Source organism: Dechloromonas sp. ZS-1, from assembly GCF_039649255.1.
GTDB lineage: Bacteria > Pseudomonadota > Gammaproteobacteria > Burkholderiales > Rhodocyclaceae > Azonexus.
On the sequence record NZ_JBDIYD010000005.1, the window covers coordinates 113905 to 171575 of the forward strand.

Sequence of the window (57671 nt, forward strand, 5' to 3'; positions counted from 1 at the left end):
TCGGTGCCACGCCCATCAGGCGGGCGTTGAGGCTGTCCTGCATGTAGCCCTTGAGGATGCCATCCTCGATCAGCACGGTACGCTGGGTCGGGTTGCCCTCGTCGTCGATGTTGAGCGAGCCGCGGCGATCCGCAATGGTGCCGTCGTCGATCACGGTGACGCCCTTGGCGGCCACGCGCTGGCCGAGCCGGCCGCTGAAAGCCGAGCTGCCCTTGCGGTTGAAGTCGCCCTCCAGACCGTGCCCCACGGCTTCATGCAGCAGGATGCCGGGCCAGCCGGCACCGAGCACCACCGTCATCTGGCCGGCCGGCGCCGGCTCGGCGTGCAGGTTCACGGCCGCCTGATGCACGGCCTCCTTGGCATAGCGTTGCAGCACCTCGTCGTCGAAGTAGCCGAAATCGAAGCGCCCGCCGCCGCCGGAGGAACCCTGCTCGCGCTTGCCCTTCTCCTCGATGATGACAGAGACCGAGCAGCGCACCAGCGGGCGGACATCCGCCGCCAGCCGGCCGTCCGAACCGGCGACCAGCACTACTTCGTACTCGCCGGCCAGCGAAGCCATGACCTGCACGACGCGCGGATCGACGGCACGGGCGAAACCTTCCAGGCGCTCCAGCAGTTTCACCTTGGCCTCGGCCGGCAAAGAAGCGAGCGGATCGTTCGGCAGGTAAAGGGCATGTCCGGCGGTCGACGCCTTCAGGACCGGCAATTTGCCGTTCTGGCCGGCAGCGGCAATGGCGCGTACGGCCGCAGCGGCATCGCCCAGGGCGCGGCTGCTGATATCGTCAGAATAGGCAAAGGCAGTCTTCTCGCCGGACACGGCGCGCACGCCAACGCCCTGGTCGATGTTGAAACTGCCCGCCTTGACGATGCCTTCATCGAGGCTCCAGGCTTCCGAGCGGGAATACTGGAAATAGAGGTCGGCGTAATCGACCTGATGCGTGAGGATCTGCCCGAAGGTCCGGGAGAGATCCGCCTCGGTCAGCGCGAAGGGGCTGAGCAGGAGGGCTTCGGCTTGAGCAAGCGCGTTGGCATGCGACATGGTGTGTCCTTAACGTGTTCGGTGCGCCAAAGCCGGCAGGCTGGCGCGAATATCGGCAATACGGGCGTGATCGAGATCGGCCATGACAACGCCCCGCCCTTTCAATTTACGATCAAGCATCTCGCCCCAGGGGTCGATGATCATGCTGTTACCGTGCGTCTGACGGCCATTCTCATGCACACCGCCTTGTCCGACCGCCATCAGGTAGCACTGGTTCTCGATGGCGCGGGCGCGCAGCAGGATTTCCCAGTGGGCCCGCCCGGTGGTTTCGGTAAACGCCGCCGGCATGAAGATCAGATCCACCGGCCCAAGGCTGCGGTACAACTCGGGAAAGCGCAGGTCGTAGCAGATCGACAGGGCAATGCGTCCAAACGGGGTGTCGACCGTCGCCGCATCCTGCCCGGCCTCGATGAAGGCGGATTCGTCGTAGGTCTCTTCGCCTTTCTGAAAGCCGAAGAGGTGAATCTTGTCGTAGCGCTGCACGCATTGACCGGCCGCATCGAAGACCAGGGTGCTGTTGCGCATCTTGTCCGGCACGCTGGCCGCCAGCGGGATGGACCCGGCCAGTATCCAGACACCATGCCGCGCCGCCGTCTCGGCCAGCCAGTCCTGCACCGGGCCGCTGCCAAAGGTCTCGCGGGCGCGCACACGGTCGGCATCGGCGGCGCCGATGATCGGGAAATATTCGGGCAGACCGATGAGTTGCGCGCCCTGATCGACGGCCTCGGCGATCAACCGTCCGGCCACAGCCAGGTTGTCCGCCACCCGCGGACCGGAAATCATCTGAATCGCCGCCATGCGGGCAGATTGTTTGGGCACCGTCATTCTCCCTGTTTCTCCACGGACTTCGCTTCACCCGCCTTGCTCTCGCCCGCCTTATCGACCTGCGGATTGCTCCAGGTACCGGTGATCTGGTAACGATAGCTGAACAAATGATTGAGCGGCCGCTGCAGCACCGTATTGGCGACCAGCGCAGCCGCACCGACCACCGGATGCGCCATTGCCGCCGCGCCCACGGCAGCCAGCCCGCCCACTTCCGGACGCACCACCACCTGCAGGGACTGCGTTTCCGCCTTCAGGTCACTTTCGCCGCTGATCTCGACCTGCGCAGCCGGACCGCTGATTTTCAGGGGCTCGGTGGTGCGCATCACGCCCCGACGGACCGCCAGCTTGCCGTCGATGCTGTCAAAGGCCAGACCATCGCTGAAGATATCGCGGAAATCGAGGGTCAGACGCCGCGGAATCGACTGCAGGGAGATCAGGCCGAGCAGTTTGCCGACACCGGGTTCCAGCTTGCTGAACTGGCCTTTTTCCGCATGCACCGTCATCTGTCCGGTCAGGCTCGGGTAATGGATATCCGTCAGCGGACCGTTCCACTGCAATTCGCCATTCAGCGCACCGCTCCCCCGCCGCACGACCTCGCCATAGCCCAGACGCTCCAGCAGCCCGCCCAGATTCCGGCTGCCGAGATCGAAATTCAGGCGGGTCAGCGGCCGGGCCCCGCTCTGCCAGCTGCCCTTCCCCTTCAATTCTCCATCCGGGTTGGCCAGACTGAACTGATCCAGCAACCAGGTCGATTTATCGTTGCGCGCCTTGATTTCGAGACGCCCCAAGGCCCGTTCGCCGACCCGGAAATCCTCGACCACCAGATTCATGCCCGGCAGGCTATCGACCAGCGACGAGCCGGTGCCGCCCGATCCGGTTTCCGGCGTTTTCAGATACAGACGCTTCAGCGTCCCCTCGACCGCACCTTCGCCGGCACTGCGCCAGAGCAATTCACCTTGCGCTTCGCGCATGGCGAGGCCGATCAGCCAGCCGCCTTCACGCGGACGCAAGGCAATATCGACCTGGCTGTGCTCTCGCCCCATCAGGCGCAGGCTGGGCGTTTTCAGACTGACCGAAGCCAGGGCCAGCCCGCCTTCGGCCGCCGCCCCGGAGGTGCTACCGGCACTGCCCTCCGGCAGGTAATGACGCCAGGCATCGGCATCGAGCACCGGGGCACTGACACGGATGGCCAGGCCGCGCTCCGGCGGGCGGAGATCAGGATCGCCCACGGCAAAGACACCCCGTTCCCAGACATCCTGGCGGCGCACCACCAGCCCCTGGGCCACCTTGCCCAGGCTGATCCGGTACTGCTCGCGCTGTGCATCCGGCGTACTGCGCTCGATACGCAGCGGCCAGGCGGTGGTGGCCGATTTATTCAGGGGCTCCGGCAAAGGCGAACTGACGCCGAGCAAATTGGACTCCACCAGCAGGTCGACCGTCCGCTTGCGAATGCCGATCTCGGCTTTCCAGTCGGTCGCTCCGCTCAGATGATTCATCAGCGGCCAGGCAAAATGTTTGCTGACCTCGGCAATCTGCGCATGGCCGTGGGCCGAAATCCCCACCTTGCCGCCCTGGTTGCGCACCTGAACCTTGAACGGCCCGCCAAAGGCACGTCCGGCCAGGTCATTGCCCGCCACCGAATTTTCCGTGATGAGCAGACGGCCATTCACCTGCGTCAGCGGCGGCAAGGCATCCACCGGCTGCAATTGGTTGTTGCGGAAGTGGTACTCGCCCCGCACCTTGCTCTGTGCCAAGCGGCGCAGCGGCAAATCGAGCTCCAGATCGAGTCGACCGTCGCCGACGGCCTTCATGCCTTCGGTAAAGCGGTCGATCTTGTCGCCGACCGGGCTCTGGTCGATGAAACGCAGGAACTCGGCGGTCGGCCCCTGGGCCTTGCCCCGCACCAGCAACATCTCGTCATGCGACTCGAAATCGGGAATGTCGACACTCACATCGCCGAGTTCCGCCCCCAGTATCCGCCCGCGCTGCGCCTGGATCTTCATGCCGATGCCGAAGCTCATGTCGGCATCGATATTGTCGATCAACGGCCAGCCTTCGGCGTAATCGACCCTGGCCCCGGTGGCCTTGGCCGTCACCAGAAACTTGCCGGTCCCCGGTTCGCGGAAGGGGAAGTCCTTGAGGTTGCCCTTGAGCACCAGGCGGCCGTCGTAGCCCTTGCCCGCCGTGATGCCACGGCGAATCCAGTTGCGCGCATCGGCATTCACGGCATGCGGCATGTAGCGCCAGACCGCACGACCATCGGCACGGTCGACCGTCGCCGTGAGGTCAATTTCACCCGGCCCGCTGCCGATATAGCGATAAGTCCCACGCGCCCCACCGGCCGCTTCCGGGCCGGCGAAACTCAGGCGCTCCAGGCGCAGATCAATGGCCTCCGGGGCATTTTTCCAGGTCAGCCAGGCTTTCAGGCTGTCGAGCTCGATGTCCGGCTCGGGAAAGACCGCCGGCAGGGCGAGTCCTGACTGCCCCGCATCCAGCGTCAGATCGCCCCCCTTGTCGGTGAAGTCGATTTTGCCGGCCAGCCCGCTGGCACCCGGCACATAGCCATTGGCTTCAATCCCCAGCCCGGCAAAACCGGCCTTCAGGGCATAGCGTTTCAGCTGTTCGCCCTGCAGGCCCCAGCTCGCACGCAATTCCGTAATCCGCCCCTGCGGCCGAAAATCAGCCAGCAAGCCCCGGCTTCGGGCATCCAGCGGCAGATAGGCCGACAGACCGGCCAGGACGCCAAGGTCCAGGAAAGAAGCAGCCACATTGCCGGAGACTTCCCCCGTCTGGGCGTTGTCACGCCACTCCACCTGAAAATCGGTGGGGGCCACACGCGTACCGTCACGCGTCAGGAGTTCCAGCTTGCGCGCGGCCACACTCCATTGCCCCGGCTGATATTTCCCCTCCAGGCGACCGAGCAGGCTGGCCAGATCGAGTTCCGGCAATTTTTCGCCGAGCCGCACGCGCACCGCCTCCAGCGCGAGATCGGCCGTCACCTGCCCGCGCTGCCCCTCGGCCAGATTGCCCCAGACACGCACGGCACCACGGCCTTGCGGCAGATTGACCGGATAATCAACCCAGGCCCGCCAACCGGCCAGATCGGCGTAATCGAGCTCGACATAGACTTTGCCGGCAAGATCATCGAGCACCTCGTTGAGATCGCCCTTCACTTCGCCGCGCAGTTCGATCCGTGCAGCCAGATCGGCCGGCGGCGTGGCGGTGAGGCCGAAACGATGGCGTCGGCCATGGTTGTCGAGCGCGAAATGCAGGTCGGAGAGGGCCAGCGGCGGCGCCTGCCGGAACCGGTCCTCCCAGACGATGCGGGCATCGCGGATGCGGATGCGATGCTGGGCCAGCACCCAGTCGAGCAAGGCGGGGTCGCTCTCACCTTCCGCCGCCAGACCCGCCACGCTCAATCGGCCATTGGGATCACGGCGCACATGCAGGACCGGCCCCTCCAGCGCGAGCAGGGACAAAATGGGTTGCAGGCGAAACAGGCTCTCCCAGGACAGGACGCTTTCCACCCTTTTCAGGGAAAACGCGGCCAAGCCCTGGCGATCCAGCAGTTGCACCTCATCCAGGATGAGATCCGGATTCAAGCCCTGCCAGCGGGCCGTGATCTGCCCGATGCGTACCGGCTGACCGATGGCCTGCGAGGCCATCGACTCGATCTCGCCCTTGTAGCCCGAGACGCCGGGGAGAACCACATAGCGCAGGGCAAGGAGCAACATGACAAAGCTCAGCCAGCCGGCAAACCCGATCCAGCACAGCACGCGCAAGGTGCGCGCAACCGCCGGCCGGCGCAAGCCGCGCAGACGGTAATACAGGGCATGACGGAGGTCGGCGGTCGTCTGACGTTCAGTCACTTGTCAAACCACTTTGCCATAAGGGGGAATTGATCACTAGAATCGACTATTCTGCAAAACGACATTCTACCTTCCCGGCCCTGTGGCCGCCTGCACAATCATGGACACGACACTCAATCCGCGCTGGCAACCGGCGCTCGAACACAGCCGCTACCTCGCCCAGCTGCTTCAGGCCCGCCCGGCCCTGATCCCCGAACTAGCCGCTGCCTGGGAACAGCCCCTGAGCGAGGCCATGCTGCTCGCGCCGCTGCAGGCCGCCGCCCCGGATGACGAGTCGATCCGCCGCGCCCTGCGCCATGTCCGGCAATTCGCCATGGCCCAGCTGGCCATCCGCGACCTGTGCGGTCTCGCGCCGCTCGCCGAGATCGTCGAAGGCATGACCCGGCTCGCCGATGTGACGACCAACTTCGCCCTCGACTACTTCCATCGCCAGCTCACAGAAACCTATGGCGAACCGCTTGACCGCCAAGGCCGGCCGGTACGCCTGATGGTGGTGGGCATGGGCAAGCTGGGCGGGCGCGAGCTCAACGTCTCGTCCGACGTCGATTACATCTTCATTTACCCGGAAGAAGGCGATACCAACGGCCGCAAATCGATCGAGAACTACGATTTCTTCAACCGTCTGGGCAAGCGCGTGATCCAGGCACTCGGCGACATCACCGGCGACGGCCAGGTCTTCCGCGTCGACATGCGCCTGCGTCCGAACGGTGACTCCGGGCCGCTCGTCTGCTCGCTCGATGCGCTGGAAACCTATTTCATCACCCAGGGTCGCGAGTGGGAGCGCTACGCCTGGATCAAGGCGCGCATCATGAACAGCGGCGCCAACGCCGAGGGCGAGGCCATGCAGGAATGGATGACCAGCCTGCAACGCATCGCCCGCCCCTTCGTCTTCCGCAAATACCTCGATTTCGGTGCGATCAACGCGATGCGCGACCTGCACGCGCAGATCCGCCGCGAAGTGGCGCGCAAGGACATGGCCGACCACATCAAGCTCGGCCCCGGCGGTATCCGCGAAATCGAATTCATGGCCCAGGTCTTCCAGCTCATTCGCGGCGGCCGCGACAGCGCGCTGCAAATCCGCCCGACCCTGGCTGTGCTCGCCCTGCTCGTCGAACGCCAGCTGATCCCGGCCGAAACGGAACAGGAGCTGCGCGAAGCCTACGTGTTCCTGCGCCGCCTCGAACACCGCCTGCAGTTCGCCGACGACAAGCAAACGCACATGCTGCCGGTCGACGCTGCCGAACAGGCCAGAATCGCCCGCAGCATGGATTTCCCCGACTGGCCGGCCATGCTCGCCGTGCTCGACAGCCACCGGCACAAGGTCAGCCAGCACTTTGAAGCGGTCTTCTCCGATCCGGAAGCCGGCGAGCACCCGCTGACCGGCCTCTGGCTGGGCCAGCTGGACGACGATACGGCCATCGAAGCCTTCGGCAACCTGGGCTATCGCCGCCCGGCCGATGCCATCGCCCGCCTGGCCGAGTTTCGCGGAGCCAGCCGCTACCAGCAGCTCCCGGCCAGCAACCGCAGCCGCCTGGACGCCGTGGGCCCGCGTCTGATCGAAGCCACCGGCGGCACGCCCGACCCGGACACCACCTTCACGCGCGGCCTCGCCTTTCTGGAGAACATTGCCCGGCGTGGCGCCTACCTTGCCCTGCTGCAGCAATACCCGATGGCCCTGCGCCGGGTGGCCGACATGATCGGCGCCTCGACCTGGGCCGCCGAATACCTGAACCGCCACCCGCTGCTCCTCGACGAACTGCTCGACCCGCGCCTCTACGAGAGCGCCACTGATTGGACCGGCTTCCGCGAACACCTGCGCCGCACGCTGGCCGACCATGCCGGCGACACCGAGCGCGAGATGGACCTCCTGCGCGAAATGCACCACGCCCAGGTCTTCCGTCTGCTCGCCCAGGATCTGGCCGGCCTGCAAACGGTGGAAAAGCTCTCGGACCACCTCACCGAGCTGGCCGACACCATCGTCCAGGAAACCCTGCCCCTGGTCTGGTCGACCGTCAGAAAGCGCCACTGCGAACAACCGAAATTCGCCGTCATCGGCTACGGCAAGATGGGCGGCAAGGAACTCGGCTACGCCTCGGACCTCGACATGGTGTACCTCTATGCCGACAACGACATGGATGCCGAGGAAAACTACAGCCGCCTCGGCCAGCGCCTGAACACCTGGCTCTCCAGCCAGACCTCGGCCGGCATCCTCTTCGAGACCGACCTGCGCCTGCGCCCGAACGGCGACTCCGGCCTCATCGCCGTCAGCGTCGATGCCTTCCGCGACTACCAGCTCAAGCACGCCTGGGTCTGGGAGCACCAGGCCCTGACCCGCGCCCGCTTCTGCGCCGGCGACCCCGCTGTGGGCGAGCGCTTCGAAGCCATCCGCATCGAAATCCTGCGCCAGCAGCGCGACCTCGCCACGCTGCGCGATGAAGTCCTCGCCATGCGTCAGAAGATGCTCGACGCCCACGCTTCGAACAGCGAAATCGAGTTCGACCTGAAGCATGACCGGGGCGGCATCATCGATGTCGAATTCATCGTCCAGTACCTGGTCCTCGGCTACGCCCACGCGCATGCCGAGCTCACCGGCAACCTGGGCAACATCGCCCTGCTGCGGATCGCCGGTGAACTCGGCCTGATCGACCCCGCCGCCGGCAAGGCCGTCGGCGATGCCTACCGCGAATACCGTCGCCTGCAGCACGAAAAGCGCCTGTCCGACCGTCCCAAGGCCCGCGTCGCCCGCGAGCCGCTGGAGCCGCACATCGCGGCGGTCGACCGGCTCTGGCAAGGCGTTTTCAAGCTCAGCTGAGCCCAACAGCGGCGTCGCACCGCTTCGGCGGCGGCGCCGTGCTCAAGCCGCCCCCTCCATGCGCGGCGCACTGAATGGGGCGGATGCGGCGGCATCCGTCCAAACACCCGGTGTCCGTTGCCGATAAAGCCCCTCGCCCGCAGCCCCGTTCGTATAGAATCCAGCCCTTTTCAACGCGAGCAAACGCCTGCCTGATGCCAGCCAGCACCGTGCTCGCCGCCGTGAATCGTAGTGAATCGCAAGAACAAGCCCAGCAAGCGCGCCCCTGACGCAGGACACCGCACCTCGCTCGATAGTCTGGTCGACCATCTGAGCACCAATCTGACGCGGGTCGGCTCGGCCCTCAAGCACCTCCTGCATCCGCCTGCGGCGGAGGACTACGACGCGCCAGCGCCCCCTCAATCCGGCACGGCCCCCACGCCGTCAGCCGCGCACTTTGCCGCACCACTTGCCGCACCGCTCGCCGCCGCGCCCACCCCGCCGACGCCCGATCTGGCGCAGCAGGTCGCCGATGATCACGCCTGGATCCAGCACAACCTGGCCCGCCGCTACCGTGGCCACGCCGCCGCACCATCGGCGGAGCACGCTGCCGCACACGAAACCATGGATGAGGCTGCCATCCAGGCCCGCCTCCTGAAAATTCACGGCGGCCGCCTGCCCGGGCGTCCCCCGCAAGCGATGAAAGCCCCCCTGCCGGCAGCGCAACAGCAGCCGGGAGAATGGCCGCTGCAGCCCCCGATTCAGACGACGTATCCGGCGCCGCTCACGACCGACACCCTGCCGCCCGGCCCGGCAACCGCAGCACCTGCCGCACAGGCGACGCAGCCAAGCCTCGCCCGGACACCCAGCCCGCCCACATGGAAGCGGCCGATCACGAGCAACAAACCGCGCGCCAGCGTGGTCAAACCCGCCCCGGCCAATCTGCAGATGTCCGCCCCCACGGCACCGACCCGCACCATCTCGGCGCCCCCCGTGAGCGCAGACACCCCGGTCGCGCACTCCGCCGCCGCACACCCCCTGCCGGACGCGTTGGCGACGGTCGACATCCCGGAAACCATCGAAATCAGCATCCCCGCCGCCCACGTTCCGGACGCACAGCCACAGCCCCCGGCCCCCGCCAGGACGCGCAGCCACCAAGTGCGCCAGCGCGAGCGCTGCTTTGCGCGCTGGGATGCCCCTGAAGCCGTGGCCTTCCCGCCAAACTGGCGCCAGCGTAATCCGCCCGGTCAGCGCACCCCGATTTCGGCCACCCTCAGCCTGCCCCGCCATCGCGCAGCGGCACTTGTCCGCCCGGTGGATACGCTGTCATCGGCCCCACCCAGCGACGCCCACGATGTACATGCCGCGCCGCTCACCGTCCTGTCTCCGGCCCCCGCCGAATTGGCGTCTGTTTCGGGCCGGAACGACCACGCAACAACACTGGAAGCAACAGCAAACGCAGCCAACCCGCCGCAACACGACACGCCGCCCTGGATTGAGGCTGTTGAGGCTGTTGAGGCTGTTGAGGCTGTTGAGGCTGTTGAGACCGTTGAGACCGTTGAGACCGATGCAGCCGACCTGGCCTGCACGGACACGCTGCCGGACTCCGAGACCGCCTCGCCGGTTGTCGCGGCCCCCGCCCCGGCAACGGTCAAGCCGCGCATCGTTCTGCGTCCGACGATTTCGGTCGCCCAACCCAAGCCGATGCCCACCACAACGCGCGCACCGGCGCTACCCAGCGCCTTGCCGGCAGCCGCCCCGATCGCCAGCATGCCGGTCGCTGTACCCGCCGCTTTGCCCCCCCTCTTGCCGGTCGTGACACCGCAGGCCACGTCGAGCGTGAGCCCTGCCCCGCCGCAGCCTGCTGCCGACTGGTCGCATTACGCTCCGCCGCTTGCCTTGCTGCAGCCGCCTGCCGAAGCGGGCGCGCCGGTCGACCTCGTAACGCTGAGCGAAAACGGACGGCTGATCGAGGAAAAGCTCGCTGAATTCCGCGTCAAGGTGGCGGTACGCGACGCCTACGCCGGCCCGGTGATCACCCGCTACGAAGTCGAACCCGCGGTCGGCGTGCGCGGCGTTCAGGTGGTCAATCTGATGAAGGACCTGGCGCGCGCCCTTGGCGTGACCTCGATCCGCGTGGTCGAGACCATCCCCGGCAAGACGCACATGGGGCTGGAACTGCCCAACGTGCAGCGGCAGATGATCCGCCTGTCCGAAGTGCTCTCCTCCGAAGCCTTCCAGCACCATAGCTCCAAACTGGCGATGGCGCTGGGCAAGGACATCACGGGCGAATCCGTCGTGGCCGACCTGGCCAAGGCGCCGCACATGCTGGTGGCCGGGACGACCGGCTCCGGCAAGTCGGTCGGCGTCAATGCGATGATCCTGTCGCTGCTGTACCGCGCCACGCCGGATGAAGTCCGCTTCGTGATGATCGATCCGAAGATGCTCGAACTCTCGGTCTACGACGGCATTCCCCACCTGCTGGCGCCGGTGGTCACCGACATGAAGCTGGCCGCCAACGCGCTGCACTGGTGCGTCACCGAGATGGAGCGCCGCTATCGCCTGATGAGCTTCCTGGGCGTGCGCAACCTGAGCGGCTTCAACCAGAAAATCCGCGAGGCGGAAGCAGCCGGCCGCAGCCTGTACGATCCGGAACCGCTGGTGCCGGAAAGCCCCACCCCGCTCAAGCATCTGCCTTTCATCGTCGTCGTGGTCGATGAATTTGCCGATCTGATGATGGTGGCCGGCAAAAAGATCGAAGAACTGATCGCCCGCCTCGCCCAGAAAGCCCGTGCCGCCGGCATCCACCTGATCCTCGCCACCCAGCGCCCCTCGGTGGACGTGATCACGGGCCTGATCAAGGCCAACATCCCGACCCGGATCGCCTTCCAGGTGTCCTCCAAGATCGACAGCCGCACCATCCTCGACCAGATGGGCGCCGAAACCCTGCTCGGCCAGGGCGACATGCTCTACCTGCCGCCAGGCACGGGTTACCCGCAACGGGTACACGGCGCCTTCGTCGCCGACGACGAGGTTCATGCGCTGGCCGAACACCTCAAGCAATACGGGGCGCCCGACTACGTCGATGCCGTCCTCGGCACCCCGCCCGGCAGCGAGGGCGAGGCCGCTGGCGAGGCCAGCCTCATCGAGGAAAACGACCCGCTCTACGACCAGGCCGTGGCCATCGTCATCGAATCGCGCCGCGCCTCCATCTCACTCGTCCAGCGCCATCTGCGCATCGGCTACAACCGCGCCGCCCGCCTGGTCGAACAGATGGAAGTCGCCGGCATCGTCAGCCCGATGGAAAGCAACGGCAGCCGCAGCGTGCTGGTTCCGAGTCATTAAAAGGGCCGAAAGGCCCTTTTAATGGACTCGCAAGCCTGATTACCGGCGGCTGGATACGACCAGGCATCAAGACCAGATCAGCGTTCAATGCTGGCCCATCTTTTGCATTGATCACGACGACTATCTCGTCACGCACAACGGAGTGTTGTCATGATCGCCCATCGTCGTCACTGGTACTACAGACTCGCGGGGCAGAGCTACGCTCAGCCCATCTCCTTTCAAGCCTCCATCAGTGCTCGGCAAGTGAAGGATCTGCTCAAGCGCATGCTGGGCGTCGACCCGATTGAAGTCTGGAGCCGATGAACAGCTGGAGCAGCGCAGAGATACGCGCCTGATCCGGCGGAAATTCGCCGAAAGGTCGGACGCACCGGCAAAAAGTACGGTTGCGTTTGTAGCGCCACGACAAAGCATCGGGCGAGGGAGGGCCGACTGCGCTCCCCGAATAGCCGGGAACCCGCCAAGACTGCCGGGCGCGCTCTAAAAAAACACCGGCCCTCAAGCCGGTGTTTGTCCATTTACCACTTCGCTTCCAGCGTCATCGCGTAGGTGGCGACACCGCGGATGGTGTCGACCTCCGAGCGGGCAAGGAGGCCGCTGCTGTCGTATTGGGTGAGGCTGTTGTCGCGGCCTTCCTTGGTCACGTTCTGGGCAGAAAATCGCAGGGCGAGCTGACGGTCCAGCTTGACCAGGGTGTAGAGATCCAGCTGGCGGCGCTGGCCTTGATATTGGCGGATGGTGGCGCTGCTTTCGCGGTCAAGGGCGGAGGTGTAGCTGAAGTTGCCGCCGAAGGTCAGGCGGTAGGCGCTCCAGTCGTAATCCCAGCCCAGATTGGCGGTCTTGCGCGGGCCGTCGCCGGCACCGAGGCCGTCCACTTTTTCCAGCATCTGGGTATGGGTATAAGCCAGGTTGCCGCGCAGGGTCAGATCGGGCAGGCCGATGACGCCCATCTTGGACTTGTAATCCAGCACAAAACCCTGCAGGCGGGCCTTGCCGACGTTGTAGGGACGCTCGACCCAACGCCCCCCCTCTTCCTTGATCAGGCGTTGGGTGTAGTCGTCGATATCGCGGTTGAACACGGAGAGGCCGATGGTGCCGGCACGCTCATCGAGGAAGTGCTCGACGCCGAATTCAATGCTGGTCAGGCGCTCCGGCATCAGGTCGGCATTACCGCCGCGATCCGGGCTGGCGGCGCTATTGGTGCCGGTCACCTGACGCACGAGCGGCGACAGATCCCGCGTATAAGGTGCCTTGGTGTTACGGGCCACACTGGCGCGCAGGTTCCAGGCATCGGTCACCTGGAAGAGGTAATGCAGGGAAGGATCAACCTGGCGGGTCTGGCGTGAGACATGGCTGCCCTGGCTGTCTTCGACCTCCGTGCCGAGACGCTGGTAGCGCAGGCCTGGCGTCAGTACCTGGCGCTCGGTCAGTTGCCACTCGTCCTGCGCCCAGAGCACTTGCCGGCGCTCGCTAAGGCGCGCCAGTTCGTAAGCCCCCGTGCTACGCCACAGGCTGTCGTCGGTAGCGCGGCTGCGCGCTTCAAATGCCGCCGTCACCAGATGACTCTCCCCGAGCAGGGTCTTGCGGCGCAGTTCGAGCATGGCGTCGCGCTCCTCACGCAGGGTGTTTTCCTGCTGCGCGGAGGTCAGCGCATTGGCGGCGTCATACTTGCTGGTCAGGCGGCTCAGGTGATCGCGTTCGGCCTGGAGCATGACGCGGGCCGAGGTTTCGCTGCCCCCCTGCCCCGCTTCCTTCCACTCTGCCGAGACGCGCGCGCTGGTCCGACCGTTGTCTTCATCAAAGCGGTCACGGCTGGCCACACCGCTGGTCAGACGGTCAACCGTCCCGGAACGCCCGGTTTCGGTATGGGTCAGGAAAGGCATCAGGCTGATTTTCTGGCCGCCGCCCAGATTCCAGCTGAAACGCGGGCTCAGGGTGATATTGCGGTCCTCGCCGGTTTGCGTGGCGTGTTCGCTCAAGGTGCCGGACGGCGCGCCGCCGGTGTAGAGCTGGGCATTCATGGTCTGGTTGCCCGTCACCGGACGGCTGTTGAAGGCGCCGGAAAGCAGATAGCCAAAATCGCCGCCATCCGGCTCGCCATACTGCCCTTCCAGGCGATAGCCGGCGCGCCCGTCGATGGCACTGAGCCCGGCCTTCGCGCTGGCCGTCTTCTTGTCCGGCACATCGCGCAGGATCAGGTTGATCACCCCACCCGGCCCCAGAACAGGAAACTCGGCGGTGCTGTTGCGGATGATCTCGACCCGTTCGATCAGTTCCACCGGCAGGCGCAAGGCGGCCATCGGATTGCGGCTGCCGCCCGGCAGGGGCTGACCATCGACCAGAATCTGCGGCATGTTGCGGTCCGGCCCGCGCGGGCGCCCACGCGGGCCGCTGTCCATGTCGGCGCTCATGCCGGTACCGGGGAGCTTGGAGAGCAGCTCGCTCATTGAGCTGGCATCCAGCGTTTCCAGCTCGGCCCGGTCAAAAATGATCTTGCCGGCCGAGGCATTGCGGCGCATTTCCTGCGCCTGACTGCGCGTGGCATTGACCCTCACCTCGCCGAGCACCGCCTCCTCGGCGGCCCCCGACCAGGCGGGCAACGCCGCCAGGGCGATGCTCAGGATGGAAAGTTTGGGGAGGGGGGAATGAACGTGAGTGGACATGGCAAAACGAGGCTATCGGGGAGAAATCGCATCCTACACAAATACGAATGCGTATCGTTATTGTTTTACAACAGGTTACATCTGAGGCAATCAGGCCGGTGCCAGGCAATGCGGGCCGATCTCGGCCAGGCTGCGACAACCGCACAAGGCCATGCAGATTTCGAGCTCTTCGCGCAGCACGCGGATCAGATGCGCCACGCCAAGCGCCCCCGCCACGGCCAGTGCGTGAATATAAGGACGCCCGATCAGGACCGCGTCGGCGCCCAAGGCGAGGGCGGTGAAGATGTCGCTGCCGCGCCGGATCCCGCCATCGAGCAGGAGCGGAAAATCGGCCCCCAGGCGCGCCCGCACCTGCGGCAAGGCATGCAGGCTGGCCGGCACGCGATCGAGCACCCGCCCACCGTGATTGGACACCACCACGCCATCCGCTCCAGTTTCCCGCGCCAGCACCGCATCTTCCGGATGCAGGATGCCCTTGAGCAGCAACGGCAAAGAGGTCTGGCTGCGTAGCCAGGCAATATCGGCCCACCCCGGCGCCTGACACATGGCACCTTGAAAGACCGGCACATTGGCAGGGGGCGCGGGGATTTCGGGCAATCCAGCGAGGTTGACCGCCGCCAGGCCCGGCGGCAGGGCAAAACCGGCCCGCTGTTCCCGGTTGCGGATGCCGGCCAGGGGGGCATCGACGGTGAGGACGATCGCCCCATAGCCCGCCGCTTCGGCCCGGCGGACGAGCGTCAGCGCGGCTTCGCGGCTGCCTTGCCAGTAAAGCTGAAACCAGAGGGGGGCGGCCGCCTGACTGGCAAGCTCATCGAGACGCGTGGTCGCCAGCGTGCTGACCACAAAAGGCGTGTGCATGGCCCCGGCCGCGAGCGCCGTCGCCCGCTCCCCCAGGGTGTGAAAAAGCCCCTGATACGCCACCGGCGCCAGGAGCAGCGGATGGGCCAGCGGCGTACCAAACAGTGCCGTGGCCGTGCTACCGCCCCGAACATCGGCGAGCACGCGCGGCCAGAGCTGGAAATCGGCAAAGGCTGCGCTGTTGGCAGCCAGCGTCTCTTCATCGGCCGCACCGCCGTTCAGGTAGGCCAGGCAGCGGGGATCGAGATGAAAGGGGGCGCGGCGCGCGTAATCGACGGCGGCCACCAGGTCGTGCGGAATGGCCGCGAGCGGCGGTAGCGGCGCGGTACTCATTCGGCCCACTGCTGCAGGAGCTTGTGATAATGCCCGGTCAGCGCCACGACTTCGGCGTTGTCGCCGATCTGCTGGCGCAGGCGCAGGATGGTCATATCGAGATCAAAGAGCATGGCACGCTGCCAGGCATCGCGGACCAGGCTCTGCGTCCACAAAAAGGAGGCAATGCGCACGCCCGCCCGCACCGGCTCGACACGGTGCAGACTGGTCGAGGGATAGACGATGGCATCGCCCGCCGCGAGTTTGACCTCATGGCAGCCATAGCTGTCTTCGGCAATCAGCTCCCCGCCCTCGTACTCGTCCGGCTCGGACAGGAAGACTGTGGTCGACACATCGGTCCGTACCTGCCGGCCGCTGAAACGGTCGACCTGAATCGCATTGTCGATGTGATTGCCGTAGTGACCGCCGTTCTCGTAGCGGTTGAACATGGGCGGCAGGATGTACTTGGGCAGCGCCGCCGACATGAAGAGCGGATGACGGCGCAGCGCCTCGGCAATACGGGGAGACAGCTCGGCGAAGGCCGGTGAATCGACGGCCAGCTGCCGGTTCTGCTTGATGCTGGCGGCCTGCGCGCCGGCGGTCTGCAAGCCATCGACCCAGCCAGCCGCGTCCAGACGCTGGCGAATTTCGGCCACCTCGGCCTTGCTCAGGACTTGCGGAATGTGCAACAGCATCGTTTTCTCCCTATCAATGGAAAAGCCCGCCGGTCGACGGCGGGCAGGAGGTCAAAATCAAAGCATGATCAGAACTGGAAATTGGCCGTCAGCATTGCCGAACGCGGCTGGCCCAGGGTCATGCGGCCGCCCCCGTTGTTCAGGGTGCTGATGTATTCCTTGTCGAACAGGTTGTAGACGTTCAGGCGCAGGTTGAGCTGCTTGCTCACCGCGTAGGCTGCCATCATGTCGGTCACCCAATAGGACGGAATCTTCGGCATATTGGTCGTGGCCTCGCTCTGGCCGGCCGCGACGAGACGCTTCTGGTCGGAGACGTAGCGCACCCCGCCGCCCAGGGTAAAGTCACCGAGGGTGTAGGACGACCACAGGGTCGCGGTCAGATCCGGCGACCAACGCACGCCACTGCTCTGCGTCGTTGCGTTGCTCGACGACGAGAAGCTGTAGTTGTCGATGGCCTTGGTGCTCATCTTGGCGATCCCGGCCGAGAGCTGCCAGAAATTGGTCAGCTGACCGACGGCCGAGAGTTCCACCCCTTGCACGCGGGTCTTGCCGAACTGCGAGTAGGAAGCATCCAGCGCGTTGTAGGAGACCTGCTTGTCGTTCTCGGTCCGATAGACGGCCGCATTCAGGTTCAGGCGCTTGTTGAGCAGTTCCCACTTGGTGCCCAGCTCGATGTTCTTGGTTTCCTGCGGGTCAAGACCGGCGCGGCTGCTGCTCGACGAACTGACGGCCAGGGCGAAGTTGGCCGAGCCCGGCGGAGTATAGGACGTCGCGTAGGCGGCATAGATGCTGCCGTTTTCAGCCGGCTTGTACAGCGCGCCGACCTTCCAGCTGAGTAGATTGCCGGAATCCTTGAGGCTGTCCGGGGCCAGTTGTCCGGCGGAATAGCCCGGATAATTGGCGATGTTGCCGCTGCTGCCCGAGGTGACCAGGGTACGGCCATCGGTCGAGGTGTTGTAGTGCTCGTAACGCAAGCCGCCGCTCAACTGGAACGCCTCGTTCAGCTTGAGGGTGTCGAACACGTAGAAAGCGCTGGTGAGGGTCTGGCCATCGGTGTAGGCACCGGTCGCGTACGGCACCCCCAGTGTATCGCCGGTATTCGGGCCATAGAGATTGGCGCTCGGGATCGCTACAGCCGCATAGCTCTTGCCATTGATGGTCTGTGCCGTCGTGCCGAAGCTCAGGTTCTTCTGGCGCTCGTACATCAACTCGACGCCGGCAGACAGATCATGCTCCAACCCGGCCGTCTTGAACTTGGTGGTCAGATTGGTCTGGTTGGCCAGAATTTCGTTGGTCTGATCGATGCGCTGACGGGTGCGGTTGACGGTCCAGGTCGAGGGATCGTTGGCATTGACCGCGGTAATCGGGGTCGAGCCGGAAGCCACCCCGGTCAACACGCGGCCCAGCGTGGATTTGCCGTAACGGGTGATGTTGCGGATGGTCGTGCCATTACCCAGATCGTGCTCGATCTTGGCAGTCACCATATCGCTCTGGACCTTTTCGTAGTCGCTCGGGCTGCCGTAGAAATTCTCGCGATTGACCTTGCCGCCCTGACGGATCGCCGCCGAGGCATCGTAGAACCCGGCCATGCCGACGGTCGGGATGCCGCCGTCCGGAATGTTGTCCTGACGCACATGCTGGGAATAGAAGTAGAAGCGGGTCGGCGTGCCGAGACCCAGCGCGAAGGCCGGCGCGATGGCATAGCCCTGGTTTTCGACCACATTGCGCCCGTCGACACCGCCCTGCTGCGCCATGACATTGAGGCGCACGGCGGCCGTCTCGCCGATCGCCTGATTGATGTCGGCGGTGGTGCGCAGCTTATTGGCCGTCCCAACGGCCACCGAGGCTGCATTGACGCTGTCGCGCGTCGGCAGCTTGGAAATCAGGTTGATGTAACCGGACGCCGCACCGCGACCAATATCGGCCCCGGCCGGGCCCTTCACGACTTCGATCTGGTCGAGGTTGAAAACATCGCGGGCGATCGGGCTGACATCGCGAATACCGTCCACAAAGGTCGCCGATTCGGTCGAGAAGCCGCGCATCATGAACGTATCGCCAGCGGCCGTGTTGCCGTTCTCGCCCAGTTGCATGGTGATGCCCGGGGTATTGCGCAGGGCTTCCATGAGCGAGGCAGCGCCCTGCTCCTGAATGATTTCCTTCTTGATCACCTGCACGGTTTGCGGGGTATCGACCAGCTTCTGCGTGAATTTCGGATTGGCGCTGGTTTCTGCCTTGAACGGGACGTCGACCGTCGCCTTGACGGTCATCGCCGGCAGGCTGGCCTCCTTGGCGGCTTCCTGCGCCTGGGCGGCGACCGGCAGGGCGGCAGCGACCAGTGCAAGCAGATGGGAGGCGTTTGCGTGTTTACGACTGCGAATAGTGGCCATCAACGTGTCCTTGAAAATCTGTTGGAGAAGTTGGCTGGCTGGGCGTCGCAAAGAGAGGGCGCGAACACGGTGGCTGGCTTACAGGATGTAAATGATAACTCCTATCATTTACATCTGCAACAACTTGATACAACTTCCCGCTTGTTTTCTAGAACACATCGCGGCAATAGCGGCCGCTGTCCGCGAGATGCGCCAGGGCGGCCTCACCCAGAATCGCCTGCAAGGCCCGATCCACGCCTTCGCCCATGCCCTGGCGACTGCCGCAGACATAAATCGCCGCACCACGCGCCACCCAGTCAGCCAGCTGCGCGGCTTCCCGATGCAAGACATCCTGAACATAACGACAGGCCGCGCCCTCCCGTGAATACACAGCATCCAGGCGAGCCAGCACGCCCTGCGCCCGCCATGTCACGAGGTCATCGGCATGCAGATCATCGACAACCCGATGCCGCTCGCCAAAAATGAGCCAGTTTTGACGTTGACCGTCGGCCATGCGCGCCATCAGATGGGCACGCAACCCGGCCAGGCCAACCCCGTTGCCGATCAGGATCAGCGGACGCCGGGCATTGCCGGCCAGCTGAAAGCCGGGATGCGGACGCAGGCGCAGCCTCAGCCGGTCTCCGACCCGCAGGGTCCGCCCCAGATGATGAGACACCCACCCCGGCTCGCCGTCCGCCCGGACATGCAGGCGGACCAGAAGTTGCAGCATGCCTTCCGTCGGCACGGAGGCGATCGAATAGGCACGTGGACGCGTATCGTTCCCCGGCAGACTGACCTCCACCAGATCACCGGATTGCCAATCCGCCCCGGGCTCGCAGGCCGTGAAATTGAGCCGATACACCGCCCCCCCTTCACTGCCCGGATTCAGACAGGTCCGGGCCGCCAGACGCCATTCGGTCGCCGCCCCGGTGACGCCCGCCACCTCGCCAAGCTGCACGGCAGAACGGCCGGTGAGCGTTGCGAGCAATTCACGCCAGACCTGCACGCCCTTCGCATCGCAACGATCGAGTTCGATCCGCTCGGCCAGCGCCTCCGCCGAGGCGGCCTGCAACCAGGCATCGAGACGCCGCCCGAAGGCATTGAAATGCGGATAACTCCGGTCGCCCAGCGCGAGCACGACATAGCGCAGCCCCGCCAGGTCCGGCGTCTGCGTCAGCGCATGCCGGACAAAAGCCTGCGCGTCGTCGGGAGCATCCCCTTCGCCCGCCGTGCTGACGATAAACAGGCAGCACCCGCCTTGCGCCAGATCGGCCGCACGCAGCCGCCCGAGCGGCAGGCAAGCCGCGCTCAGGCCCGCATCGACCAGGGCATGCGCCGTCTGACGGGCGAGCATTTCGGCGCTCCCCGTCTGGCTGGCAAATACAACCCGCCAATCGACCGCCAGGGCCGCCGCCGACACGCCGCCCCCCCGTAGCTGCTTCGCCTGATGCCAGGCGCGCCAGCACAGCACCGCATACAGGGCCAGGGCCAACATGGCCCCGGCCCCGCGCATCCATTCTTCAAACCACACCCGCTGCCATCCTTATTCAGGCAAGACCTCGAAGGTGGCGGAATAGGTGTAGCGCTGCTTCGGCATCGGCGGACGCGGCTGCCCCTCGGCCGGGGCCGGCGCACGCGGGGGATAGCTGGCATTGACCCAGTACATCTCGGCCATCGGCCACTTGATCGCGACTTCACCCTTGGCATCGGTCGTCACGGCAAATTCCTTCAAGACGCCGCGATAACGCACACCGCCCGGCACCACGCCCACCGTCGTGGCAGCCAGCGGCTTGCCGTCGAGCAGCAGGCGGAAGCGCGTCGTCTGGCCGACCAGCATGCCGGTCGGCGCATCGAGCGGCAGCAGCTCCAGGCCCTTGCCCTGCGGCTTCCCGCGCAGCGGGCTGGCATCGTTGGCCGTGACATAGGTTTCCATCCGCCCGAGGGTCGTCGTCACCTGCACCTCTTCCGCCCCGGCCGGCATCTCCTTTTCCAGCGCCGACGGCGCACCGCGCCAGCGCTTAGTTTCGCCATTCAGCTTGTAGGACGCCATGGCCGACTCATTGACCAGGGACATCGTGTACGTCCCCGGCTTGGCGAGCTTGATATCTGCCGCGCCAAACTGGCGACCGGCGTGAATTTTCTCGGGTTTGCTGCGCGTGCCGTCCGGCGCAATCACTTCCAGCGCCTCCAGGGACAGCGCATTGTGATCGACGACAAACAGGTCTTCAGAAATGGCGGCACGCACCGTCACCCAGGGCTCCTTACCCTCAACCTCAGCCACTTCGGGGATCATCCAGCCGCGATGGGCGTGGGCGGGCAGGGACAGCGCAGCGGCCACAGCCAGCGCGCACAGGGAAAAATGAATACGTTTCATGATGTTTTGCGCCTCGCTCAGGGTTTCAGTTGCACAGTCACCGCGCCCAGTTCCTCCTGCCCCTTGGCAGTAGCATTCTGGGCAGCCTTCGGCGGCCAGGTCAGCGGCACGCGGACCACTTCACGCCCGCCGGCTTCACGGGAGGCTTCCACGAGCAGCTGGTACTCGCCCGCCGCCAGATTGCCGAGTGGCACCTTGCCCGCCGTGAAACTGAGGTGATGCACGCCCGGCGCACGCGTCGCGCTGGTCACGGCATCGGCCGGCACGGCCAGATCGCGCCCACCCTTGCGCCACCATTGGCGCATGTCCTTGAGCCACTTGGTGCCGGCGTTGTCACGCTTCTTCTGGTCGTACCAGACCGCCAGATGGGTGATCGGCGCCGTTTGATCAACGCGTTCGAGCCAGACCGCGAGATAGGGGCGGTGATATTCGGCAACCTGCAACTGGGGCAACTCGACGCGCACGGACAGCTCGGCCGCCGTCGCCGGCAAGGCCGTGACGAGCAACGCCAGCAGCAGCCCGGAAAACGGTTTCTTCATCGGATTTTCCTTTGGATTCAATGGAGGAACAGCAAGACAATCAGACACGGCAAGAGGCAGCCGAGGCCGACCAGCGGCCAGGTCGAGGGTCGGCGGGCCGCATGCAGTTGCAGAATGAGCAGGCCGCTCAATGCAAACAGCAGGCACCCCACCGCCAGGGCATCGATGAAGAGCGACCAGGCGGGGCCGGTATGCCGCCCCTTGTGCAGGTCGTTCAGCCAGGCAATGGCACCGCGATGGGTTTCCTCGAACTCGACCTCGCCTTCAGGCAGGCCGATGCGTAGCCAGGCATCCCCTCCGGGGCGCGGCATGGGCAGGTAGATTTCATCGGCGGACCACTCGGCGGCGGTCGACGGCAAATTCCGGCCCAATTCCGCGCTGAGCCAGGCCGACACCGCAGGCGGCAGCCCCTGTTCGGCACCGGTCGCTGACGGAGAAAGCTGCGCCACCAGATCAGCGGGCAGCGTGCGGACCAAGCGCACGACACTCGGACGCGCCTCGATCTGACCGGCATGATTCAAGGTGATGCCCGTCACCGAAAACAGCAACAAGCCCAGCAAACAGACAGCCGAGCTCATCCAATGCACGACAAGCAGGCCTTTCAGCCAGCTGGCGCGCCGGGTGGACGGCGATAATTCGGACGTAGCGGAAATGGTGGACACGCGGGAGCCTCAAGCGACAACAGAACAAAACGGTTGGCTGGCTCCCGCACACCGGCAACGACGTGCCGGCGGGGGTTAATCTGGCTGGCTGCGCAGATTATAACTGATAAAGATTCTCAATAGCATCTTGTTACACACCGGCCGACCGACCGGCTTGCCCGGCGGTCGACGCTGCCCAAGCCCTCAAATCAGGTCGATGCCCGGCGTACCTGCCTGCACGTCGCCAATCACGGCCACCTGGCCAAAGCCTTGCTGCAGGAAGGAAGAGAGCACTTCGGTCACGGTATCCGGCGCGCAGGCAACGAGCAAGCCGCCCGAGGTCTGCGGATCGGTCAGCAAGGCGCGCGTCAGATCGCCGTGCGCCCCGAGGTTGACCGCCGAACCGTAGCTGGCCCAGTTGCGGCCGGAGGCGCCGGTAATGAAACCCTGCTCGGCAAAGGCCTGCGCCTTCGGCAGGAGCGGCACATCCGCCACATTCACCCGGGCGCGCAAGCCGCTGCCGCGGCAGACTTCCAGCAGATGGCCGAGCAGGCCGAAACCGGTCACATCGGTCATCGCATGCACGCCATCCAGACAGGCCAGTAGCGTGCCCGGCGTATTCAAGCGGGTCGTGGCATCGATCATCGCGGCATAGTCGGTATCGGAGAGCTGATCCTTCTTGAGCGCCGCGCTGTACGTACCCACGCCGATGGGCTTGCCGAGGATCAGCTTGTCGCCCGGGCGTGCGCCCGAATTCCGCTTCAGGTTGTTCGGATTCACCAGGCCAATGGCCACCAGGCCGTAAATCGGCTCCACCGAGTCGATGGTGTGGCCGCCGGCAATCGGGATCCCCGCCGCCCGGCAGACACTTTCCCCGCCTTCCAGAATGCGCCCGATGGTGGTCACCGGCAGCACATTGACCGGCATGCCGACCAGGGCCAGCGCGAAGAGCGGCGTGCCGCCCATGGCGTAAATATCGGAAATGGCGTTGGTGGCGGCAATCCGGCCAAAGTCGTACGGGTCGTCGACGATGGGCATGAAGAAATCGGTGGTGGCGACAATCGCCTGCTCGCGATTGATCTGATAGACCGCCGCATCGTCGCTCGTTTCGGTCCCGACCAGCAATTGCGGCGGCACGATGCCGGCCGGCACGTTGGCCAGGATCTGCTGCAGCACGGCCGGGGCGATTTTGCAGCCGCAGCCGCCACCGTGAGACAGTTGGGTCAGTCGGACAGGCACTTGTTCAGACACGTTGATTTCCTCAGTCAATCCATTCACGCGGCATCGAAGCCGGCATCTTCAATCGCATTCAGCAAGGCGGCGCGGTCGACCTGGGCCGGGTCGAAGCACACGGTGGCCTCGGCCGCTTCCAGCGAAACGCTGGCCGTGGCCACGCCGGCCATGCCCTGCAGCACCGTCGTGATATTGGCGACACAGCCCTGGCAGCTCATGCCGCCGATCTTGATTTGGGTGGTTTCCATCTCTGCTTTCCTTGCATCGAAGCATCAAAAATGAACAAAAGGCTGACGCGCCAGCAGATCGGCCATCTCATCGGCCGGCACCGGGCGGCTGAACAGGTAACCTTGCGCCATGTCGCAGCCCATGCGGCGCAACAGCGCAAGCTGCCCCGGCGTCTCGACCCCTTCGGCGAGCACGGTCATGCGCAGGCTGCGCCCCATGCTGACCACCGTCGAGGCAATCGCCTGGTCATCCGGATTGGTGTCGAGATCGCCGATGAAGGACCGGTCAATCTTCAGTTTACCGACCGGAAAGCGCTTCAGATAGGCCAGGGACGAATAGCCCGTGCCGAAATCATCCAGCGCCAGTTCCACCCCCATGCGCGACAGGGCCGACAAGGTGCCGAGATGAATATCCGCGTCGTGCATCACGGTGCGCTCCGTGACTTCCAACTCAAGCGCACTGGCCTGCAGACCCGAACTGGCCAGCGCACCGGCCACCATATCGACAAAACCGGCCTGACGGAACTGTACTGGCGCCACATTCACGGCCACGCTGATCGGCGGCAAGCCGGCAGCCTGCCAGGCCTGCGCCTGACGGCACGCGGTGCACAGCACCCAGTCGCCAATCGGGTTGATCAGGCCGTTTTCTTCAGCCACATGAATGAAGCGGTCGGGGAAAATCATCCCGAGATCGGGATGCTGCCAACGGATCAGGGCCTCGGCTCCGACGATCAGCCCGGACTGCAGGCTGATCAGCGGCTGGTAGTGCAGCCGGAATTCCTGCTGTTGCAAGGCACGCCGCAGGCTGCTTTCCATCAGCAGGCGCTCCAGCGTGGCCTTGTTCATCTCGGCCGAATAGAACTGGAAGGTATTGCGGCCCAGTTCCTTCGCCTTGTACATCGCCGCATCGGCATTGCGCAGCAGGGTTTCGAAATCGAGGCCATCCTGCGGAAAGAAACTGATCCCGAGCGAGGGGGTGATGGCCAGGTCGTGGCCGCCAACCGTGAAGGGGTGCGTGCACACGTCGATCAGGCGCCGCGCCACATCGACGGCGGCCGGGCCATGAATACCGGGCAAGGCAAGAATGAATTCATCGCCGCCCAGCCGTGCCAGGGTATCGCCCCGGCGCACCACGGTCTCAAGACGGCGCGCCAGCTGACACAAGAGCTGATCACCCACACTGTGGCCCAGTGAATCATTGACCCGCTTGAAGTGATCGAGATCGAGAAAGATCAGGGCGATTTCTTCGCCATCGCGCTGGGCGGCGGCCAGCAACTGGCCAAAGCGGTCATGCAGCAGACGACGATTGGGCAAGCCGGTCAGGGCATCAAAATCCGCCAGCTCGCGAATGCGCTGCTCGGCTTCCTTGTGCTGCGACACATCCAGAATGGTGCCGACGATGGCGGGGGCGCCATCGAGCTGGACCGGGCGAATGAAGAGCTGGGCCGGAAACGCGCTGCCGTCATCCCGCCGACACAGCACCTCGCCCCCTTCGGCAGGACGCTCGGGATCGGCGAGGAGCAATTGTTCGCGCAACCAGTCGTGATGCGGGGCTTCCAGCAGATCAAAGACAGTGCGCCCGGCAAACGCATCGCCCGTCAGGAAGACGTGACGCAGAAAGCCGTTGGCGTAGCTGATGCGCCCGCCCTGCTGGACGAAGACGCCGACCTGAGCCGCCTCGATGGCAGCGTGGAAAAACGCCGAGGAGACACCATGCGGCATCCCGACAATCGAACCAATGAAACCACCCGCTTCGGCAGCGGTCATGCCTTTCCTTTCAATGCGTCCCGCGCTCGGGCTGCCAGCGTTTGAGTAACAGGGAGTTGGAAACCACCGAGACCGAGCTCATGGCCATGGCCGCGCCGGCCACCACCGGATTGAGCCAACCCAGCGCTGCGAGCGGGATTCCGAGCACATTGTAGATGAAGGCGAAGAAAAGATTCTGGCGGATCTTGCGCAATGTCGCGTGCGACAAGGCAATCGCATCGGCCACACCATGCAGGTCGGCCCGAATCAGCGTGAGATCGGCCGCCTCGATGGCGGCATCCGAGCCCGCCCCCATGGCAAACCCCACATCGGCGGCGGCCAGGGCCGGCGCATCATTGATGCCGTCGCCGACCATGCCCACCAGCACGCCATCCGCTTTCAGGACTTGCACGGCAGCGGCTTTTTCACCGGGCAAAATGCCTGCCCGCACGTCCTCGATGCCCACCTGTGCCGCGATGGCTTGCGCGGTATGCGGATTGTCGCCGGTCAGCATGACGACCCGGATGCCCATTGCCTGCAAGCGGCGCACCGCGGCATGCGACGTCGGGCGCAGCGCGTCGGCGATGGCAAAGAGCGCAACGGGGCCATCCGCATCGGCCAGCACGACTACCGTCCGGGCCGCCGCCTGCCAGGCCGTCACACGCGAATCAACCTCACCGGCGATCCAGTCCGGCGCCCCCAGGCGCCAGACGCGGCCGTTGATTTCACCCTGCACCCCCTGACCGGGCAAGGCACTGAAATTGGCGACTGCCAGACGGTCGACCGTCGCCGCATGGGCCAAAATGGCTTTGGCCAGGGGATGTTCCGAGCCGGCCTCCAGCGCCGCCGCATGCTGCAAGGCAACCTCCGGTTGCCCGCGCAGACAGGCCCACTCAACCACCTGCGGCACGCCTTCGGTCAGGGTGCCGGTCTTATCCACGGCCAGCACGCCGATTTTCTCGGCCCGCTCGAGCGCCTCGGCATTGCGCACCAGAATGCCTGCCCGCGCGCCTTGCCCGGTACCGACCATGATGGCAGTCGGCGTGGCGAGGCCGAGCGCACAGGGACAGGCAATGACCAGGACGGCCACCGCATTGATCAGGGCCATCACCAGATCGCCGGTCAGCCCCCACCAGGCCAGCCAGGTGGCAACAGCGAGGGTACAGACGACCGGCACAAAGATGGCCGAAATCCGGTCCGCCAGACGCTGCACCGGGGCCTTCGAGCCCTGCGCTTCGCCCACCAGGCGGATGATGCCCGCCAGCAAGGTATGCTCGCCCACGCCGGTCGCACGGCAGCGCAAGGCGCCTTCGCCATTGGCCGTGGCGGCGAAAACACGATCGCCCTGCGCCTTGCCGACCGGCATGCTCTCACCGGTCAACATGGCCTCATTGACACTCGAGACGCCGTCCAGCACCTCACCATCCACCGGCACGCTTTCACCCGGGCGCACCATGAAACAGTCGCCGGGCATCAAAGCCTCGACGGGCACCTCGACCCACTGCCCGTCGCGCTCGACGCGCGCCAGTTTGGGCTGCAGCCGGATCAGGGCCTCGATGGCATCCGAGGTGCGCGCCTTCGCCCGCGCCTCCAGCAATTTGCCCAGCAGCACCAGGGTGATGACGGCAGCACCGCCTTCGAAATACACATGCTGATCAAGGTCAAACACGGTAACGACGGTCGACAAGGCCCAGGCCATGGTGGTCCCCAGGGCGACCAGCACATCCATATTGGCCCCGCCACCGCGCAGCGCCTTCCAGGCTCCACTGTAAAAACGGGCGCCAATCCAGAACTGCACCGGGGTGGCAAGCGCAAACTGGAGCCAGCGGGGCAATTCACGCATCTGCTCGTGGCCGCCAAACATGAACGCCATCTGCGCCACCAGCGGCAGGCTCAATGCCAGGGCAATCCAGAACTGGCGCACTTCCCGACGGTAGACCGCCGCCTTGGCCGCTTTTTCCCGCTCACGCGTTTCGGCATCCACCGGCGTGGCGGTAAACCCAGCCTTGGCAACGGCCGCGATGACCGCCGCCATTTCCGCCCCCGGCGCCAATCTCACCCGGGCCCGCTCGGCGGCCAGATTCACATGCGCCTGCATGCCGGGCTGCCGGTTCAGAACTTTCTCCAGACGCGCCGAACAGGCGGCACAGGTCATGCCGCCAATGGCAAACTCGACCACCCGTTCGGTATCGCTCACTTGATCACCACGACCGGACGATCCGCCAACTGCAGCACCCGCGCCGTCACGGAACCGAGGACCAATGCGGAGAGCGCACCCCGCCCATGGCTGCCCAGCACGATCTGATCGCAAGCCAGCGCCTGTGCCTGATGCACGATCACCTCCGGCGCCAGCCCCACGTGCAGATGGGCAGTAAAAGGATAGCCCGCGGCCTCCAGGCGTGCCCGCGCCGCTTGCAGGCATTGGTCGCCCTCTTCGCGGTAATAGGCATGCAGGGTGTCATGCCCGATGTGGGCCTGCACCCGGCCAATCGGAATCGGGGCATGCACATGCAACAGATGCAGCACCGGCGGCTCACGCCAGGCATCACGCTGTGCGATGCAGTAATCGACGGCACGCAAGGCGGCATCGGAACCATCGACCGCAATCAGGATGCGCTGAGTCATCGGAAAATCTCCTTATTCAAGACAGATGGCGCACAAGGCCGAGCAAGCCGTACAGCCCGAAACCCAGCACCAGCAAACCGGCGATACGGCGGACCGCAACCCGGCGAACGAATTCATTGAGCCGCGCCAGGAGCATCCCGGCCAGCAAGAGATTGGGCAACGTGCCGAGGCCGAAGGCCAGCATCATCGCCGCGCCACGCGTCGCGGAGCCGGCGGTCAGGGCCGAGGCCAGCGCGCTGTACACCAGACCGCAGGGCAGCCAGCCCCAGAGCAGCCCGAGCGGAAAGGCCTGCGCCACGGATTGCGCCGGGAGAAAACGGCGCCCTAGGGGCTGCAAGCGCCGCCACAGATGGTGGCCCAGCCGTTCGATCGGCAACAGGACCTGAACCACACCGAGCAAATACACGCCCAGCAGGACAAGCATCACATTGGCCAGGGCATACAGCCCCAGACGTACCCCCTCGGCCTTGCCGGCAGCCAGACTGGCCGCACCGAGCGCCCCCGCCACGGCCCCGGCCAAGGCATAGGAGGCAATCCGCCCGGCGTTATAGGCCAGGTGAATGCGCCAGCGCGGCGCACCGCCCAGCGTCAGCGCCCCGACAATGCCGCCACACATGCCCACGCAGTGCGTGCCGCCGAGCAGGCCGACTAGGAACAAGGCAAGAAAGCCGGTATCAGGCATGAGTCCGACAAATGTGACAAAGCCGGCAGTTTAACCCGCCGGCTTCGCGAACGACAGCGGGCTGCGCCCGCTCAGATGACTTTGGAGTAGCTGGCGCGTTGACGCCCGGCCCGCAGATAACAGTCAAAGACCATGGTGATGATGCGCACCAGCAGACGCCCCGGTGGCAGCACCGTGATCCACTCACGGTCGACCTTCACCAGACCCGCTTTTTCCATTTCCTTCAGGTCTTCGAGTTCCGCCGCAAAATACTTGCGGAAATCGATCAGATGGGCGCTTTCGATGCTCTCGATGGAAAGTTCGAAATGGCACATCAGCGCCTGAATGATCGAGCGGCGCAGGATATCGTCGGCATTCAGCTCCAGACCGCGGAAAGACGGGAGGATGCCGGCATCCAGGCGGTCGTAATACTCGTCCAGCGTCTTCACGTTCTGCGAGTAGGTCGGGCCGACCTTGCTGATCGACGAAATACCGAAGGACAGCATGTCGCAATCGGCATAGGTCGAATAACCCTGGAAATTACGGTGCAGACGCCCCTGGCGCTGCGCCACGGCCAGTTCGTCATCCGGCTTGGCAAAGTGGTCCATGCCGATGAAGACATAACCGGCATCGGTCAGCTTCTTGATCGCCAGCGCCAGGATTTGCAGCTTGGTGTCGCCGGACGGCAAATCGTCCTCGGCAATGCGGCGCTGCGGCTTGAAGAGGCTGGGCAGGTGCGCATAGTTGTAGATCGACAGACGATCCGGGTCCATCGCCAGCACCCGTTCCAGGGTCCGGTTGAAGCCCATCACCGTCTGATGCGGCAGACCGTAGATCAGATCCACCGAAATGGACTTGAAACCGTTGGCGCGGGCGGCCTGGATCACATTGGCCGTTTCTTCTTCGGTCTGGACACGATTGACCGCCACCTGCACGCGCTCGTCGAAATCCTGCACGCCGACGCTCATTCGGTTGAAGCCCAGTTCGCCCAGCAAGGCAACCGTAGCGGCATCGACCTTGCGTGGATCGACTTCAATGGAGAACTCGCCGCCTTCCAGCAGCTTGAAATGCTTGCGTGTCTCGGCCATCAGCTGGCGCATTTCGTCATGCGACAGGAAGGTCGGCGTACCGCCGCCCCAATGCAGCTGGATGACTTCATGCTTGCCATCGCACCCTTCCAGCGCCTCGCTCTGGAGCTTCAGTTCCTTGGCCAGGTACTTCAGGTATTTGGCGCTGCGCCCGTGATCCTTGGTGATGATCTTGTTGCAGGCACAGTAATAGCAGATGGTATTGCAGAACGGGATGTGGAAGTATAATGACAACGGCCGGCTGATGCCGCCGATGTTGCGCTTCCCCAACCAAAGCGCTGCGGCCTCGGCATCGAACGCCTCGACGAAGCGGTCAGCGGTCGGATAAGACGTGTAACGCGGACCATTCACATCAAAGCGACGAATGATCTGGGGATCGAAGACGAGGTTTTCAGTTGCGAAATTCATTAAACATGTCACCTATTTTGGCCCCAATTATGTCTGGATGCGGCAAAATAGCGGTTGACATGGATCAATCGAAAGCAGGTTGAGATGCCCCACGGTTCCGCCCAGCCAGAGCACCCGCTCTCGCTCATCAAGACTGCCTGCTCGAATTGCAATCTGCGCGAGCTGTGCCTCCCCTTCGGCCTCTCCCTGGAAGAACTGGAACGCATCGACGATCTGGTCTCGACGCGCCGCCGTATCAAGCGCGGCGACCATCTGTACCGCGCCGGAGAAACCTTCGATGCCATCTACGCCATCCGCGCCGGTTTCTTCAAAACCGATGTGCTGCTCGAAGACGGCCGTGAACAGGTCACCGGTTTCCAGATGGCCGGCGAATTGCTGGGCCTCGACGGCATCAGCACCGAACACCACACCTGCAACGCGGTGGCGCTGGAAGACAGCGAAATCTGCGCCATTCCCTTTGCCAAGCTGGAAACCCTGTCGCGCGAAATCCACACGCTGCAGCACCATTTCCACAAGGTCATGAGCCGCGAAATCGTGCGTGACCATGGCGTCATGATGCTGCTCGGCACCATGCGCGCCGAGGAACGACTGGCAGCCTTCCTGCTCAATCTGTCGCAGCGTTTCACGGCCCGCGGCTTCTCGCATACCGAGTTCTACCTGCGCATGACGCGTGAAGAGATCGGCAGCTACCTGGGCCTGAAACTGGAAACCGTTTCCCGCGCCTTCTCCAAGTTCCAGGAAGAAGGCTACATCGCCGTCCAGCAGAAACACATCCGCATTCTCAACGTAGCAGGCCTGAAGGCCCTGATGAATCACCGCACCTGCTGAACCGGGCTCAGATCAGGCCCGGATTGCGGGTCAGCGCCGTGAGGACGATATAAGCGTAGGCAAACAGGGCCGCCAGGAGCCAGCGCCCCCGTGCAGCTCGGCTGCGTGCGCGCTTGAGCGCCATGCTGCCGCACACGATATAGACAAGCAGCCCCAGCACCTTGGCTGTCAGCCAGCCCTGAACGAAGGGATACTGCCCGCTCATCCAGGCCAGCGTCAGCGCCGATGCAAGCAGGGTGCTGTCGATCAGATGCGGCAGGACACGCGTCAGGCGATGCTGGAGCCGGAGGCTCTCCTGCAGCATCCACCACGCCCGCACGGCAAATCCGAGACCGCTCAGGATCACGCAGGTCACGTGCAGGTGCTTGATGGCCAGATAACTCATGCGGCGGCTTTACCCAGCTGAATCACTTTGAGATGGCGCCAGTACAGATGAGCGACGCGCCAGAGGTGATAGAGCAACCAACCCTGCGAAAACAGACCGGCCAACCCCGCCAGCACCCAGGTCAGCGGCAAGGGGTAAATCACGGCCAGCAGCAGCAAAAAACTCAACACGACATGCGACCAGAACTGCTGGGCGGCCCCGGCCTCCGGCAACAAGCGGTTCATGGCCGGCACGCCCTTGCCGCCCGGCACCAGATTTTGCAAATGGAGCCAAGCCAGGAAGGGCAGGATTTTGTACAACATGCCAACGATGAATGACATGAACGCGCCCACCAGGACAAGCATGCCGAACGCCAGCGACCACGCCGGCGCTTCACTCACAGCGGGACGCAGGGCGACGGTCAACTGCATGGCGCAGGCCAAAATCGCCGACAGCAGACCAAACTGCCAGTAGCGATAGGTCGCATCTGCCCGAGCCCGTCGCCGCTGCGCCTGGAGACGCAAGGTCAGCAAGGCAAAGGCCGCCAGCACAACCGCCAGCCCGGCCTGAAAAAATCGTGCCCCCGCACCATCCGCCCACATCTGGACGAGCGACCAGGCGATCAGGACAGCGAACACGGCCGGCACCAGAAACCAGCTGAAGCGCGCCGGATAGCCCGGTGTCAGCTGAAACATGGGCACCACGACCAGGGAGAGGGCGACCACCAGGGCAGCCCCCCAACCGGCCAAGCCCCAGGCGGCATGCAAATCCACCCAGCGCGGATCAAAGCCGCCCCAGGCAAAGACCAGCACGCTGACCAAGCCGCCCCCCAGCGCCACCACCACCAGCAAGGCGAGCAAAGCCAGTTTCAGGCTACGAATCGTCGGACTGGTGCTCGGCACCGCCCAAAGAGCGCGCAAGCTGATCGCGAGAAACGTGCAGATGGAGAGGGCCAAGCCCAGCCCGCCCAACAGCAGGCCTGTCGGGCTGCCCCAGAGAAAACCGAACACCAGAAGCAGGGTTCCGCCGAGCAAACCGGCATGGGTCAGGCGGGCGACCCACAACGGGGCGGGTAAATTGGCCCCGGCCACCACGGGCAGGATCTGGATCAGGGCACCGAGCATGACCTGCGCCAGAAAGCCCAGCGTCAGCAGATGCGTCACCGCCAGCGCTGCCGGTGTCCAGCGCGAGGCCAGAATGGTCTCCCCTTCCAGCAGGAAGAGCAGTGCTGCCAGCATGCCCATCACGGGGGCAGTGAGGAAAAACCGGAAAGGCGCCGCCAAGGGCGGCGATTTATCGAAGGAAAGCAGGGCCTGCATCAACGGGTGATCAGGATTTCGAAGGTCCCGTCGGGCAACAGTTCGGTTTCATAGGCATGCCCGTTTTGCAGCAAGACCCGGTACAGGGGATGCGGCTCACGGAAGAGCAGGAGCAGCATCTTTTCGCCGGGCTGGATACGGTCCAGCATTTCCATCGTCTGCACGAAGGGCTCGGGCGGCTCCATATAACGCGCATCGACGATATGCGGTGTTTTCGGGTGGGTCATGCTACAGCCAATTCCTTTTCAAGTTCGCCAACCAGGGCTGCCAGATCGGCAGCCAGATGCTGATCACACATGGGATAGAGAATGTTCTCTTCCTTCATGTTGTGCTGCTGCATCATGATCAACAGGGTTTCTGCCTGCCCGAGGTAATCCTCGGCCTCACCGGCCCGCAGGGATTCGACGGCTGTCGCCATCAGGTCGCGCATTTGCGCATGCTCCATGCGCATCACCTGCGTCGGGCCGCCCATCATACCGGTTGCGCGCTCGAAAGCCGGAAAGAGTGTCTTTTCCTCAGCATCGAAATGCGCGAGGACGGCCGCCGAAAAGTGTTCGAACGCTGCCAGCCCGACAGGCAGCTTGCCTTGTGCAACAGCCTGCTCGACTGCCGCAAAAAAATCGTCGCACCGACGGTGATCGTCGGTCATGAAATGACGGATTGAAGCCATGTTTTCCAGCCTTTGATGTGACCCTGACACCTGCATTGTCAGGGTCACGCGTGGCGGTAAGCCTTGACCATGATCAAGAAGCAGAAAGCAACTTACTTCTCGAGTACATAGGTTCCGGGGGCATCGGCCAGGGCCGGGAATTTCCGGTTATCAGCCGGGTAAGCCGGAACCAGATCGCCCGTCCGCTCGCCCAGCCAGCGGGTCCAATCCGCCCACCAGGTGCCGTCATGACGCTCGGCCCGCTCGTGCCAGTGCTCCCAGTGCTCGTTGCGCTCCGGCTCGCCGATCCAATATGCCCGCTTGGGCGGGTTGACCGGCGGATTGACGATCCCGAGGATGTGACCCGACGTAGACAATACGAAGCGCACCGGTGCGGCCACATTGATGTACTTGCGGACCCGGTAGCACTGCTTCCACGGGGCAATGTGATCGTCCTCGGCGGTCACGGCATAGAGCGGCTGGACGATGGCATCGAGGTCGATGCTCTCGCCGGCGATCTGGAGCTTGTCGCGCTTGATCAGATTGTTCTGCAGATACATCTCGCGCAGGTAGTAGGCATGCATGGCCTGCGGCATGCGCGTGGTGTCCATGTTCCAGTACAGCACGTCGAAAGGCGGCAGGGCCTCGCCCAGCAGGTAGCTGTGCACCCAGTAGTGCCAGATCAGGCTGTTGGAGCGCAGCAGGCGGAAGGAGGACGCCATTTCCGCACCATCCAGGTAGCCCTTCTTTGCCATCATGCCTTCGATAGCCCCCACGCAGGCCTCATCAATGAAGACATCGATGTCGCCCGGATGCGAGAAATCGGTCAGGGTCGTAAACAAGGTCCAATGCGCCACCGGCACCTTGTCGGCGCCAAAGCGCTTGTTCGCCCAGGCCATGTAGGTGGTGACCAAGGTCCCACCGATGCAATAGCCGGCCAGATGCACCTTGGGCACCTTGCAGAATTCACAGGCAACACGGACCGCCTCATTCACGCCATCCAGCAGGTAATCATCAAAGCGCACGGCGGCCATGTCGGCACCCGGGTTTTTCCAGCTGGTGATGAAAACCGAGAAACCCTGATCGGTCAGGTACTTGACCATGCTTTTCTTGGGCGTCAGGTCCAGGATGTAGAACTTGTTGATCCAGGGCGTCGTGATCACAATGGGCATCGCCCGCACCGTATCGGTGGTCGGTGCATAGTGGATCAGTTCCAGCATGTGATTGCGGAACACCACCTTGCCCGGCGTCGTGCCGAGGTCTCGGCCAACCGTGAAGGCATCGGGCTCGACCATCAGGATGTTCTTGGCCTGCACATCCCGCATGAAATGGGTGAGGCCGGCTTGCAGACTTTCGCCCTTGCTATCGACGAAACGCTGCAAGGCCACCGGGTTCATCAGGAAGAAATTGGTCGGCGCCACCATGTTCAGCCACTTGCGCAGCCAGAAGGCGGAACGGCGACGCTCCTTGTCGGAAAGCCCCGGCGTTTCGAAGAGCATGTCCTCGAGACGATGCGTGAAGGCCAGGTACCACTCCTTGATGATGTCCCAGCTCGGCGACTCGGTCCACACCGGATCGGCAAAGCGGGCATCGTCGGCATGCGGTTTGATGACATCCTCCGACGGCATACCGAGGGCACGGCGGGCGACATGCGCTTGCAGTGCCATCAGATCGCCGGACAAGCCGACCGCGGCACGGGTCAGCTCTTGCGGATGCATCAGCCAGGCGACCTGAGCGGACAGCATCGAGGTCATGACGCCGAAGGGATCGAATGCCTGACTGACCGCCTTGCCCACCGACTCCATCGGACTCAGGTGGCCCAGATCCAGACCCTTGTGTGAAGCAGCGCTGTTACCCGACATGGTGTTTCCCCTTGAAGCAAGCATGCAAATATCTTACAGCGAACACATTTCACCGCGTTGCGGCAGGTCAACCCTCGGCCATCCAAGCTGCGTCCGGATAGCCTCCTGCAAGGCCTGGGCGGCCCCGCTCTCGCCATGCACGACGAAAGCCCGCCCCGGCGGCGTGGCAAAGCCCTTGAGCCAAGCCAGCAGCGCCGCCTGATCGGCATGGGCCGACAAGCCCCCCACGGTATAGATCCGGGCACGGACCGGAATCTGCTCACCAAAAATCCGGACCAGGCGCGCCCCGTCCACCAAACGCCGGCCCAGCGTACCCGCCGCCTGAAAACCGGTGATCAGTACGGTCGACTCGCTGCGCGGCAGGTTTTCGCGCAGGTGGTACTTGATGCGTCCAGCATCGCACATGCCGCTCGCCGAAATGATGACGGCCCCATGACGCACGGCATTCAAGGCTTTGGAACGCTCGATATCGGCGACGAACTCGATATGCAGCCGATCCGGGTGTGCTGCCTGCCAGGCCAGGAGATCGCGGCTTTCGGCATCGAGCAGCTCGGGATGCGCCAGGGTGATGCGCGTGGCGAGATCGGCCATCGGCGAATCGACATAGATTTTCTGCGCACCCAGACGTTTCTGGCGGACCAGGCGGATGAGCATGCACAACAATTCCTGCGTCCGTCCTACCGCAAAGGCCGGAATGATCAGATTGCCGCCCGCCGCGTGCGTCCGGTCGAAGGCAGCAACGATTTCATCCTCGGTTTCCGCGATATTGCGATGCAGGCGATTGCCGTAGGTCGACTCGACCAGGAGCAGATCAGCCGTGCGCGGCGGACGGACGGGATCGTTCAGGACCAGCCGGTCCGGCATGCCAAGGTCCCCGGAAAACACCAGATGACGCTGCCGCTTGCCCTGCCCCACCGTCACCGACAACCAGGCCGAGCCGAGGATATGGCCGGCGTCGTTGAAACTCACCGTCACGTCGACGGCCACCTGCCGGGGCGTCGCATACGGGACCGGGGTCAGCAACTGCAGGGCTGCCTGTGCCTGCATCACCGAGTACAGCGGGGCAGCCACGCCTTGCGGCCCGCGACCGCGCCGATGGCGATGCCGTAACTGCCATTCGGCTTCCTTCTCCTGGATGTGCGCCGAATCGGGCAACAGCACGGAAAGCAGGTCGACCGTCGCCGGCGTGGCATAGATCGGACCGCGAAAGCCGAGCATGGCCAGGCGCGGCAGCAAGCCGCTGTGATCAATGTGCGCATGGGTGAGCAGGACGAAATCCAGTTCCCGGACATCGAACCCGAGCTCGAGGGCCGCCAGGTTCTTCCGGTAAGCCTCAGCGCCGCCCTGAAACATGCCGCAATCGACGAGAAAACGGGTGCTGCCGGTATCGACCAGCGTGCAGGAACCGGTCACTTCGCCTGCGGCACCGAGAAAGGTGATATTCATATTTTCAATCCTCCCTACTTGGCGTAGCATGAACCTCAGGACGGCGGAAATCAACGCCAGGACAACGGTTTCGCGACTTCATGGAATGCGATTCCACCTTCAGGAGGTAAGCCATGTTCAAGCATATTCTCGTCCCGACCGACGGCTCCGAGCTGTCGCGCGCCACGGCCAAGCGGGCCGTCTCCTTTGCCAAGGAAGCCGGGGCCCGTGTCACGGTCTTTTTTGCCAAGCCGGAATACCCGATCGCCTACTTTGGCGAAGGGGCGCTGATCGATCCGACCACGCCGGAAAAATTCGCCGAACTGGCCAACGAGCAAGCCGCCGAATACCTCGGGGAAGTCGAGCGCGAGTGCGAGGCACTGGGTGTGCCTTGCGCCACGACGTCGGCCACCAGCGACATTCCCTACGAAGCCATCATCGAAGCGGCCGAAAACGCCGGTTGCGACCTGATTTTCATGGCCTCCCACGGACGCCGCGGGATCAGCGGCCTGTTGCTGGGCAGCGAGACCAACAAGGTGCTCACCCACTCCAAGATTCCGGTCCTGGTTTATCGCTGAGCGCCCGCCGGGCGGCAGGCCGGCCAGGTGTCCGGCGCCGCACGGAGGACCAGCTCGGTCAGGAATGCGAAGGCCGCCGTCAGGTGGCCTTCGGCTTTTGGGCTGAGTCCCGCGCCCAGTTCGAACGCCGCCCCGCGAATGCACAGGACCCAGGCAGGGGGCACCGGCATCTCCGGCAAGCGGCTCAAAACATGCAAGACACCTTCCGGCGGCAGGGCATGCGTGCTGTGTGTCCGACGGTCAACCGGCCCGATCGGGTAAAAATCAAACGGAGGCACGTGCGCCGCCCCCACGCAACCGGCATCGACGAAGATGGCCGCAGCCCGCCCCTGCAGATCCAGCGCGTGCTCGATGTTGAGCTGAAAATCCTCGATCACCTCGATCCGTTCGCTCAGGTGCTGTGCTGCGATCCAGGCCTCCAAGCGGCGGGCACAGGCAGGGCCCAGGGCATCGTCGCCCCGGCTTGGATTGCCGATGCAGAACACCACGATCGGTGCGCTCATGCCGCGCCCCGCGCCAACTGCGCCACGCACGTGCCTTCGGCGTCGTACAGCTCGAGTTGCAGCGGCATTTTGCCCAGCGCATGCGTCGCACAGGAAAGACAGGGGTCAAAGGCGCGGATGGCCACTTCGATGTGATTGAGCAGCCCTTCGGTCAGCGTGTGGCCATTCAGTTCGCGCCGGGCCACCTCGCGGATGGCACGGTTCATCGCCTCGTTGTTGTGGGTCGTCGAGACGATCAGGTTGGCCATGCTCACCAGATCGTCGTCATCCACCTGATAGTGGTGGATCAGGGTCCCGCGCGGCGCCTCGATGATACCGATGCCCTCCCGCACACGATCCCCGCCCGTCATCCGCTCGTCACCGAGCAGCGCATCGTCGTGCAGCAGGTCCTTGATCGTCTCGGCGGCGTGCAGCATCTCGATCATGCGCGCCCAGTGATAGGCCAGCGGCGCATGCAGCAGGCGCCCGCCCGCATCATCGACAAAGGCGCGCCGCTCGCGCTCAGCCAGCGGCGTCGGGATGGCATCGCAGTTCTGAATACGCGCCAGCGGCCCCACCTTGTACCAGCCGTCCGCCGGCCCCAGCGCGCGCAGGAAGGGAAACTTCATGTAACTCCAGGGCTTCACTTCTTCCGCGATGAGTCCGGCGTAATCGGCATCCCGCACGCCCTCATGGCGGAGGGTGCCGTCGGCGTCCCGGACGCGCAGCGTGCCCTGGTAAAAATCGAGCGCTCCCGCCGGGCCGACCAGGGAGAACAGGGCGGACGGCACCGCACCAAACTGAGCGTAATAGGCGGCATCGGCCTGATGCAGACGCTGGATCAGATGCACGGCATCGCGCGCCCAGGCGACCACCTGATAGACCTCTTTGAGCAAGGCATCGCGCTCCTCCGGGGCCAGCGACTTGTTCATGCCGCCCGGTACCGCCCCCGTGCCATGCACCCGCTTGCCCGCCGTGCCCCGGATCACCTCCTGGCCGAATTTGCGCAGCAGGATGCCCTGGCGGGCGATCTCCGGATGCGCCTCGACCACGCCCACAATATTGCGGCGCGCCGCATCGCTGTCGAAACCGAAAAGCAGATCCGGCGAGGAAAGATGAAAAAAGTGCAGCGCATGCGACTGCAACATCTGGCCGTAATGCATCAGTCGCCGCAGTTTTTCCGCCGTGGGCGTGAGCCTGCGGGCGCCGACGATGACATCCATCGCCTTGGCGGCGGCAAGATGATGGGAGACCGGACAGATGCCGCACAGGCGCTGCACGATGACCGGTACCTCCCAATAGGGTCGCCCCCGGATGAATGCCTCGAAGCCGCGAAACTCGACAATATGCAGCCGGACCTGATGCACACGATCGTCCGCATCGAGCAGCAAGGTGACCTTGCCATGCCCTTCGACACGAGACACCGGGTCGATCGCCACCCGACGCAGACCGGCAGGCGTTTCGGCAGTTTCAAGCATGTCGTTCATCTGCGCCCTCCTTGCTGTCCCGATACCGCGGCCAGCGCGCCGTTTTTGCCGCCGTCCGACGGTCGACCGTCGGACGGGCCCCAAAATCACACGACCGGCGCTCAGTCATACTGCACCTGCCCTGCCGCCAGGCGCGGCGTCCGCCCGGCCAGCAGATCCGAAAGCACCGCCCAAAGCGTATCGGCGCTGGGCGGACAACCCGGAATCCAGTAATCGATGTGCACCACCTCATGCAGCGGATAGACGCGATCGAGCAGCAAGGGCAATTCGGGATCATTCGGGATCCGCCCATTCACCAGCCCCGGGGCGGTGTGATACACCGTTTCCAGCAGGATCGGCAGCGCCAGCTGATTGCGCTGCGCCGGCAAGCCCCCCGTGACGGCACAGGCCCCCACCGCCAGCAGCAGCTTGCAGCGGGCGCGGAAGGTGCGCAGCACATGAACGTTCTCGGCATTACAGACCGCCCCTTCAATGAGCCCGATGTCGCAATCCGGGTGCGGCACCTTGATGTCGGTGAGCGGCGAGCAGTCCAGCTCAACGTGCTCCAGCAGGTCGAGCAAGCGCGTGTCGATGTCGAGGAAGGACATGTGGCAGCCAAAGCACCCGGCCAGCGAGGTCGTGGCCAGGCGCAGTTTGCGTGTCCCAGGCGCGGCCGGCTTCATACGCCCTCCTCCCGATTCGCGGTTTTCAGGGGGCCTGCCACCTGCGCATGGCCGTCGTAAGTGCGCTCGCCGATCGGTACGGCAAAACCGCGTCGCTTGGGCAGGATCGCCCCCACCGGACAAATCCGGGCAGCCAGATCGTCGGCACTCAGATCGCTATCGACCAATCGCCCGGATGCGGCATTGACCACCAGATGCGTCCCGATGCCGCGCCCGCCAAGGGCAAAAACCGCCTTGCCATCGACCTCGCGGCTGGCACGGATGCACAGCGTGCACAGGATGCAGCGGTTCAGATCCAGCAGGATGTCCGGGTGCGAGGCATCGAGCGGGCGGGCCGGGAAAAACTGCGGGTAATGCGGCGAGGTCATGCCGAGATGGGCGGCGGTGGCCTGCAACTGGCAGTGCCCGCTCTGCTCGCAGCCGGGGCAGAAATGATTGCCTTCGACGAAGAGCATCTGGGTCAGATGCCGACGTTCGGCATTCAGCGCCTCGGTATCGCTCTCGACCCGCAAGCCGGGCATCGCGCGCAAGGTACAGGCCGCCGTATGCCGCCCCTCGACCCGCACCGTACAGAGCTTGCACCCGCCATAGGGCTTGAAATCGGGATGGTGGCAGAGGTGCGGGATGAACACGCCAGCCCGCGTGGCGGCGGAGAGTACCGTCTCCCCCTCGGCAAAGGGGATGGTCTGGCCATCGAGGATAAAGGTATGCGCCATGTCAGGTGGCCTCATCGGCGGCGGCAGAAAGATGCGCGCCAGGGTCATCGCGCCCGCTCATCTGGCGGGCGGCAGCCAGCGCCTGATCGAGATCGAAGGCCGGCACGAAGGTCGTGTGCTGCAGGCGTTGCAGGTACGCCGGCCGAAAATGGGCCAGGGTATCGAGCACCGGGTTGCAGGCCGTATGACCCAGGCCGCAGTGGCTGCTGCGCTGCAGGAGGCCATTTAGCTGTTCAATCTCCGCCAGATCGCATGGCGATCCGCCCCCCCGCTGTAGCTTGTCCATCCAGTCACGCAGCAAGCGGGTGCCCACCCGGCAAGGCGTGCAGAAGCCGCAGCTTTCGTGCTGGAAGAAATGTACGTAGTTGCGCGCGACCTCGAACATGTCGCGCCGCTGGTCGAAAATCGTGAAAGCCCCCGCCGTCGGGATATCCTCGAAGGCGAGACAACGGTCGAACGCGTCGGCCCCGATGCAGACGCCGGATGGCCCGCCGACCTGTACCGCCTGCGTCTCCTGCGCCCCGCAGGCTGCCAGCACCGCCCGCACGCTGACGCCGAAGGGAAACTCGTAGACACCCGGGCGGGCGCAATCGCCGGCGACCGAAAGCAGCTTCGTACCGGCCGAATGCGCTGTCCCGCGGTCGGCATACCAGGCGCCGCCCTGCACGGCAATCAAGGCTGCCGCGGCAAAGGTTTCCACGTTATTGACCACGGTCGGCTGATCGAGATAGCCGTTCGTCACCGGGAAGGGCGGGCGGTTACGCGGCGTCCCGCGCTTGCCTTCAAGCGACTCGATGAGGGCAGACTCCTCGCCGCAGACATAGGCGCCGGCCCCCAGGTGAATTTCGATGTCGAAATCCATCCCCGGCACGCCCAGGATATCCGGCCCCAGCAACCCGGCCTGACGCCGCTCGGCCAGCACCGACTCGAGCCCGGCCAAAAGAAAACGGTACTCGCCGCGCAGATAGATAAACCCGCGACGGGCGCCGATGGCGTACGCCGCCACGGTCATCCCCTCGATCACCAGATCGGGGCGCGTGGCCAGCAGCACCCGGTCCTTGAAGGTACCGGGTTCGCCCTCATCGGCATTGCACACCACGCAGCGTGTCTGCCCCGCCGGCAAGGGCGCATGACGGCAGGCCTCCCATTTGAGGCCGGTCATGAAACCGGCGCCCCCCCGGCCGCGCAGGTTGGCCCGCTTGATTTCATCGAGCAGCGCATCCGGCCCGGCCAAGCCGCCCGGCAAACCCTCCCGCCAGGAACGCAGATTGGCCGCCGCCAGGCCGTCCTGCGGCACTCGTTCGCGTACCGCGCGCAGCGCATCGCCCGGCGCGAAGGGGGTCTCCAACAGGCGATCGCGCCGCCAGACCGGATGCTCCACGGCAAACAACTCGGCCGGCCAGGCATCGAGCGGCACACGCTCGCGCACCAGGTCGGCAATCTGGTCGATACGTCCGACGGTCAACCGGCCAATCGGGCGCAAATTGACCAGCAAGGCCGGCCCCTGGTCGCACAAGCCGGTGCAGGAGGTGCGGTCAATGCTGACCAGTCCATCTTCCGAGACTTTGCCGGCCTCCACCCAGAGGCTCGCACACAGACGCTGCATGAGGGCTTCGCTGCCCTGCATGCGGTCAGTGATGTTGTCGGAAAAGAGAATCCGGTAGCGGCCGACCGGCTGCAGATGGAAGAAGGCATAAAAGCCGGCCACGCCCTCGACCTGCGCGAGCGGCAGCCTCAGGCCGGCAGCCACGGCGGCACGTACGGCAGGCGGCAACCAGCCGACTGCTTCCTGACAGTGATGGAGAATCTGCACCAGGCGGGTCGGATCGTGCCCCTGCGCCGCCAGAATCCCGCCCACCACGCGCCCCTGCTCGCTTTCATCCATCTCCCGCCCCCGGAAACTGATGCTCACAAGGCGAGCCTAGCATCCGCAGCGGCGAAACTTTTGCGTCAGATCAAGCCGGATGCAGCCCGCTCCCCCGCCGTGGGATCGGTACTCAGGGGGCCTGGCAGCGCCCCTGACCGGGCTCGATCCGGCACCAGATCTTGCCGGTCCGCTGATCGACGAACTCGAGGGCAGTCAACGCGCCCACGAAGTAGCGCTTTTTCAAGGTGAAATCGTCCGGATGCGCATGCGTGGCCTTCCAGAAGGTGGTGCTTTCGCTGAGCACGGGCGGCGCCAGACGCAAATGCGCGCGCAGGCTCAGGTGGGCACTGCTGCCGGCCGGCAGCTCGGCGACGAAACCGGCGTCGTCATCGACCTGGCGCGGATAGAAGGCGTAGAGATTGTCGAAGGCGAGGAAATAATCGTAGCGCCAGCGCACATGTGTCAGCTGCGGGCTGCCGATCTTGTCTTCCTGCGCGTATTCGCCGCGCTCCACCCATTCAGACTGCACGGGCAGGAATTTGAAGCGGTAATAGTCGTCGACCGCCGGATTGGCATTCGGCTGCCAGCTCCAGCCTTCGGCAATCTGATTGAATGCCATGCGGTAGCGGAATACTTCGCGCCCGTTCCCGAGGTCGGTGACCCGCTCCTCCGCGTCTGGCGGCCCCAGATCGACGGCCAGTGCGATGCTACGCCCAGGCAGACCGCTCTCACCCGCAGCGAGTTGCGCGGACAGCCCGGCATATTGCTGGGCGGGACGCTCCTGAGCCGAGGCGGCGGATAAAAAAGTGGCGGCCGCAGCCGCCAGGAAGAGATGATGATGTCTGAGGTGGAACATTCGCCTTTGTCCGCTTCCCTGAGTGAAAGCGGACATCACGGAGAATGCGCCGACCATCTGGCTTAACCCATGATTTACATCAACAATTTCAACGCCCGCACCACGGCGGCGAATGATTCCATGGCGAAGGCTCCGGGCGCTGATAGGTGCTGCGCACGATACCGGTTGTCCCATCGAACAAGACGCCAAACCGTGCCAGCTTGCTCCAGTCGTCACAAATACGCCATTCCCAGACCAACTCGTCACGCGCCTTGAAATACGTGGTCCAGGGCGGAAACGGCGGCCCGATCAGCCGCAACACCGCCTCCTGTCCGTCGACACCCGGCCGGATACGCGCGAAATGCGCACTCGTCAGTACATTCTCGAGACGCAGGACTCGTCCATCCTGCCCCAGGTGCACCATATAGGTATGCACCCCGGCCGGACCACGCGGATAGGCCCATTGCTGCCCGGCCTCATCCTGCCAGGTCAGGCTGGGTACGCCCATCACTGCCCGCACCTCGTCCTGCGTAGACACCCCCGGTTTCAAGGGATAACCATCATAGGCCGCACAGGCCGACAGGCAGAGCGCCACACCCGATAGGACCGTAGAACGCCAATTCACCCCACACCTCCTGTTTTCCGCCAGCGGACCAACCTGTGGTCAACCACATCCCCGGCCAGCATTTGCGTCAGGTCAACATTACGTAACATGCAGCGTGCCAGAATGCTGTTGCACTACAGCAAAAAACAAAGCGAACGCACAGCCGGCAAAGCCTCAACGACTGCTGCATCGCACACTCATCGCTACTGTCTGAAAGAAGAACGCATGACTACCAATGCTACCCCAACCCTCCCGCTGGCCGGCAAGAAAGGCTTGATCACCGGCGTTGCCAACGACAAGTCGATTGCCTTTGCCGTGGCCAAGGCCATTGTCGAACTGGGCGGCGAAATCGCCCTGACCTACCAGAACGAGAAAACCGCCAAATACACCCAGCCGCTTGCCGAATCCATCGGTGCCAAGCTGTTCCTGAAGCTGGATGTGGCCGAGCCGGGCTCGCTGGAAAACGTCATCGCCCAATGCGGCGAGGCCTTCGGTGAAATCGACTTTGCCATTCACTCGATGGCCTTCTGCAATGCCGACGACCTGCACGGCCGCGTCATCGACGCCACCGAAGAAGGCTTCGATGCCGCGATGAACATTTCCTGCCACAGCTTCCTGCGCATGGCCAAGGCGCTGGAGCCGCTGATGAGCCATGGCGGCTCGCTGATCACCATGTCCTACCTCGGCGCCGAACGCGTCGTCCGTAACTACGGCGTGATGGGCATCATCAAGGCCGCGCTGGAGTCTGCCGTCCGGTACATGGCCTACGACCTCGGCCCCAAAGGCATCCGCGTGTTCGCCGTTTCGCCCGGCCCGATCATGACGCGCGCCGCCTCCGGCATCGCCAACTTCAACCAGTTGCTGGAAGCCGATGCCGCCAAGGCACCGCTGGGCCGTACCGTGACCATCGAGGAAGTCGGCGCCCTGACCGCCTTCCTGTGCACGCAAGGCTCCTCGGGCATGACCGGCCAGACCATCTACGTCGACGGCGGCGCCCACATCGTTGCCTGATTCGAACGGGGCCCCGCCGCCGGGCAGGGCCCCGCTTTTCCAGCAGAAGGAGGACACCCCCATGGACACCCTCGGTCCCGGCATCATTGCCGATCCGGTCCCGGATCACCCCCTGCTCAACGGCCGCGCCGAACTCGGGCGTGGCGAGAACACCATCGTCCTGGCGGGCGATACGGTCGACGGCCAGGAACGCGTTTTCAAACTCCTCTCTTCCCCCACCGACTACGCCTATTACACGGCGGAGGATCGCCCGACCGGGCGTCACTTTCCGGTGGTCTTTGCCGACCACGGCACGGTGGGACGATCGAGCCGAGGCTTTCCCTTCCATATCGTCGAAGTGGAACGTCTCTATCCGCTGCCCGGCCAGGGCGAGGCCGCCGAGGTGGCGACCAAGATCTCGACCTCGTATTTCGATGCCTGCATGATCTGGCGCGACCTGGCACAGGACATGGGACGCATCGCCCTGCATCACCTTTGCGTGACCCCCATGGGCTGGGCGGATACCGTCCAGCAGTCCCTGAAGGCCCTGGAGGATTTTTCGACCGACTACGGTGCGCTGCCCGACCTGATCAAGGCGGACAATCTGATGATGCGCAAGGACGGCACCCTCGTCTTCTCCGACCCGGTCTTCATGGAATAACAATGAGCATCTCCGAAGTGCACTTCACCTCGCGCCAACTGGCCGAGTCGCTGGCCGGATCGCCCTACATGGCCGTCATTTCGATCACCGATCCGGGAACACCCGAGGCGCGTCTTGACCCGCTGTTCAAGCACGTCCTTCGTCTGTCCTTTTACGACGCGCTGCCGGCGGATGAATTCATGCCCGCCCCGCCCGGCCTCTTCGATCATGAAATGGCGCGCCAGATCAGCCAGTTCGTCACCGACCTGATGGCGGCCCCTTTTGCCCTGTCCGTGATGGTGCATTGCGAATACGGCATCAGCCGCTCGGCGGCCGTCGCACTCTTTGTCGAAGCGCTCTCCGGCGCCCCGCTGACGGCCCGGGAATTCACGTACGAAGCCAATCTGTGGGTACTGGAACGCCTGCAGCAGTTGCACCCGGACCTCGACATCGACGTCCCGCCGCGCGAATTCGCCCATGACCGGCGGCATATGGTACGCGCCTGATATTGAAGGAGTATTCCCATGACGGAAGGCCACACCCGACACCTCGTCAACCGCACCTACGATGAAATCAAGGTCGGCGACAGCGCCGCACTGACTCGCACCCTGATGCCGGAAGATGTCCGCCTCTTTGCCGTGCTGACCGGCGATCTCAATCCCGCCACGCAGGACGAAGGCAATTCGACCACCGGCATGTTCCGGGAGATGGTCGCGCACGGCATGTGGAGCGGTTCGCTCGTCTCCACCCTGCTCGGAACGCAATTTCCCGGCCCGGGAACGCAACTGATCGATCAGCGCCTGCACTTTGCCCGCCCGGTCAATATCGGGGACACGATCACGATCACCCTGACCGCACGCCAGAAATTCGACCATAACCGGCATGTGCTGCTCGACTGCAGTTGCGTCAATCAGGAAGGCCTGGTTGTGGTGCATGGCACAGTCGAAGTCCAGGCGCCGACAGAAAAGATCGCGCGTATCGAAACAGCGGCCCGCCCCGAAATCCGCATCGATGACAAGCACGCCCGCTACACGCAGATGCTGGAACGCGTCAAAGGCCTGGAGCCGATTCCCACGGCAGTGGCCCACCCCTGTGACTGCGAATCGCTGAAAGGCCCCGTCATGGCCTTCCAGGCCGGGATCATCGAGCCCATTCTGGTCGGCCCGGAAGCCAAAATCCGGTCGGTGGCGGAAGAGCATGGCATTGACCTGTACGGCATCCGCATCGTGCATGCCGCGCACAGCCACGACGCGGCCGCGCTCGCCGTCTCGCTGGTCCGTACCGGTGACGCAGAAGCCCTGATGAAGGGCAGCCTGCACACCGACGAACTGATGAGCGAAGTGGTCTCGCGTGCCAACGGCCTGCGCACCAATCGCCGGATCAGCCACGTGTTCCTGATGGACGTCCCGACCTATCACCGCCCGCTTCTGATCACCGATGCCGCGATCAATATCGCGCCCTCGCTGGAAGACAAGGTCGATATCATTCAAAACGCCATCGATCTGGCCCACGTGATCGGGATTCCCGAACCCAAAGTGGCGATTTTGTCCGCCGTCGAGACGGTCAACCCGAAAATCCAGTCCACTTTGGACGCAGCCGCCCTTTGCAAGATGGCGGATCGCGGCCAGATCAAAGGCGGCATCCTGGACGGCCCGCTCGCCTTCGACAACGCGGTTTCCATCGTGGCTGCCAAAACCAAGGGCATCCATTCCGCTGTAGCCGGCCATGCCGAGATCCTCGTGGTGCCGGATCTCGAGTCCGGCAACATGGTGGCCAAACAGCTCGAATACCTCGCCAACGCGCTGACCGCCGGCATCGTGCTCGGCACGCGCGTTCCGATTGTCCTGACCAGTCGCGCCGATACGGCAGAAACACGCACTGCCTCCTGCGTCATCGCCGCCCTGGTCGCCCACGCCAAACGCAACTCTGGAAATACCTAAGATGAAAGAAGCCATCCTGACGATCAATGCCGGATCGTCCTCCATCAAATTTGCCCTTTTCCCGCTCACTCAGCCGATCTCTCCCGATGCGGAAGTCGCCGGACAAATCGACGGCATCGGCACCAGCGCGACGCGCATGGTGGCCAAGGACCGTGCCGGCGAAAAAATCGCCGACCAGACACTGGCCGGGGAAAAAGTCAGCCACGATCAGGCCTTCGACGCGCTGCTGCAATGGTTCCAGGCCACCCAGAGCAGCTGGCGTATCGTCGCCGTCGGACATCGTGTCGTACATGGCGGCGAGCGCTACTCGCAACCGACCGTGATCGACGCCACCGTGCTCGGTCACCTGGAGAGCTTCATCCCGCTCGCCCCGCTGCACGAGCCGCACAACGTGGCCGGTATCCGCGCCCTGCAGAAACTCCTGCCCGACGTACCGCAAGTCGCCTGCTTCGATACCGCCTTCCATCGCAGCCAGCCGGATGTAGCCCAGGTTTTCGGCCTACCGCGTGCGTTGACCGCCGAAGGCATCAAACGCTACGGCTTCCATGGCCTGTCCTACGAATTCATCGCCCGCGCCCTACCGGAACACTCCCACCGGGCCAGCGGGCGGGTGGTCGTCGCTCACCTGGGTAACGGTGCGAGCATGGCGGCCATGGTCAATCGCAAGTGCGTCGCCACCACCCTCGGTTTTTCGACCATCGACGGCCTGCTCATGGGCACGCGCTGCGGCAATCTGGACCCGGGCGTCGTGCTGCACCTGATGGATACCAAGGGCTATTCGGTCAAGGACATGACGCGCATCCTGTACAAGGAGTCCGGCCTCCTCGGCGTCTCCGGCATCAGCCAGGACATGCGCACCCTGCTTGCCAGCGACAAGCCGGAAGCCCACGAGGCGGTCGAGCTGTTCTGCTACCGCATCGTGCGCGAGCTTGGTTCGCTCGTCGCTGCGGCAGGCGGCATTGACGCACTGGTGTTCACCGGCGGCATCGGCGAACACGCAGCGGAAGTCCGCCGCCGCGTCTGTCTGCAATGTGAATGGCTGGGCATCCGCCTCAATCCGGAAGCCAATGCACGCCACGACAACGTGATCAGCGCCGGCAACAGCAGCGTCGACGTGCTGGTCATTCCGACCAACGAAGAGTGGATGATGGCCCACCACGCACAGACCCTGCTCGCGCTTTAACAAAATATTTTTTCTTCATAAGCCCCGGGAGAAAAATCGCCCGGGGCTTTGTTTTTTCGGGCTTTCCCGGACGGCATAACCCCCTCGACCAAGCCGACGCACAACACCCCGTATCTAGTCAACGGATTGCAACCAACCACTACATCTAGTAGATTCTCGGCATTCCAATACTAATCGAGAGGAGCCCACGCATGACCAAGGTCGCAGAGCAGCTTTCGCTCACTGATATTCCCGCACCGCCCGAATTTGCCCCCCTGCCGGAACAGGAAATCTCCGCAGAAGTCCTGGTTGAAAAGTACGCCAAGGGCAAGGAAACCAACGTTCACGACGTGCGTAAGCGCGTTGCCTGGGCGCTCGCTCAAGTCGAGCAGGATGCCGACCGCGCCCAATGGGAAGCCAAGTTCCTGTGGGCCCAGGAAAACGGCTTCATCCCGGCCGGCCGGATCAACTCCGCCGCAGGGACCGATCTGCAAGCCACGCTGATCAACTGCTTCGTGCAGCCGGTCGGTGACTCCATCGTCGAAAACGTTGATGGCCGTCCCGGCATCTACACCGCCCTCGCCCAAGCTGCCGAGACCATGCGTCGCGGCGGCGGCGTCGGCTACGATTTCTCGTCGATCCGCCCGCAGGGCGCCCGCGTCAAGGGTACCCAGTCGCGCGCCTCCGGCCCGGTCTCCTACATGCGTGTCTTCGACCGCTCCTGCGAAACCGTCGAATCCGCCGGTGCCCGCCGCGGCGCCCAGATGGGCGTGTTGCGCTGCGACCATCCGGATATCGAGGAATTCATCCACGCCAAGGACCATGGCGACCTGACCAACTTCAACATCTCGATCGGCGTCACGGATGGCTTCATGGAAGCCGTGGATGCGGATGGCGATGTCGAACTGATCCATCGCGCCGAGCCGAATGCCGACATGAAGCTGGGCGGCGCCTACCAGCGCGAAGACGGCCTGTGGGTGTACCGCAAGGTGCGCGCCCGCGATCTGTGGGATCAGGTCATGAAGTCCACCTATGACCATGCAGAACCGGGCATCCTGTTCCTGGATCGCATGAACAAGGACAACAACCTCAATTACTGCGAAGTCATCGAGGCGACCAACCCTTGCGCCGAACAGCCGCTGCCGCCGTATGGCTGCTGCTGCCTGGGTTCGATCAACCTGACCCTGTTCGTCCGCGACGCCTTCTCCGACAAGGCCAGCTTCGACTTCGACGGTTTCGCGGAAGTCGTCCGCGTGTCGACCCGCATGCTGGACAACGTGCTGGACGCGACCCACTGGCCGCTCGAGCGCCAGGCTCAGGAAGCCGCCAACAAGCGTCGTGTCGGCCTCGGCTTTACCGGTCTGGGCGACACCCTGGCCATGCTGCGCCTGCGTTACGACAAGCCGGAAGCCCGTGCCCTGGCCAGCCGCATCAGCGAGTTCATGCGCGACACCGCCTACCTGGCCTCGGTCGAACTGGCCAAGGAGCGTGGCGCCTTCCCGCTGTTCAACGCCGAGCTCTACCTGTCCGGCGGCAACTTCGCCTCCCGCCTGCCCAACGACGTCAAGAACGAGATCCGCAAGCACGGCCTGCGTAACTCCCACCTGCTGTCGATCGCGCCGACCGGCACCATCTCGCTGGCCTTCGCCGACAACGCTTCGAACGGTATCGAACCGCCCTTCTCCTGGACCTACAACCGCAAGAAGCGCATGCCGGATGGCACGCTGAAGGAATACGCGGTCGAAGACTACGCATGGCGCCTTTACAAGCACCAGGGTGGCGATGTCAGCAAGCTCCCGGACTACTTCGTGACCGCTCTGGAAATTTCCGCCAAGGCCCACGCCGACATGGTTGCAGCCGTCGCGCCGTACGTGGACACCTCAATCTCCAAAACGGTGAACGTCCCGGCGGATTACCCGTACGAAGACTTCCAGGACCTCTACATGCAAGCCTGGAAGGCCGGCCTCAAGGGCCTCGCCACCTACCGCCCGAACAGCGTGCTGGGCTCCGTGCTCTCCGTCGAGCCGGCCAAGACCGAAGCGGCGCCGGCTGCGGATGCAAAGGCCCCGCAGGATTTCGTCAGCGATGCCAACCGTCGCCTCTCGATCAAGAACCTGCCGGCCCCGGTGCTGGCCAGCCTGCGCTGGCCGGGCCGTCCGAGCCTGCCGGAAGGCAATCTGTGCTGGACCTACATGGTCGACTCGCCGATTGGTCGTTTTGCCCTGTTTGTCGGTCACGTTGAGCCGGAAGGCCGTGCCTGGCCGTTCGAAGTCTGGGCCAATGGTCCGGCCGAACCGCGTGGCCTGGGCGCCGTCGCCAAGACGCTGTCCATGGACATGCGCGCCAATGACCACGGCTGGCTGGAAATGAAGCTGGATGCCCTGGCCAAGACGCCGGGCGATGCCTTCGAAATGCCGATGCCCCCGCACGGCGAGCGCAAGCGCATGCCTTCCGTCGTCTCTGCCATGGCTCAGGTGATCCGCTGGCGCGTCGAACAACTGGGCGCACTCGGCCACGACGGCCCGACCCCGGTCAAGGATGCCCTGTTCAGCGCCAAGGAACCGAAGACCGGTACCGACGGCACGCTCTCCTGGACGGTAGACGTGAGCAACCCCTCGACCGGCGAAGACTTCGTCCTCGGCCTGAAGGAAATCACCCTGCCGGATGGCAGCTCCCGCCCCTACTCCATGTGGCTCTCCGGGAACTACCCGCGCGCCCTGGACGGTCTCTCCAAGCTCCTGTCGCTGGACATGCGCGTCCTCGACCCGGCCTGGATTGGCATGAAGCTGCGCAAACTGCTGGACTACTCCGAACCGCTGGGCGATTTCATGGCCTTCGTGCCGGGTTCGCGCAAGCAGCAGACCTACCCGTCGACCGTGGCCTACATTGCCCAACTCATCATCCATCGCTATGCCATGCTCGGCATCCTGGATGAAACCGGCTTCCCGCTGCAGCAGATGGGCATTCTGGAAGCGCCGGAAGACACCATCAGCAACAAGGTGCTGCCGACCCAGGGCAAGCTGTGCAACGAGTGCGGCAACCACACCATGATCCGCAAGGATGGCTGCGACTTCTGCACCGCCTGCGGTGCGGTCGGGACCTGCGGCTAATCGCAGCAGCCTGAAACAAAAACCCCGCATGCTGCATGCGGGGTTTTTTTACGCCCTCAGTACGGCCAGGGCATTTTGCACAGTTTCCGACGGTCGACCGTCGGAAACAGCTTATTTCTGCAGGCTGGGATGATTCAGCCAGTAGAGCGCCGTAATCGTCTTGGCATCCGTGATCTCACCGGACCAGACGGCCTCCTGCGCTGCGGCGGGCGCCAATTCGACCAGCTCCAGAAACTCATTGTGATCGAGGGCCTGCGCCCCGTGATCCACAAGATCAAAGGCTGCGAAAATCTCGATGCGCTCATTCGAGTAACCGATACACGGGTGCATCACCCCGAGATATTGCCAACGACCTGCGGTATGCCCCGTTTCCTCAAGCAACTCCCGCTTTGCGGTCTCGAGGATGTCTTCACCCGGATCGATTTTCCCGGCGGGCAGCTCAAGAAACACACGGCCCAGCGGATAGCGGAACTGGCGCTCGAAAATCAGCTTGCCGTTGGGCAGAAACGCCAACACCACCACCGCGCCCGGATGGGTCACGTACTCCCGGAGCGAACTGGCACCGTTGGGCAAGCGCACCTGGTCCCGGCTGACATGGAGCAAAACCCCGTCGAAGACCACTTCCGTATCGAGCTGGGTTTCAATCAAATGGGCATCGTCTTTCATGAACAGGCTTTCCAGAATAAAAAAACGCCCCGTGGATCAGACGGGGCGTTTGGCTGGATCTGAAGATCCGGCGAATCAGAGCGAGCGCAACAGCGCGTAGGCGCAGAGCGACATCAGCACTTGCGGCATCAGGCCGAAAGCCGCCACGGCAATCCCGTTCAGGGAAACCAGCCACTTGATATCGGCTGGTGCCTGGATCGGGGTGTCATCAGCCGGTGCATCGAAGTACATCAGCTTGACCACGCGCAGGTAGTAGAACGCGCCGATCAGGGAGAAGATCACGGCCACGATGGCCAACCAGGTATACCCCGCAGCCATGACAGCCTGCAGGACGGAGAACTTGGCGAAGAAGCCCACGAAGAACGGCACACCGGCCATCGAGAACATCAGCATGAGCATGATGCCGGCAAACCACGGGCTACGCTTGTTCAGACCCTTGTAATCATCCAGATTGTCGGCTTCGAAGCCGGCGCGGGACATCATCAGGATCATGCCGAAGGTGCCGGAGCTCATGAGCACGTAAGAGATCACGTAGAACATGGAGGAGCTGTAGGCATTCAGGGCGTAACGGGCATCCCCGCTGACCACGCCGGTCACGATACCGAGCAGCATGAAGCCCATGTGGGAGATGGCCGAGTAGGCCAGCATGCGCTTCAGGTTGGTCTGCGCAATGGCGGCCAGGTTACCAATGGCCATCGAGAGCACGGACAGGATGATCAGCATCTGCTGCCAGTCCTGCGCCATGGTGATCAGACCGTTCACCAGCAACCGCATGACGATGGCGAAGGCCGCCAGCTTCGGTGCGGAACCGATGAACAGGGTCACCGAGGTCGGCGCACCGTGATAAACGTCCGGAATCCACATGTGGAACGGCACGACACCCAGCTTGAAGGCCAGACCGGCAACCAGGAAGACCAGGCCGAAGACCAGGACCGTCTGGTTGACGCCGCCGCCGTACAGGCGCTCGGCAACACCGGTGATTTCCAGGGTACCCGTCGCGCCATAGATCATCGACATGCCATAGAGCAGCAGACCGGAGGCCAGGGCACCGAGGACGAAGTACTTCATGGCGGCTTCGGTCGACACCACGGAATCGCGGTTCATCGCCACCATCGCGTACAGCGACAGGGAGAGCAGTTCGAGACCGATGTAGATGGTCAGGAAGTGGTTGGCCGAGATCATGACCATCATGCCCAGGGTCGCGAACAGCGCGAGCACGTAGTACTCACCCTTGTTCATGGCCGGGCGGTCAATGATGTAACCGCGCGAGTAGAACATGACCACGAAGACCGTCATGTACAGGAAGAGCTTCAGCAAGTCGGACATCAGGTCATCGACGAACATGTTGCTGAAGGTGTAGGTGATTTCACCGGTACTGGTCGCAAACTGCAGGAAGACACAGCCGACCAGGGTCAGCTGGGTCAACACGAAGGTCAGCGTACGGCGGCTGTCCTTCACGAACAGGTCCGCAACCAGGATCACCAGGGCCATGGCCGTGATGAACAGTTCCGGCGCGGCGGGCAGTAGGTCGGGAACAACGAAATTATCGAACATGTTGTCTACCGTTTATTGAATCTTGCTGATGGCCACATGACGCAGCAGGTCGTTGACCGAGGCGTGCATGACTTCGGTGAAAGGCTGCGGATAAACACCCATCCACAGCGTGCAGATTGCCAGCACGGCGAGAATCAGGAATTCACGCTTGTTGACGTCGGTAAGTTCGGCAACGTGGTCATTGGCCACTTCACCGAAGATCACGCGCTTGTACATCCACAGGGAGTAAGCCGCACCCATGATCATGGACGACGCTGCTGCAAAGGCAACCCAGAAGTTCAGTTTGACCGCACCCAGAATCACCATGAATTCACCCACAAACCCGGAGGTCGCAGGCAAACCGGCGTTGGCCATCGTAAACAGCATGAACAGAGCGGCGAACTTCGGCATGGTATTGACCACACCGCCGTAGTCGGCAATCTGGCGGCTATGCACGCGGTCATACATGACGCCGATACAGAAGAACATGGCACCGGAGACAAAACCGTGGGAGATCATCTGAACCAGCGCACCTTCGATACCCATCGGGCTGAACATGAAGAAGCCCAGGGTCACGAAACCCATGTGTGCAATGGAGGAGTAGGCCACCAGTTTCTTCATGTCGGCCTGAACCAAGGCCACGAAGCCGATATAGACCACCGCGATCAAGGACAGTGCGATGACGAGGCCGGCCAGTTCGTGCGAGGCATCCGGTGCAATCGGCAGCGAGAAACGCAGGAAACCGTAGGCACCCAGCTTCAGACCAATCGCAGCCAGCACGATGGAACCGCCCGTCGGCGCTTCAACGTGTGCGTCAGGCAGCCAGGTGTGCACCGGGAACATCGGCACCTTGACCGCAAACGCGATCAGGAAAGCGAGGAAGAGCCAGATCTGTGCATTGAGCGCGATCGGCAGCTTGTGCCATTCAAGGATCGAGAAGCTGCCACCGGACTGAATGAACAGGTAGAGCAAGGCGACCAGGAAGAGCAGCGAGCCGAACAGGGTGTAGAGGAAGAACTTGAAAGCAGCATAAACGCGGTTCGGGCCACCCCACACACCAATAATCAGGTAGAGCGGAATCAGCGAGGCCTCGAAGTAGACGTAAAAGAGCACGCCATCGAGCGAGGTGAAGATGCCGTTCATCAGCCCGGACATGATCAGGAAGGCTGCGTTGTATTGAGCAACCTTGTTCTCGATCACTTCCCAACCAGCGGCAACGACGATCACGGTAATGAAGCTGTTCAAGACAACGAACAGCATCGAGATGCCGTCAACACCGAGGTGGTAATTGATATTGAAACGCGGAATCCAGTTACGCAATTCCACAAATTGCATGCCGCCGTTGGCCGGATCGAAACCGAACCAGAGCGGCAACGCAACAACGAGTCCAGCCAGCGCGCCCACCAGGGCAAGCATGCGGGCCAACGGCGCATTCCGGTCCCCTCCGGTGGCCAGCACAACAAGGCCGGCCACGATGGGAGTCCAGATGGCGAGAGATAGCAGCGGGTAAGTCGACATGTTAATCCTTGCTCTTCTGCGAACTATTCACGCTATGCGCGGTTGATCCACAGGGTCATCAGCACAAACAAGCCGATGATCATGGTGAAAGCGTAGTGATAAACGTAACCGGTCTGGAAGTAGCGGGTTACCGCTGCGATCCAGCCAACGAGTTTGGCCGAGCCATTGACGATCAAGCCATCAATGATGGCGACGTCACCGCCGCGCCAGAACACCTTGCCCAGCAAACGCGCACCGCCAGCGAAGACGACTTCGTTGATCTTGTCGAAGTAGTACTTGTTTTCGAACAGGGTGTTAATCGCCGAGAACTTGCGCTGGATAGCCGCCGGAATATCCGGGCGCTTCATGTAGAAGAACCAGGACAGGACAACCCCAGAGAGCGCGAGGAAGAACGGCAACGTGGTCAGTGCATGAACGCCCATCGCAGCAGCACCATGGAAATGCTCAGCGAGGTGAGCCATGGCCGGGTGTGCAGCGCTATCGACGTGGATCACGCCCTTGAAGTAATCACCGAACAGCATCGGCTCAATGGCGATGTAACCAATCGCAACCGACGGAATGGCCAGCAGAACCAGCGGCAACCAGACAACCCAGGGGGTTTCGTGCGGCTTCTCACCCGGGCCAAGACCGTGATGATGACCGTGGTCGTCATCATGATGATCATCATGCGCGTGATGGCCATCCTTGCCGAAACGCTCTTCGCCGTGGAAAACGAGGAAGTACATGCGGAAGGAGTAGAAGGCAGTGACGAAAACACCGGCCATGACCGCGAAGTAGGCAAAGCCGGCACCCGGGATATGCGACAGGGCAACCGCCTCGATGATCGAGTCCTTGGAGTAGAAGCCGGACAGGAAAGGCGTGCCGATCAGGGCCAGGGAGCCGACCAGGGAGGTGATCCAGGTGATCGGCATGTACTTGCGCAGACCACCCATGTTACGGATGTCCTGATCGTGGTGCATCCCGATGATCACGGAACCCGCCGCAAGGAACAGCAATGCCTTGAAGAAGGCGTGCGTCATCAGGTGGAAGATGGCGACCGAGTAGGCGGACGCACCCAGCGCCACCGTCATGTAGCCCAACTGAGAGAGGGTGGAGTAGGCAACCACGCGCTTGATGTCGTTCTGGATGATGCCCAGGAAACCCATGAACAGCGCGGTAATCGAACCAATCACGATCACGAAGGAGAGTGCCGTCGTGGACAGCTCGAACAGCGGGGACATCCGGGAGACCATGAAGATACCCGCGGTAACCATGGTGGCCGCGTGAATCAGGGCAGAAATCGGCGTCGGGCCTTCCATGGAGTCCGGCAGCCAGACATGCAGCGGCACTTGAGCCGATTTACCCATGGCACCGATGAACAGGCAGATGCAGGTCACGGTCATCAGCGACCACTCGGCGGCACCCCAGATATTGATCGTGGTGGCGGCAAAGTCATTGGCCTTGGCAAAGACCTCAACGTAATTCAGCGTACCAAAGTGCGCGAGGATCAGACCGATACCGAGAATGAAGCCGAAGTCGCCGACACGGTTAACCAGAAAGGCCTTCATGTTGGCAAAAATGGCCGTCGGACGGGTGTACCAGAAACCGATCAGCAGGTAGGAGACCAAGCCAACCGCTTCCCAACCGAAGAAGAGCTGCATGAAGTTGTTGCTCATCACCAGCATCAGCATGGAGAAGGTGAACAACGAAATGTAGCTGAAGAAGCGGTTGTAACCCGGATCATCGTGCATGTAGCCGATGGTATAGAGGTGCACCATCAGCGAGACGAAGGTCACGACAATCATCATGGTCGTCGTCAGCGTATCGATCATGAAGCCGACTTCGAACTTGTAATCACCGCTGGTCAGCCAGGTATAGACCGGGCCGTTAAAGGTATTGCCCGCCTGAACATCCTTGAAGATCAGGATCGAGGCAATGAAGGCCACCGCGACACCGGCGATGGTGGCCGTGTGGGCCAGCCAGCGCGGAATGACGCGGCAGAACAGACCGGCGATCATCGCGCCGACGAGCGGCGCGAGCGGGACGAGCAAGTAGAGTTTCTGCATTTCCATGATTAACCCTTCAGGCTGTCCAGATCATCCACGTGGATGCTATTGAGGTTGCGGAACAGCACGATCAGAATCGCCAGACCG

At 63.6% G+C, this 57671-nt stretch carries 46 protein-coding genes and 1 pseudogene (2 of these 47 only partly in view); 11 read left to right on the plus strand and 36 right to left on the minus strand.

Annotated elements, in window-relative coordinates:
• The 3 genes in view from tldD to AACO21_RS09160 are tightly spaced (at most 9 nt apart) and all read right to left on the minus strand, a layout consistent with a single transcriptional unit that may run on beyond the window.
• A protein-coding gene (gene tldD, locus AACO21_RS09150; RefSeq protein WP_346192213.1) for a metalloprotease TldD crosses the window boundary here: on the minus strand, positions 1 to 1039 show its 5' portion. It extends 407 nt beyond the left edge of the window; 1039 of the gene's 1446 nt are visible here — the first part of the coding sequence; the start codon lies at positions 1037 to 1039; the stop codon falls past the left edge of the window.
• A 9-nt stretch (positions 1040 to 1048) separates the two neighbouring features.
• Positions 1049 to 1864 carry a carbon-nitrogen hydrolase family protein gene (locus AACO21_RS09155; RefSeq protein ID WP_346192214.1) on the minus strand — a complete coding sequence of 272 codons (816 nt, stop codon included), beginning with the start codon at positions 1862 to 1864 and terminating at the stop codon, positions 1049 to 1051.
• Entirely contained in the window at positions 1861 to 5733 is a 3873-nt protein-coding gene (locus tag AACO21_RS09160; RefSeq protein WP_346192215.1) for a YhdP family protein, read from the minus strand. The genes AACO21_RS09155 and AACO21_RS09160 overlap by 4 nt, the downstream gene beginning before the upstream one ends.
• Before the next feature lie 100 nt (positions 5734 to 5833).
• Between AACO21_RS09160 and glnE the strand changes: the two genes are divergently transcribed.
• The 3 genes and pseudogenes from glnE to AACO21_RS09175 all read left to right on the plus strand — a co-directional run bounded on the left by glnE (position 5834) and on the right by AACO21_RS09175 (position 12172).
• Positions 5834 to 8545 (plus strand): bifunctional [glutamate--ammonia ligase]-adenylyl-L-tyrosine phosphorylase/[glutamate--ammonia-ligase] adenylyltransferase, encoded by a 2712-nt coding sequence (glnE, locus tag AACO21_RS09165; RefSeq protein ID WP_346192216.1) that lies wholly within the window; start codon positions 5834 to 5836, stop codon positions 8543 to 8545.
• A 1845-nt stretch (positions 8546 to 10390) separates the two neighbouring features.
• Positions 10391 to 11869 (plus strand): annotated as a pseudogene (locus AACO21_RS09170) (DNA translocase FtsK); the annotation flags it as partial.
• A gap of 150 nt (positions 11870 to 12019) precedes the next feature.
• Complete coding sequence (locus AACO21_RS09175; protein WP_346192217.1) at positions 12020 to 12172, plus strand: hypothetical protein; 153 nt, start codon at positions 12020 to 12022, stop codon at positions 12170 to 12172.
• 212 nt (positions 12173 to 12384) lie between these two features.
• On the opposite strand, the gene AACO21_RS09180 is transcribed toward AACO21_RS09175, so the two are convergent.
• The 15 genes from AACO21_RS09180 to hemN all read right to left on the minus strand — a co-directional run bounded on the left by AACO21_RS09180 (position 12385) and on the right by hemN (position 30302).
• On the minus strand, positions 12385 to 14529 hold the full coding sequence (locus tag AACO21_RS09180; RefSeq protein WP_346192218.1) for a TonB-dependent receptor: 2145 nt from the start codon (positions 14527 to 14529) through the stop codon (positions 12385 to 12387).
• Between the two features lie 90 nt (positions 14530 to 14619).
• Complete coding sequence (locus AACO21_RS09185) at positions 14620 to 15720, minus strand: alpha-hydroxy acid oxidase (protein WP_346192219.1); 1101 nt, start codon at positions 15718 to 15720, stop codon at positions 14620 to 14622.
• The gene (locus AACO21_RS09190) at positions 15717 to 16394 is read right to left on the minus strand and encodes a Fe2+-dependent dioxygenase (RefSeq protein WP_346192220.1); all 678 of its coding nucleotides are present in this window, start codon (positions 16392 to 16394) and stop codon (positions 15717 to 15719) included. The genes AACO21_RS09185 and AACO21_RS09190 overlap by 4 nt, the downstream gene beginning before the upstream one ends.
• Before the next feature lie 68 nt (positions 16395 to 16462).
• The gene (locus AACO21_RS09195; protein WP_346192221.1) at positions 16463 to 18781 is read right to left on the minus strand and encodes a catecholate siderophore receptor Fiu; all 2319 of its coding nucleotides are present in this window, start codon (positions 18779 to 18781) and stop codon (positions 16463 to 16465) included.
• Between the two features lie 148 nt (positions 18782 to 18929).
• Positions 18930 to 20291, minus strand: coding sequence for a sulfite reductase subunit alpha (locus tag AACO21_RS09200; protein ID WP_346192222.1), 1362 nt, complete (start codon positions 20289 to 20291; stop codon positions 18930 to 18932).
• A 12-nt stretch (positions 20292 to 20303) separates the two neighbouring features.
• Complete coding sequence (locus AACO21_RS09205; RefSeq protein ID WP_346192223.1) at positions 20304 to 21134, minus strand: DUF4198 domain-containing protein; 831 nt, start codon at positions 21132 to 21134, stop codon at positions 20304 to 20306.
• A 17-nt stretch (positions 21135 to 21151) separates the two neighbouring features.
• A complete protein-coding gene (locus AACO21_RS09210) occupies positions 21152 to 21673 on the minus strand; it encodes a DUF2271 domain-containing protein (protein ID WP_346192224.1) in 522 nt (173 codons plus the stop codon).
• A gap of 17 nt (positions 21674 to 21690) precedes the next feature.
• Complete coding sequence (locus AACO21_RS09215; protein ID WP_346192225.1) at positions 21691 to 22335, minus strand: PepSY-associated TM helix domain-containing protein; 645 nt, start codon at positions 22333 to 22335, stop codon at positions 21691 to 21693.
• 183 nt (positions 22336 to 22518) lie between these two features.
• Positions 22519 to 23565, minus strand: a complete 1047-nt coding sequence (gene selD, locus AACO21_RS09220) for a selenide, water dikinase SelD (protein ID WP_346192226.1) — start codon at positions 23563 to 23565, stop codon at positions 22519 to 22521.
• Positions 23566 to 23588: 23 nt separating this feature from the next.
• A complete protein-coding gene (locus AACO21_RS09225) occupies positions 23589 to 23795 on the minus strand; it encodes a heavy-metal-associated domain-containing protein (protein ID WP_346192227.1) in 207 nt (68 codons plus the stop codon).
• Between the two features lie 24 nt (positions 23796 to 23819).
• The gene (locus AACO21_RS09230; RefSeq protein WP_346192228.1) at positions 23820 to 25541 is read right to left on the minus strand and encodes an EAL domain-containing protein; all 1722 of its coding nucleotides are present in this window, start codon (positions 25539 to 25541) and stop codon (positions 23820 to 23822) included.
• A gap of 10 nt (positions 25542 to 25551) precedes the next feature.
• On the minus strand, positions 25552 to 27717 hold the full coding sequence (locus AACO21_RS09235) for a heavy metal translocating P-type ATPase (RefSeq protein WP_346192229.1): 2166 nt from the start codon (positions 27715 to 27717) through the stop codon (positions 25552 to 25554).
• Positions 27714 to 28145 (minus strand): universal stress protein, encoded by a 432-nt coding sequence (locus AACO21_RS09240; RefSeq protein WP_346192230.1) that lies wholly within the window; start codon positions 28143 to 28145, stop codon positions 27714 to 27716. Before AACO21_RS09240 ends, AACO21_RS09235 begins: the two co-directional genes overlap by 4 nt.
• 16 nt (positions 28146 to 28161) lie before the next feature.
• Positions 28162 to 28827: a sulfite exporter TauE/SafE family protein gene (locus tag AACO21_RS09245; RefSeq protein ID WP_346192231.1), complete on the minus strand. Its 666-nt coding sequence runs from the start codon at positions 28825 to 28827 to the stop codon at positions 28162 to 28164.
• Positions 28828 to 28898: 71 nt separating this feature from the next.
• A complete protein-coding gene (gene hemN / locus AACO21_RS09250) occupies positions 28899 to 30302 on the minus strand; it encodes an oxygen-independent coproporphyrinogen III oxidase (protein ID WP_346192232.1) in 1404 nt (467 codons plus the stop codon).
• Between the two features lie 84 nt (positions 30303 to 30386).
• Between hemN and fnr the strand changes: the two genes are divergently transcribed.
• On the plus strand, positions 30387 to 31130 hold the full coding sequence (gene fnr, locus AACO21_RS09255) for a fumarate/nitrate reduction transcriptional regulator Fnr (RefSeq protein ID WP_346192233.1): 744 nt from the start codon (positions 30387 to 30389) through the stop codon (positions 31128 to 31130).
• A 7-nt stretch (positions 31131 to 31137) separates the two neighbouring features.
• Here fnr and AACO21_RS09260 read toward each other — a convergent pair whose 3' ends face one another.
• The 6 genes from AACO21_RS09260 to AACO21_RS09285 form a co-directional block, all read right to left on the minus strand.
• On the minus strand, positions 31138 to 31515 hold the full coding sequence (locus AACO21_RS09260) for a SirB2 family protein (RefSeq protein ID WP_346192234.1): 378 nt from the start codon (positions 31513 to 31515) through the stop codon (positions 31138 to 31140).
• Complete coding sequence (locus AACO21_RS09265) at positions 31512 to 32813, minus strand: hypothetical protein (RefSeq protein WP_346192235.1); 1302 nt, start codon at positions 32811 to 32813, stop codon at positions 31512 to 31514. The genes AACO21_RS09260 and AACO21_RS09265 overlap by 4 nt, the downstream gene beginning before the upstream one ends.
• Positions 32813 to 33040, minus strand: a complete 228-nt coding sequence (locus AACO21_RS09270) for a DUF2249 domain-containing protein (RefSeq protein ID WP_346192236.1) — start codon at positions 33038 to 33040, stop codon at positions 32813 to 32815. Before AACO21_RS09270 ends, AACO21_RS09265 begins: the two co-directional genes overlap by 1 nt.
• A complete protein-coding gene (locus AACO21_RS09275) occupies positions 33037 to 33483 on the minus strand; it encodes a hemerythrin domain-containing protein (protein WP_346192237.1) in 447 nt (148 codons plus the stop codon). The genes AACO21_RS09270 and AACO21_RS09275 overlap by 4 nt, the downstream gene beginning before the upstream one ends.
• Positions 33484 to 33575: 92 nt before the next feature.
• Positions 33576 to 35324: an alpha/beta fold hydrolase gene (locus tag AACO21_RS09280; RefSeq protein WP_346192238.1), complete on the minus strand. Its 1749-nt coding sequence runs from the start codon at positions 35322 to 35324 to the stop codon at positions 33576 to 33578.
• Positions 35325 to 35357: 33 nt separating this feature from the next.
• On the minus strand, positions 35358 to 36770 hold the full coding sequence (locus AACO21_RS09285) for an MBL fold metallo-hydrolase (RefSeq protein WP_346192239.1): 1413 nt from the start codon (positions 36768 to 36770) through the stop codon (positions 35358 to 35360).
• 113 nt (positions 36771 to 36883) lie between these two features.
• On the opposite strand from AACO21_RS09285, the gene AACO21_RS09290 reads away from it, so the two are divergent.
• A complete protein-coding gene (locus tag AACO21_RS09290; protein ID WP_346192240.1) occupies positions 36884 to 37327 on the plus strand; it encodes a universal stress protein in 444 nt (147 codons plus the stop codon).
• Here AACO21_RS09290 and AACO21_RS09295 read toward each other — a convergent pair.
• From AACO21_RS09295 to AACO21_RS09325, 7 genes are all read right to left on the minus strand, one after another.
• Complete coding sequence (locus AACO21_RS09295) at positions 37318 to 37830, minus strand: hydrogenase maturation protease (protein ID WP_346192241.1); 513 nt, start codon at positions 37828 to 37830, stop codon at positions 37318 to 37320. The two genes, AACO21_RS09290 and AACO21_RS09295, sit on opposite strands and share 10 nt — an antisense overlap.
• On the minus strand, positions 37827 to 39296 hold the full coding sequence (locus AACO21_RS09300; RefSeq protein ID WP_346192242.1) for a Ni/Fe hydrogenase subunit alpha: 1470 nt from the start codon (positions 39294 to 39296) through the stop codon (positions 37827 to 37829). The genes AACO21_RS09295 and AACO21_RS09300 overlap by 4 nt, the downstream gene beginning before the upstream one ends.
• A gap of 101 nt (positions 39297 to 39397) precedes the next feature.
• Positions 39398 to 39958 carry an NADP oxidoreductase gene (locus AACO21_RS09305; RefSeq protein WP_346192243.1) on the minus strand — a complete coding sequence of 187 codons (561 nt, stop codon included), beginning with the start codon at positions 39956 to 39958 and terminating at the stop codon, positions 39398 to 39400.
• A complete protein-coding gene (locus AACO21_RS09310; protein WP_346192244.1) occupies positions 39955 to 40674 on the minus strand; it encodes a 2Fe-2S iron-sulfur cluster-binding protein in 720 nt (239 codons plus the stop codon). The genes AACO21_RS09305 and AACO21_RS09310 overlap by 4 nt, the downstream gene beginning before the upstream one ends.
• A 1-nt stretch (position 40675) precedes the next feature.
• The gene (locus AACO21_RS09315) at positions 40676 to 42559 is read right to left on the minus strand and encodes an NAD(P)H-dependent oxidoreductase subunit E (protein ID WP_346192300.1); all 1884 of its coding nucleotides are present in this window, start codon (positions 42557 to 42559) and stop codon (positions 40676 to 40678) included.
• A 112-nt stretch (positions 42560 to 42671) separates the two neighbouring features.
• Positions 42672 to 43397 carry a hypothetical protein gene (locus tag AACO21_RS09320; protein ID WP_346192245.1) on the minus strand — a complete coding sequence of 242 codons (726 nt, stop codon included), beginning with the start codon at positions 43395 to 43397 and terminating at the stop codon, positions 42672 to 42674.
• Between the two features lie 88 nt (positions 43398 to 43485).
• The gene (locus tag AACO21_RS09325) at positions 43486 to 44001 is read right to left on the minus strand and encodes a hypothetical protein (protein ID WP_346192246.1); all 516 of its coding nucleotides are present in this window, start codon (positions 43999 to 44001) and stop codon (positions 43486 to 43488) included.
• Positions 44002 to 44205: 204 nt separating this feature from the next.
• Between AACO21_RS09325 and fabI the strand changes: the two genes are divergently transcribed.
• From fabI to AACO21_RS09355, 6 genes are all read left to right on the plus strand, one after another.
• A complete protein-coding gene (gene fabI, locus AACO21_RS09330) occupies positions 44206 to 44991 on the plus strand; it encodes an enoyl-ACP reductase FabI (protein ID WP_346192247.1) in 786 nt (261 codons plus the stop codon).
• A 61-nt stretch (positions 44992 to 45052) separates the two neighbouring features.
• Positions 45053 to 45631 (plus strand): hypothetical protein, encoded by a 579-nt coding sequence (locus tag AACO21_RS09335; protein ID WP_346192248.1) that lies wholly within the window; start codon positions 45053 to 45055, stop codon positions 45629 to 45631.
• Positions 45632 to 45633: 2 nt separating this feature from the next.
• A complete protein-coding gene (locus AACO21_RS09340) occupies positions 45634 to 46116 on the plus strand; it encodes a hypothetical protein (RefSeq protein WP_346192249.1) in 483 nt (160 codons plus the stop codon).
• Between the two features lie 18 nt (positions 46117 to 46134).
• Positions 46135 to 47550: a bifunctional enoyl-CoA hydratase/phosphate acetyltransferase gene (locus AACO21_RS09345; RefSeq protein WP_346192250.1), complete on the plus strand. Its 1416-nt coding sequence runs from the start codon at positions 46135 to 46137 to the stop codon at positions 47548 to 47550.
• A gap of 1 nt (position 47551) precedes the next feature.
• The gene (locus tag AACO21_RS09350; RefSeq protein WP_346192251.1) at positions 47552 to 48733 is read left to right on the plus strand and encodes an acetate/propionate family kinase; all 1182 of its coding nucleotides are present in this window, start codon (positions 47552 to 47554) and stop codon (positions 48731 to 48733) included.
• Between the two features lie 191 nt (positions 48734 to 48924).
• Entirely contained in the window at positions 48925 to 51822 is a 2898-nt protein-coding gene (locus AACO21_RS09355) for an adenosylcobalamin-dependent ribonucleoside-diphosphate reductase (protein ID WP_346192252.1), read from the plus strand.
• Positions 51823 to 51933: 111 nt separating this feature from the next.
• On the opposite strand, the gene AACO21_RS09360 is transcribed toward AACO21_RS09355, so the two are convergent.
• The 5 genes from AACO21_RS09360 to nuoK form a co-directional block, all read right to left on the minus strand.
• Positions 51934 to 52488 (minus strand): NUDIX hydrolase, encoded by a 555-nt coding sequence (locus AACO21_RS09360; RefSeq protein ID WP_346192253.1) that lies wholly within the window; start codon positions 52486 to 52488, stop codon positions 51934 to 51936.
• A gap of 75 nt (positions 52489 to 52563) precedes the next feature.
• Positions 52564 to 54042: an NADH-quinone oxidoreductase subunit NuoN gene (nuoN, locus tag AACO21_RS09365; RefSeq protein WP_346192254.1), complete on the minus strand. Its 1479-nt coding sequence runs from the start codon at positions 54040 to 54042 to the stop codon at positions 52564 to 52566.
• Between the two features lie 12 nt (positions 54043 to 54054).
• Complete coding sequence (locus AACO21_RS09370) at positions 54055 to 55539, minus strand: NADH-quinone oxidoreductase subunit M (RefSeq protein ID WP_346192255.1); 1485 nt, start codon at positions 55537 to 55539, stop codon at positions 54055 to 54057.
• A 32-nt stretch (positions 55540 to 55571) separates the two neighbouring features.
• Entirely contained in the window at positions 55572 to 57593 is a 2022-nt protein-coding gene (nuoL, locus tag AACO21_RS09375; RefSeq protein ID WP_346192301.1) for an NADH-quinone oxidoreductase subunit L, read from the minus strand.
• Positions 57593 to 57671, minus strand: partial view of an NADH-quinone oxidoreductase subunit NuoK gene (nuoK, locus tag AACO21_RS09380; RefSeq protein WP_346192256.1) — the 3' portion only. It continues 233 nt past the right edge of the window; 79 of the gene's 312 nt are visible here — the last part of the coding sequence; its start codon lies beyond the right edge, outside the window — the gene reads right to left on this strand; the stop codon is at positions 57593 to 57595. Before nuoK ends, nuoL begins: the two co-directional genes overlap by 1 nt.

What these genes read in the sequence shown, in the direction of transcription:
- AACO21_RS09155 (WP_346192214.1), bottom strand. Translation starts at nt 1,864, where the DNA reads ATGACGGTGCCCAAACAATCTGCCCGCATGGCGGCGATTCAGATGATT.
- glnE (WP_346192216.1), top strand. Translation starts at nt 5,834, where the DNA reads ATGGACACGACACTCAATCCGCGCTGGCAACCGGCGCTCGAACACAGC.
- AACO21_RS09175 (WP_346192217.1), top strand. Translation starts at nt 12,020, where the DNA reads ATGATCGCCCATCGTCGTCACTGGTACTACAGACTCGCGGGGCAGAGC.
- AACO21_RS09180 (WP_346192218.1), bottom strand. Translation starts at nt 14,529, where the DNA reads ATGTCCACTCACGTTCATTCCCCCCTCCCCAAACTTTCCATCCTGAGC.
- AACO21_RS09185 (WP_346192219.1), bottom strand. Translation starts at nt 15,720, where the DNA reads ATGAGTACCGCGCCGCTACCGCCGCTCGCGGCCATTCCGCACGACCTG.
- AACO21_RS09190 (WP_346192220.1), bottom strand. Translation starts at nt 16,394, where the DNA reads ATGCTGTTGCACATTCCGCAAGTCCTGAGCAAGGCCGAGGTGGCCGAA.
- AACO21_RS09195 (WP_346192221.1), bottom strand. Translation starts at nt 18,781, where the DNA reads ATGGCCACTATTCGCAGTCGTAAACACGCAAACGCCTCCCATCTGCTT.
- AACO21_RS09205 (WP_346192223.1), bottom strand. Translation starts at nt 21,134, where the DNA reads ATGAAACGTATTCATTTTTCCCTGTGCGCGCTGGCTGTGGCCGCTGCG.
- AACO21_RS09210 (WP_346192224.1), bottom strand. Translation starts at nt 21,673, where the DNA reads ATGAAGAAACCGTTTTCCGGGCTGCTGCTGGCGTTGCTCGTCACGGCC.
- AACO21_RS09225 (WP_346192227.1), bottom strand. Translation starts at nt 23,795, where the DNA reads ATGGAAACCACCCAAATCAAGATCGGCGGCATGAGCTGCCAGGGCTGT.
- AACO21_RS09230 (WP_346192228.1), bottom strand. Translation starts at nt 25,541, where the DNA reads ATGACCGCTGCCGAAGCGGGTGGTTTCATTGGTTCGATTGTCGGGATG.
- AACO21_RS09240 (WP_346192230.1), bottom strand. Translation starts at nt 28,145, where the DNA reads ATGACTCAGCGCATCCTGATTGCGGTCGATGGTTCCGATGCCGCCTTG.
- AACO21_RS09245 (WP_346192231.1), bottom strand. Translation starts at nt 28,827, where the DNA reads ATGCCTGATACCGGCTTTCTTGCCTTGTTCCTAGTCGGCCTGCTCGGC.
- hemN (WP_346192232.1), bottom strand. Translation starts at nt 30,302, where the DNA reads ATGAATTTCGCAACTGAAAACCTCGTCTTCGATCCCCAGATCATTCGT.
- fnr (WP_346192233.1), top strand. Translation starts at nt 30,387, where the DNA reads ATGCCCCACGGTTCCGCCCAGCCAGAGCACCCGCTCTCGCTCATCAAG.
- AACO21_RS09260 (WP_346192234.1), bottom strand. Translation starts at nt 31,515, where the DNA reads ATGAGTTATCTGGCCATCAAGCACCTGCACGTGACCTGCGTGATCCTG.
- AACO21_RS09265 (WP_346192235.1), bottom strand. Translation starts at nt 32,813, where the DNA reads ATGCAGGCCCTGCTTTCCTTCGATAAATCGCCGCCCTTGGCGGCGCCT.
- AACO21_RS09270 (WP_346192236.1), bottom strand. Translation starts at nt 33,040, where the DNA reads ATGACCCACCCGAAAACACCGCATATCGTCGATGCGCGTTATATGGAG.
- AACO21_RS09275 (WP_346192237.1), bottom strand. Translation starts at nt 33,483, where the DNA reads ATGGCTTCAATCCGTCATTTCATGACCGACGATCACCGTCGGTGCGAC.
- AACO21_RS09280 (WP_346192238.1), bottom strand. Translation starts at nt 35,324, where the DNA reads ATGTCGGGTAACAGCGCTGCTTCACACAAGGGTCTGGATCTGGGCCAC.
- AACO21_RS09285 (WP_346192239.1), bottom strand. Translation starts at nt 36,770, where the DNA reads ATGAATATCACCTTTCTCGGTGCCGCAGGCGAAGTGACCGGTTCCTGC.
- AACO21_RS09290 (WP_346192240.1), top strand. Translation starts at nt 36,884, where the DNA reads ATGTTCAAGCATATTCTCGTCCCGACCGACGGCTCCGAGCTGTCGCGC.
- AACO21_RS09295 (WP_346192241.1), bottom strand. Translation starts at nt 37,830, where the DNA reads ATGAGCGCACCGATCGTGGTGTTCTGCATCGGCAATCCAAGCCGGGGC.
- AACO21_RS09300 (WP_346192242.1), bottom strand. Translation starts at nt 39,296, where the DNA reads ATGAACGACATGCTTGAAACTGCCGAAACGCCTGCCGGTCTGCGTCGG.
- AACO21_RS09305 (WP_346192243.1), bottom strand. Translation starts at nt 39,958, where the DNA reads ATGAAGCCGGCCGCGCCTGGGACACGCAAACTGCGCCTGGCCACGACC.
- AACO21_RS09310 (WP_346192244.1), bottom strand. Translation starts at nt 40,674, where the DNA reads ATGGCGCATACCTTTATCCTCGATGGCCAGACCATCCCCTTTGCCGAG.
- AACO21_RS09315 (WP_346192300.1), bottom strand. Translation starts at nt 42,559, where the DNA reads ATGGATGAAAGCGAGCAGGGGCGCGTGGTGGGCGGGATTCTGGCGGCG.
- AACO21_RS09320 (WP_346192245.1), bottom strand. Translation starts at nt 43,397, where the DNA reads ATGTTCCACCTCAGACATCATCATCTCTTCCTGGCGGCTGCGGCCGCC.
- fabI (WP_346192247.1), top strand. Translation starts at nt 44,206, where the DNA reads ATGACTACCAATGCTACCCCAACCCTCCCGCTGGCCGGCAAGAAAGGC.
- AACO21_RS09335 (WP_346192248.1), top strand. Translation starts at nt 45,053, where the DNA reads ATGGACACCCTCGGTCCCGGCATCATTGCCGATCCGGTCCCGGATCAC.
- AACO21_RS09340 (WP_346192249.1), top strand. Translation starts at nt 45,634, where the DNA reads ATGAGCATCTCCGAAGTGCACTTCACCTCGCGCCAACTGGCCGAGTCG.
- AACO21_RS09345 (WP_346192250.1), top strand. Translation starts at nt 46,135, where the DNA reads ATGACGGAAGGCCACACCCGACACCTCGTCAACCGCACCTACGATGAA.
- AACO21_RS09350 (WP_346192251.1), top strand. Translation starts at nt 47,552, where the DNA reads ATGAAAGAAGCCATCCTGACGATCAATGCCGGATCGTCCTCCATCAAA.
- AACO21_RS09355 (WP_346192252.1), top strand. Translation starts at nt 48,925, where the DNA reads ATGACCAAGGTCGCAGAGCAGCTTTCGCTCACTGATATTCCCGCACCG.
- AACO21_RS09360 (WP_346192253.1), bottom strand. Translation starts at nt 52,488, where the DNA reads ATGAAAGACGATGCCCATTTGATTGAAACCCAGCTCGATACGGAAGTG.
- nuoN (WP_346192254.1), bottom strand. Translation starts at nt 54,042, where the DNA reads ATGTTCGATAATTTCGTTGTTCCCGACCTACTGCCCGCCGCGCCGGAA.
- AACO21_RS09370 (WP_346192255.1), bottom strand. Translation starts at nt 55,539, where the DNA reads ATGTCGACTTACCCGCTGCTATCTCTCGCCATCTGGACTCCCATCGTG.